General features: G+C 59.5%; 52 protein-coding genes and 2 tRNA genes. 16 read left to right on the top strand and 38 right to left on the bottom strand.

From position 1 onward, the window contains the following. Window positions 1–5 precede the first annotated feature (5 nt). Window positions 6–662, bottom strand: a complete 657-nt coding sequence (locus Q1W40_RS13305) for an FMN-binding negative transcriptional regulator (RefSeq protein WP_300712958.1) — start codon at window positions 660–662, stop codon at window positions 6–8. A 111-nt stretch (window positions 663–773) separates the two neighbouring features. Between Q1W40_RS13305 and Q1W40_RS13300 the strand changes: the two genes are divergently transcribed. After that, a complete protein-coding gene (locus Q1W40_RS13300) occupies window positions 774–1,052 on the top strand; it encodes a type II toxin-antitoxin system RelE/ParE family toxin (protein WP_300712860.1) in 279 nt (92 codons plus the stop codon). A gap of 11 nt (window positions 1,053–1,063) precedes the next feature. Next, the gene (locus Q1W40_RS13295) at window positions 1,064–1,405 is read left to right on the top strand and encodes a HigA family addiction module antitoxin (protein WP_300712859.1); all 342 of its coding nucleotides are present in this window, start codon (window positions 1,064–1,066) and stop codon (window positions 1,403–1,405) included. A 30-nt stretch (window positions 1,406–1,435) separates the two neighbouring features. On the opposite strand, the gene guaA is transcribed toward Q1W40_RS13295, so the two are convergent. From guaA to Q1W40_RS13270, 5 genes are all read right to left on the bottom strand, one after another. Further along, window positions 1,436–3,049 (bottom strand): glutamine-hydrolyzing GMP synthase, encoded by a 1,614-nt coding sequence (guaA, locus tag Q1W40_RS13290; RefSeq protein WP_300712858.1) that lies wholly within the window; start codon window positions 3,047–3,049, stop codon window positions 1,436–1,438. A gap of 71 nt (window positions 3,050–3,120) precedes the next feature. After that, window positions 3,121–4,590 (bottom strand): IMP dehydrogenase, encoded by a 1,470-nt coding sequence (gene guaB / locus Q1W40_RS13285; RefSeq protein ID WP_300712856.1) that lies wholly within the window; start codon window positions 4,588–4,590, stop codon window positions 3,121–3,123. A 99-nt stretch (window positions 4,591–4,689) separates the two neighbouring features. Next, on the bottom strand, window positions 4,690–5,598 hold the full coding sequence (locus Q1W40_RS13280) for a class I SAM-dependent methyltransferase (protein WP_108322630.1): 909 nt from the start codon (window positions 5,596–5,598) through the stop codon (window positions 4,690–4,692). A 20-nt stretch (window positions 5,599–5,618) separates the two neighbouring features. Further along, a complete protein-coding gene (locus Q1W40_RS13275) occupies window positions 5,619–5,978 on the bottom strand; it encodes an RnfH family protein (RefSeq protein WP_300712852.1) in 360 nt (119 codons plus the stop codon). Then, the gene (locus Q1W40_RS13270) at window positions 5,971–6,411 is read right to left on the bottom strand and encodes a type II toxin-antitoxin system RatA family toxin (protein WP_300712850.1); all 441 of its coding nucleotides are present in this window, start codon (window positions 6,409–6,411) and stop codon (window positions 5,971–5,973) included. Before Q1W40_RS13270 ends, Q1W40_RS13275 begins: the two co-directional genes overlap by 8 nt. A 94-nt stretch (window positions 6,412–6,505) precedes the next feature. Between Q1W40_RS13270 and smpB the strand changes: the two genes are divergently transcribed. Next, window positions 6,506–6,994: an SsrA-binding protein SmpB gene (gene smpB / locus Q1W40_RS13265; protein ID WP_108322627.1), complete on the top strand. Its 489-nt coding sequence runs from the start codon at window positions 6,506–6,508 to the stop codon at window positions 6,992–6,994. A gap of 81 nt (window positions 6,995–7,075) precedes the next feature. Here the strand turns inward: smpB and Q1W40_RS13260 are convergent, their stop codons facing one another. The 8 genes from Q1W40_RS13260 to rimP form a co-directional block, all read right to left on the bottom strand. After that, window positions 7,076–8,158 carry an enoyl-CoA hydratase/isomerase family protein gene (locus Q1W40_RS13260; RefSeq protein WP_300712849.1) on the bottom strand — a complete coding sequence of 361 codons (1,083 nt, stop codon included), beginning with the start codon at window positions 8,156–8,158 and terminating at the stop codon, window positions 7,076–7,078. Further along, window positions 8,151–9,035, bottom strand: coding sequence for a DMT family transporter (locus tag Q1W40_RS13255; RefSeq protein WP_300712847.1), 885 nt, complete (start codon window positions 9,033–9,035; stop codon window positions 8,151–8,153). Before Q1W40_RS13255 ends, Q1W40_RS13260 begins: the two co-directional genes overlap by 8 nt. 13 nt (window positions 9,036–9,048) lie before the next feature. After that, entirely contained in the window at window positions 9,049–10,866 is a 1,818-nt protein-coding gene (typA, locus tag Q1W40_RS13250; RefSeq protein WP_300712845.1) for a translational GTPase TypA, read from the bottom strand. Window positions 10,867–10,879: 13 nt separating this feature from the next. Next, window positions 10,880–11,860: a tRNA pseudouridine(55) synthase TruB gene (truB, locus tag Q1W40_RS13245; RefSeq protein WP_300712843.1), complete on the bottom strand. Its 981-nt coding sequence runs from the start codon at window positions 11,858–11,860 to the stop codon at window positions 10,880–10,882. Window positions 11,861–11,863: 3 nt separating this feature from the next. After that, on the bottom strand, window positions 11,864–12,238 hold the full coding sequence (gene rbfA, locus Q1W40_RS13240; RefSeq protein WP_108322622.1) for a 30S ribosome-binding factor RbfA: 375 nt from the start codon (window positions 12,236–12,238) through the stop codon (window positions 11,864–11,866). After that, window positions 12,239–15,190 (bottom strand): translation initiation factor IF-2, encoded by a 2,952-nt coding sequence (gene infB, locus Q1W40_RS13235; RefSeq protein WP_300712840.1) that lies wholly within the window; start codon window positions 15,188–15,190, stop codon window positions 12,239–12,241. It lies immediately after the preceding gene. 25 nt (window positions 15,191–15,215) lie between these two features. Beyond that, window positions 15,216–16,700, bottom strand: a complete 1,485-nt coding sequence (gene nusA, locus Q1W40_RS13230) for a transcription termination factor NusA (protein WP_300712838.1) — start codon at window positions 16,698–16,700, stop codon at window positions 15,216–15,218. Between the two features lie 70 nt (window positions 16,701–16,770). Beyond that, entirely contained in the window at window positions 16,771–17,334 is a 564-nt protein-coding gene (gene rimP / locus Q1W40_RS13225; RefSeq protein ID WP_300712836.1) for a ribosome maturation factor RimP, read from the bottom strand. Between the two features lie 220 nt (window positions 17,335–17,554). On the opposite strand from rimP, the gene Q1W40_RS13220 reads away from it, so the two are divergent. Continuing rightward, window positions 17,555–19,174: a hypothetical protein gene (locus Q1W40_RS13220; protein WP_300712834.1), complete on the top strand. Its 1,620-nt coding sequence runs from the start codon at window positions 17,555–17,557 to the stop codon at window positions 19,172–19,174. Window positions 19,175–19,233: 59 nt separating this feature from the next. Continuing rightward, the gene (gene fabI, locus Q1W40_RS13215; RefSeq protein ID WP_108322618.1) at window positions 19,234–20,049 is read left to right on the top strand and encodes an enoyl-ACP reductase FabI; all 816 of its coding nucleotides are present in this window, start codon (window positions 19,234–19,236) and stop codon (window positions 20,047–20,049) included. A gap of 80 nt (window positions 20,050–20,129) precedes the next feature. Here the strand turns inward: fabI and Q1W40_RS13210 are convergent, their stop codons facing one another. Beyond that, entirely contained in the window at window positions 20,130–22,406 is a 2,277-nt protein-coding gene (locus Q1W40_RS13210; RefSeq protein ID WP_300712831.1) for an arginine/lysine/ornithine decarboxylase, read from the bottom strand. A gap of 175 nt (window positions 22,407–22,581) precedes the next feature. Between Q1W40_RS13210 and Q1W40_RS13205 the strand changes: the two genes are divergently transcribed. Then, window positions 22,582–22,672 (top strand) — tRNA-Ser (locus Q1W40_RS13205). 72 nt (window positions 22,673–22,744) lie between these two features. Here the strand turns inward: Q1W40_RS13205 and Q1W40_RS13200 are convergent. The 4 genes from Q1W40_RS13200 to Q1W40_RS13185 all read right to left on the bottom strand — a co-directional run bounded on the left by Q1W40_RS13200 (window position 22,745) and on the right by Q1W40_RS13185 (window position 26,198). Continuing rightward, window positions 22,745–23,911 carry a branched-chain amino acid ABC transporter substrate-binding protein gene (locus Q1W40_RS13200; protein ID WP_300712829.1) on the bottom strand — a complete coding sequence of 389 codons (1,167 nt, stop codon included), beginning with the start codon at window positions 23,909–23,911 and terminating at the stop codon, window positions 22,745–22,747. A gap of 87 nt (window positions 23,912–23,998) precedes the next feature. Beyond that, window positions 23,999–24,274, bottom strand: a complete 276-nt coding sequence (locus Q1W40_RS13195) for a hypothetical protein (protein WP_300712827.1) — start codon at window positions 24,272–24,274, stop codon at window positions 23,999–24,001. A 2-nt stretch (window positions 24,275–24,276) separates the two neighbouring features. Beyond that, on the bottom strand, window positions 24,277–24,711 hold the full coding sequence (locus Q1W40_RS13190) for a DNA polymerase III subunit chi (RefSeq protein ID WP_300712825.1): 435 nt from the start codon (window positions 24,709–24,711) through the stop codon (window positions 24,277–24,279). Window positions 24,712–24,719: 8 nt separating this feature from the next. Next, window positions 24,720–26,198 carry a leucyl aminopeptidase gene (locus Q1W40_RS13185; protein WP_300712823.1) on the bottom strand — a complete coding sequence of 493 codons (1,479 nt, stop codon included), beginning with the start codon at window positions 26,196–26,198 and terminating at the stop codon, window positions 24,720–24,722. Window positions 26,199–26,221: 23 nt separating this feature from the next. On the opposite strand from Q1W40_RS13185, the gene lptF reads away from it, so the two are divergent. Genes lptF through Q1W40_RS13160 form a run of 5 tightly spaced genes read left to right on the top strand, consistent with a single transcriptional unit; the run spans window position 26,222 to window position 31,004 of the window. Further along, window positions 26,222–27,331, top strand: coding sequence for an LPS export ABC transporter permease LptF (gene lptF / locus Q1W40_RS13180; protein ID WP_300712821.1), 1,110 nt, complete (start codon window positions 26,222–26,224; stop codon window positions 27,329–27,331). Beyond that, window positions 27,328–28,434 carry an LPS export ABC transporter permease LptG gene (gene lptG / locus Q1W40_RS13175; protein ID WP_300712819.1) on the top strand — a complete coding sequence of 369 codons (1,107 nt, stop codon included), beginning with the start codon at window positions 27,328–27,330 and terminating at the stop codon, window positions 28,432–28,434. The genes lptF and lptG overlap by 4 nt, the downstream gene beginning before the upstream one ends. Beyond that, on the top strand, window positions 28,431–28,814 hold the full coding sequence (locus tag Q1W40_RS13170) for a CbiX/SirB N-terminal domain-containing protein (protein ID WP_300712817.1): 384 nt from the start codon (window positions 28,431–28,433) through the stop codon (window positions 28,812–28,814). Before lptG ends, Q1W40_RS13170 begins: the two co-directional genes overlap by 4 nt. Before the next feature lie 43 nt (window positions 28,815–28,857). Then, window positions 28,858–29,799, top strand: a complete 942-nt coding sequence (locus Q1W40_RS13165; protein WP_300712815.1) for a CysB family HTH-type transcriptional regulator — start codon at window positions 28,858–28,860, stop codon at window positions 29,797–29,799. Window positions 29,800–29,834: 35 nt separating this feature from the next. Beyond that, entirely contained in the window at window positions 29,835–31,004 is a 1,170-nt protein-coding gene (locus tag Q1W40_RS13160; protein WP_300712813.1) for a pyridoxal phosphate-dependent aminotransferase, read from the top strand. A 4-nt stretch (window positions 31,005–31,008) separates the two neighbouring features. On the opposite strand, the gene def is transcribed toward Q1W40_RS13160, so the two are convergent. Genes def through smc form a run of 4 tightly spaced genes read right to left on the bottom strand, consistent with a single transcriptional unit; the run spans window position 31,009 to window position 38,254 of the window. After that, on the bottom strand, window positions 31,009–31,548 hold the full coding sequence (def, locus tag Q1W40_RS13155; protein WP_300712811.1) for a peptide deformylase: 540 nt from the start codon (window positions 31,546–31,548) through the stop codon (window positions 31,009–31,011). After that, complete coding sequence (ligA, locus tag Q1W40_RS13150) at window positions 31,545–33,653, bottom strand: NAD-dependent DNA ligase LigA (RefSeq protein WP_300712809.1); 2,109 nt, start codon at window positions 33,651–33,653, stop codon at window positions 31,545–31,547. The genes def and ligA overlap by 4 nt, the downstream gene beginning before the upstream one ends. Before the next feature lie 11 nt (window positions 33,654–33,664). Continuing rightward, window positions 33,665–34,699 (bottom strand): cell division protein FtsZ, encoded by a 1,035-nt coding sequence (locus Q1W40_RS13145; RefSeq protein ID WP_300712956.1) that lies wholly within the window; start codon window positions 34,697–34,699, stop codon window positions 33,665–33,667. A gap of 27 nt (window positions 34,700–34,726) precedes the next feature. Beyond that, entirely contained in the window at window positions 34,727–38,254 is a 3,528-nt protein-coding gene (smc, locus tag Q1W40_RS13140) for a chromosome segregation protein SMC (protein WP_300712807.1), read from the bottom strand. A gap of 146 nt (window positions 38,255–38,400) precedes the next feature. Between smc and dapC the strand changes: the two genes are divergently transcribed. The 4 genes from dapC (at window position 38,401) to Q1W40_RS13120 (ending at window position 43,967) form a co-directional block, all read left to right on the top strand. Then, window positions 38,401–39,636 carry a succinyldiaminopimelate transaminase gene (dapC, locus tag Q1W40_RS13135; RefSeq protein WP_300712805.1) on the top strand — a complete coding sequence of 412 codons (1,236 nt, stop codon included), beginning with the start codon at window positions 38,401–38,403 and terminating at the stop codon, window positions 39,634–39,636. A 96-nt stretch (window positions 39,637–39,732) separates the two neighbouring features. After that, entirely contained in the window at window positions 39,733–40,911 is a 1,179-nt protein-coding gene (gene dapE, locus Q1W40_RS13130) for a succinyl-diaminopimelate desuccinylase (RefSeq protein ID WP_300712803.1), read from the top strand. Continuing rightward, entirely contained in the window at window positions 40,908–41,798 is an 891-nt protein-coding gene (gene prmB, locus Q1W40_RS13125; protein WP_300712801.1) for a 50S ribosomal protein L3 N(5)-glutamine methyltransferase, read from the top strand. The genes dapE and prmB overlap by 4 nt, the downstream gene beginning before the upstream one ends. Window positions 41,799–41,951: 153 nt before the next feature. Further along, entirely contained in the window at window positions 41,952–43,967 is a 2,016-nt protein-coding gene (locus Q1W40_RS13120) for an ATP-binding cassette domain-containing protein (protein ID WP_300712799.1), read from the top strand. A 73-nt stretch (window positions 43,968–44,040) separates the two neighbouring features. On the opposite strand, the gene Q1W40_RS13115 is transcribed toward Q1W40_RS13120, so the two are convergent. The 7 genes from Q1W40_RS13115 to tolB all read right to left on the bottom strand — a co-directional run bounded on the left by Q1W40_RS13115 (window position 44,041) and on the right by tolB (window position 48,999). Next, window positions 44,041–44,292 (bottom strand): hypothetical protein, encoded by a 252-nt coding sequence (locus Q1W40_RS13115; protein WP_300712797.1) that lies wholly within the window; start codon window positions 44,290–44,292, stop codon window positions 44,041–44,043. A 100-nt stretch (window positions 44,293–44,392) separates the two neighbouring features. Further along, window positions 44,393–44,468 (bottom strand) — tRNA-Lys (locus tag Q1W40_RS13110). Window positions 44,469–44,512: 44 nt separating this feature from the next. Next, window positions 44,513–45,292 carry a tRNA threonylcarbamoyladenosine dehydratase gene (locus tag Q1W40_RS13105; RefSeq protein WP_300712795.1) on the bottom strand — a complete coding sequence of 260 codons (780 nt, stop codon included), beginning with the start codon at window positions 45,290–45,292 and terminating at the stop codon, window positions 44,513–44,515. Beyond that, a complete protein-coding gene (locus tag Q1W40_RS13100) occupies window positions 45,289–46,401 on the bottom strand; it encodes a YeeE/YedE family protein (protein ID WP_300712793.1) in 1,113 nt (370 codons plus the stop codon). The genes Q1W40_RS13105 and Q1W40_RS13100 overlap by 4 nt, the downstream gene beginning before the upstream one ends. Window positions 46,402–46,418: 17 nt before the next feature. Then, window positions 46,419–47,177, bottom strand: a complete 759-nt coding sequence (ybgF, locus tag Q1W40_RS13095) for a tol-pal system protein YbgF (RefSeq protein ID WP_300712791.1) — start codon at window positions 47,175–47,177, stop codon at window positions 46,419–46,421. A gap of 11 nt (window positions 47,178–47,188) precedes the next feature. Then, entirely contained in the window at window positions 47,189–47,713 is a 525-nt protein-coding gene (gene pal, locus Q1W40_RS13090; protein WP_199222235.1) for a peptidoglycan-associated lipoprotein Pal, read from the bottom strand. A 35-nt stretch (window positions 47,714–47,748) separates the two neighbouring features. Beyond that, window positions 47,749–48,999, bottom strand: a complete 1,251-nt coding sequence (tolB, locus tag Q1W40_RS13085) for a Tol-Pal system beta propeller repeat protein TolB (protein ID WP_300712954.1) — start codon at window positions 48,997–48,999, stop codon at window positions 47,749–47,751. A gap of 175 nt (window positions 49,000–49,174) precedes the next feature. Here tolB and msbA point away from each other — a divergent pair, with 175 nt between their 5' ends. Next, window positions 49,175–50,944: a lipid A export permease/ATP-binding protein MsbA gene (gene msbA, locus Q1W40_RS13080; protein ID WP_300712790.1), complete on the top strand. Its 1,770-nt coding sequence runs from the start codon at window positions 49,175–49,177 to the stop codon at window positions 50,942–50,944. A 34-nt stretch (window positions 50,945–50,978) separates the two neighbouring features. Here the strand turns inward: msbA and rng are convergent, their stop codons facing one another. The 8 genes from rng to purD form a co-directional block, all read right to left on the bottom strand. After that, window positions 50,979–52,448 carry a ribonuclease G gene (rng, locus tag Q1W40_RS13075; RefSeq protein WP_108322597.1) on the bottom strand — a complete coding sequence of 490 codons (1,470 nt, stop codon included), beginning with the start codon at window positions 52,446–52,448 and terminating at the stop codon, window positions 50,979–50,981. Window positions 52,449–52,493: 45 nt separating this feature from the next. Further along, complete coding sequence (locus Q1W40_RS13070) at window positions 52,494–53,096, bottom strand: Maf family protein (RefSeq protein WP_300712786.1); 603 nt, start codon at window positions 53,094–53,096, stop codon at window positions 52,494–52,496. Next, entirely contained in the window at window positions 53,093–53,560 is a 468-nt protein-coding gene (gene rlmH / locus Q1W40_RS13065) for a 23S rRNA (pseudouridine(1915)-N(3))-methyltransferase RlmH (protein WP_300712784.1), read from the bottom strand. Before rlmH ends, Q1W40_RS13070 begins: the two co-directional genes overlap by 4 nt. 6 nt (window positions 53,561–53,566) lie before the next feature. After that, complete coding sequence (rsfS, locus tag Q1W40_RS13060) at window positions 53,567–54,295, bottom strand: ribosome silencing factor (RefSeq protein WP_300712782.1); 729 nt, start codon at window positions 54,293–54,295, stop codon at window positions 53,567–53,569. Beyond that, window positions 54,295–54,930, bottom strand: coding sequence for a nicotinate (nicotinamide) nucleotide adenylyltransferase (gene nadD, locus Q1W40_RS13055; RefSeq protein WP_300712780.1), 636 nt, complete (start codon window positions 54,928–54,930; stop codon window positions 54,295–54,297). The genes rsfS and nadD overlap by 1 nt, the downstream gene beginning before the upstream one ends. Beyond that, a complete protein-coding gene (gene hemF, locus Q1W40_RS13050) occupies window positions 54,927–55,847 on the bottom strand; it encodes an oxygen-dependent coproporphyrinogen oxidase (protein WP_300712778.1) in 921 nt (306 codons plus the stop codon). The genes nadD and hemF overlap by 4 nt, the downstream gene beginning before the upstream one ends. After that, complete coding sequence (locus Q1W40_RS13045) at window positions 55,844–56,491, bottom strand: 1-acyl-sn-glycerol-3-phosphate acyltransferase (RefSeq protein WP_300712777.1); 648 nt, start codon at window positions 56,489–56,491, stop codon at window positions 55,844–55,846. The genes hemF and Q1W40_RS13045 overlap by 4 nt, the downstream gene beginning before the upstream one ends. Before the next feature lie 24 nt (window positions 56,492–56,515). Continuing rightward, window positions 56,516–57,329 (bottom strand): phosphoribosylamine--glycine ligase (purD, locus tag Q1W40_RS13040; RefSeq protein WP_300712775.1); only part of this gene is annotated, 814 nt, incomplete at its 5' end.

Genomic DNA, 57,329 nt, shown 5'->3' with positions numbered 1-57,329 from the left:
CTGCGTCATCCTTGGGGCTGTGCAGGCGGCACCAGCCCGATGTGTTCCATCCAGCGGGCCAGTGCTTGGGCATTCGCCGGACCGGCCGCATATGCCGCGTGCATGGCGGCATGCGCTTCGGGGCGGTGTTGGTTGAGCTTGACCGCGCAGTGCATTTCAACAATGCGCATTTCAAATGCGACGATGCCGTTGAGCATACCGGTGGTGTAGCTTTCGGGCAGTTCGCGCCACTGCTGGGCATAAGACGGCTCGTGGTCCGCGATCAGGCATTTGAGCAGGCGGTCCCGGTCGGTGTGCGGGTCGATGATCCGCGTTTGAACCTTGGCTTGCACCGCCAGATAAGTCCAGGTCGGCACACGCTGCTTGTCGGCATAAACGCCGGGCGACATGTAAGCCTGCGGCCCCATGAAGCTCACCAAAGCGTGAGGCTGCGAAGCCAGCAACTGCGCATGCGGGTTCGCCCGCGCGCAGTGCCCCAGCAAAACGCCGTGCTCGGGTGCGTCTTCGCCCCACAAAGACACGGCTTGCCAGTGCATTGGAATGTGACTGAGTACCGGAAACCCGTCATCCCCCACCGATACGATGCAGGCCAAAGGGTGCTCGCGCATGATGCGCTGAGCGATGACGGGGTCGGTGTTGTGGAACTGTTTGGGCAGGTACATGGTGGGGTGAATGTACCAAACCACTGAACGCATTGGCACTCCACAAAACACGTTCATAGAAAGACTCAATACCCGTTGACGTTTAACGTCTGACGTTATACGATAGCCAGCATGATTCAGTCGTTTCGCTGCAAAGACACATGGGCCTTGTATTCGGGCCAGTCCGTTGCACGATTCGTCAACATCCGCACGGTTGCTGAACGCAAACTGGCCATGCTGCAACGCTCTGCCCGGCTCGATGACTTGCGAATCCCACCCAACAACCGGCTCGAAGCACTCAAAGGCAACCGCAAAGATCAATACAGCATCCGCATCAATGACCAGTGGCGTATTTGCTTCCGTTTTGAAAGCGGCCATGTGTTCGATGTCGAAATCGTGGACTACCACTGAAAGGAATAGCGATGAAAGTTGAAGAAGCCACCCCGCCTTATCTCGTCCCCTCCAACGGCATGCGGCCGATTCATCCCGGCGAGGTGCTGCGCGAAGAGTTTTTGATTCCCTACCAACTCACGGCACACGCGCTGTCCATGGCGCTGCAAGTGCCCGCCCCGCGCATCAATGACATCGTGCGTGAAAAACGTGCCATTACCGTGGACACCGCACTGCGCCTAGCCAAGTTTTTTGGCAACAGCGCCGAATTCTGGATGGGTCTGCAAACTGACTTTGACATGGCCGTGGCACGAATGTCGATGCAAGATGCGCTGGACAGGATTCGGGAATATCAACCTGTGCAGGCCCGTTAACAACAAAGGCACCCTCGGGTTCCTTTGTTTTTATTCCCACTCAATCGTCGCCGGTGGTTTGGAACTCACGTCGTAAGTGACGCGGTTAATCCCCCGCACCTCATTGATGATGCGCCCCGACACTTTCTTGAGCAGCGCATAAGGCAGCTCGGCCCAGTCGGCGGTCATGAAGTCGCTGGTTTGCACGGCGCGCAGGGCGACCACATAGTCGTAAGTGCGGCCGTCGCCCATCACGCCCACGCTTTTCACCGGCAGGAAGACGGTGAAGGCCTGGCTGGTCAGGTCGTACCAGGTCTTGCCGTTATCGCCCGTGAAGTTGCGCAGCTCTTCGATGAAGATCGCGTCCGCACGGCGCAGCAGGTCGGCGTATTCTTTTTTGACTTCGCCCAAAATCCGCACGCCCAGGCCCGGGCCTGGGAAGGGGTGGCGGTAGACCATTTCGCGGGGCAAGCCCAGCGCCACGCCCAACTCGCGCACTTCGTCTTTGAACAGTTCGCGCAGGGGCTCCAGCAGTTTCAGGCCCAGTTGCTCGGGCAAGCCGCCCACGTTGTGGTGGCTCTTGATGGTGACGGCCTTTTTGCTCTTGGCACCGCCCGACTCGATCACGTCGGGGTAGATGGTGCCTTGGGCCAGGAAGGTCGCGCCCTTGTGGCCGCCGTCGCCTGCCTTGAGTTTGGCCGCTTGTTCTTTGAACACGTCCACAAACAGGCCGCCAATGATCTTGCGTTTGGCTTCGGGCTCGCTCACGCCAGCCAGTTTGCCCAGGAACAATTCACTGGCATCCACGCGAATCACATGCGCGTGCAGCTTGCCCACAAACATGTCCATCACCATGTCGCCTTCGTTCAGTCGCAGCAGGCCGTGGTCCACAAACACGCAGGTCAGCTTGTCGCCGATGGCGCGGTGGATCAGGGCCGCAGCCACGGACGAATCCACACCGCCCGACAGGCCGAGGATGACTTCTTCGTCACCCACTTGCTCGCGGATTTTGGCCACAGCCTCTTCGATGTAGTCGCCCATGATCCAGTCAGGGCGGGCTTTGCAAATGTCGAGCACGAAGCGGTTGAGCAGTGCCTGACCTTGCACGGTGTGCGTGACTTCGGGATGGAACTGCACCGCATAGAACTTGCGGGCCTCATCGGCCATGCCGGCAATGGGGCAAGCCGGGGTCGAGGCCATGACCTTGAAGCCTTCGGGCAGCTGGGTGACTTTGTCGCCGTGGCTCATCCAGACCTTGAGCATGCCGTGGCCTTCGGCCGTGGCGAAGTCTTCAATGCCTTTGAGCAGTTGGGTGTGGCCGTGGGCGCGGACTTCGGCGTAGCCAAACTCGCGCGTGGTGCCCGCCTCCACCTTGCCACCCAGCTGCTGGGCCATGGTCTGCATGCCGTAGCAAATGCCCAAGACCGGCACGCCCAGCTCAAACACCGCATCGGGCGCTTTGTCGTCCACCTCGTACACGCTGGCGTGTGAGCCGGACAAGATCACGCCCTTGAGGTTGCCGTCCTTGGCGTACTCACGCACCCAGTCGCTGCTCACATCGCAGGGATGGACTTCGCAAAAGACATGCGCTTCGCGCACACGGCGTGCGATGAGCTGGGTGACTTGCGAGCCGAAGTCGAGGATCAGGATCTTGGAATGCTGCATGGCAAACGTCGTTCTATAAGAAATGAAAAGGCGTCTGGGTGTCCAGACGCCTTGGTGATCAACTGGAGATTTTACTCAGCTCGGTAGTTCGGCGCTTCTTTGGTGATCTGCACATCATGCACATGGCTTTCGCGGATGCCCGCAGCCGTGATTTCGACGAACTCGGCACGTGCGTGCATGTCGTCGATCGTGGCGCAACCGCAGTAGCCCATGCTGGCACGCAAGCCGCCGGCCATTTGGTAAATGATGGAGACGACCGAGCCTTTGTAGGGCACGCGGCCTTCGATGCCTTCGGGCACCAGCTTGTCGGCATTGGGATTGCCAGTGCTGGATTCCTGGAAATAGCGGTCGGCGCTGCCTTGCTGCATGGCACCGATCGAGCCCATGCCGCGGTAGCTCTTGTAGCTGCGGCCCTGGAACAAAACGATTTCGCCGGGCGCTTCTTCGGTGCCTGCAAACATGCCGCCCATCATCACCGTGCCTGCGCCTGCGGCGATGGCCTTGGCGATGTCGCCGCTATAGCGGATGCCGCCGTCAGCGATCAATGGCACGCCCGTGCCTTGGAGGGCCGTAGCCACAGAGTCCACCGCCATGATTTGCGGTACGCCCACACCCGCCACGATGCGGGTGGTGCAAATGGAGCCGGGGCCAATGCCGACCTTGACGCCGTCAGCGCCCGCCTCAACCAGGGCCAATGCCGCTGCGCCGGTGGCGATGTTGCCGCCGATGACTTCGATGTGCGGGTAGTTTTGTTTGACCCAGCGCACACGGTCGATGACGCCTTTGCTGTGGCCGTGCGCGGTGTCCACCACGATGGCGTCCACACCGGCACGGGCCAGCGCTTCGACGCGCTCTTCGGTGCCCTCGCCCACGCCCACGGCAGCGCCCACGCGCAGCTTGCCTGCGGCGTCGCGTGCCGCGTTGGGGAAGTTCAGCTGTTTGGTGATGTCTTTGACGGTGATCAGGCCCTTGAGTTCAAAGGCATCGTTGACCACCAGCAGGCGCTCAAGCTTGTGTTTGTTGAGCAGGTGCTTGGCTTGCTCGGGCGTGGTGCCTTCGGGCACGGTGACCAGGCGCTCGCGCGGCGTCATGATTTCGCTGACCTTTTGGTCGTAGCGGGTCTCAAAGCGCAGATCGCGGCCCGTGACGATGCCGACCACTTGGCGGCCATCGCAGACCGGGAAACCGGACACACCCAGCTCATCGCTCAAGGCCATGACTTGGCGCACGGTGGTGTCGGGGGTGATGACGACCGGGTCGCGCAGCACGCCGGATTCGTAGCGCTTGACCTTGGCCACTTGAGCGGCCTGCTCTTGCGCGGTGAGGTTTTTGTGCACGATGCCGATGCCGCCTTCTTGCGCGATGGCAATGGCCAAACGTGCTTCGGTGACCGTGTCCATGGCGGCGGACACCAGTGGCAGGTTCAGGCGGATGTTGCGTGTGAATTGCGTCGCCAGCGACGTGTCCTTGGGCAGGACTTGGGAGTAGGCAGGGACGAGGAGAACGTCGTCAAAAGTAAGGGCTTTACCGAGTAGGCGCATAAGCTAAGGCTCCAAAAAATGGATTGTACCCGTGCCGGGCAAGGGATTTCCCTGCCTGCGTGCCAAAAAATGGCCTGAGCTGAAGCTTTTCAGGACGGGTCAGGCATTCTGGTAATGCAGCACTTTGAGGGATTTTTCGGGTGAAACATCGACAAATGCGGCCGGATTGGCCAAGCGCTCCACAAAGCGCAGGCTGGGTGCAGCCTCGGTCACCTGGCTGTGCAAAAACTGCGTGTCCAACTCCGGCGCGTTCAGGCACAGCAGCACATGGCCTTGCGGCTCCAGCAGATCGGGCAGGCGGCGGATCAGCTTGATGTAGTCCTTGGTCGCGATGAAGCTGCCTTTTTGGTAGCTGGGCGGGTCGATCACGACCACACCGTAAGGGCCCATCTTGTTGATCTTGCCCCAAGTCTTGAAGATGTCGTGCCCCAAAAACCGGGCTTTGGGCGGCAAATCGTTGAGGCGGTGGTTTTGCTGCCCCACCGCCAGTGCACCCTGGCTCATGTCCACATTGACGACTTGCGCCGCCCCGCCCTGCAGGGCCACCACCGAAAAGGCACAGGTGTAGGCAAACAGGTTCAAGATGTTTTCGTGCTTGGCGTGGTTTTTGAGCCATTCACGCCCATTGGCCATGTCCAGAAACAGACCGTGGTTTTGCCCCCGCAAGACATGCACCAGGTATTGCGCGCCCTGCTCTGTCACCACGTGTTTTTCGGGCACGCTGCCGGCCATCAAGCGGGTTTCGGTCTGACCGGTGGCACGGCACTGGAACACCCAGTTGAGCGGCTCACCAGGCGCCAGCGTTTGCCACCGTTGTTCGAGCGCGCTGTGGCACTGCGCCAGTTCTTCGTCGGTGACGGGCTTGAAGCTCGTCAAGACCCAGACCGGCGCAAACCAATCGAGCGTCCACTGTTCGCTGTCGGGATAAACACCCCCACGACCGTGGAAAACACGGCGCGCATCGGTGGTCTTGTCCATCTGGGCGATGGCGTTCAAAAGGGATTGCATGGCCTTGATCAATAAACGGTTCAGTAACCCGCGGCAGAACCGCTTTTGCGGTTGGCAAACAAGCCGGTGCGGCCTTTGCCCTGACGCTTGAAGCGTTGGCGGCGTGCCACTTTGGGGTCCACCTTGAGTTCGCGGTACAGCTCAATGCGGTCGCCGTCGTGCACCTTGGCCGTCCAAGCCACCTTGTGGCCCCAGATGCCTGGGTGCATGAAAGGCAGTTGGACCAGGTCAGCCGCCGACACCTGAGGCAAGTCTGCAGCCAAAACATGCGCCATCAGCGACTGTACCGTGCTGCCCGCGGGCACTTGCATGGTGTGTTCATGCACCTGGCGAGGCTGCAGGCTCCAACACAGCGTGATCTGAATCATCGGCTCAGCCATAAACGGCTTCTGCACGCTTGACGAAGGCATCGACCAGGCTGGCCGCGATCTTGTCAAACACCGGGCCGATCAGCGCTGCCAAAGTGGCGCTGGAAAAACCGTATTGCAAGTCCAGCTCGACTTTGCAAGCCCGCTGCGTGCCATCGCCCACCGGCAAAAAGCGCCAGGTGCCGCTGAGCTGAGAAAAGGGTCCCTTGACCAACGCCATGCCCACAGAGCGGCCCTCTTCGTGGGTGTTGCGGGTGGTGAATGTTTGGTGGATGCCGCCCAGGCTGATGCCCACTTCGGCCAGCATGCCCTGGGCATCTGACTCCAGCACACGCGACTGGTCGCACCAAGGCAAAAACTCGGGGTAGTGGGCCACATCGGTGACTAGGCGAAACATTTCCTCGGGGGCATACCAGATGAGGACGGACTTGTGGATATTCTTCATACAATGGTGCGATTGTAGTTTTCCGAATCGGCGCTTTTCTTTACAGCCGTTTGGACTTCCTTGAGAACGGCCAGGCCGTCCCTATCTGTTGACCATGGCCACCACCAAAAAAACAAGCGCAGCCCCCACCTTTGCCAAGATTGCCGAGAATAAAAAGGCGGCCTTCGACTATTTCTTCGAAGAGCGCTACGAGGCAGGCATGGTGCTGGAAGGCTGGGAAGTCAAAGCCATTCGAGAAGGCAAGGTGCAGCTCACGGACGGTTATGTGGTCATTCGCAATGGCGAACTTTTCATCATTGGCTGCCTGATCAATCCGCTCAAAACGGCATCGACCCACATCAACCCCGAAGCCGCACGCACGCGCAAGCTGCTGCTGAACAAGGAAGAGATCAAGCGGCTGATCGGCAAGATCGAACAAAAGGGCTACACCCTGGTGCCGATCAATTTGCACTGGAAATCGGGCAAGGTCAAATGCGACATCGCGCTGGCCAAGGGCAAGGCCGAGCACGACAAACGCGACACCATCAAGGACCGCGAAGGCAAGCGCGAAGTCGAACGCGCCATGAAGAGCCGTCACCGCTGAAAGCGGCTTGTGGGAGTGCCGCCTTTCGGGCGATCAAGCGCAAGCCGCCAATGAATGCCCCACCGCAGCGGGGCACCACACTCAGAATAAATCGCGCAGCGGGTGGTGGTCTGAAGGCCAAGGGCTGACAAAGAACCGTGCCACTTCGGATGCATCCACTTCTTCCACTCGCGCAGGCTTCCATTTCGGCAAGTGGTCTTTGTCCACCGCCATGGCGCGAATGCCTTCGACGGTGTCGCTGTCGGCCACCGATCGCAGGTGGAAACAGTGGTGAACCATGTCACGCTCCATGCGCAAGTCATCGGCCAGGCTCATCTGACGCGCACGGCGGATTTGCTCGAGGACCACATGCAGCATCAAAGGCGAGCGGTGACGCAAGGCGTCCGCCGTTTTCTGGCTCCATTCGTCGGTCGCCGATTCCAGCTTGTTCAGCATGTCGGCAATGGTGGGCATGCCAAAAACTTCATCGATCTGAGGCTGTGGCGTCAGTTTTTCCGGCGTCATGGCACCTGCTTGGGCCAGCACCCAGCGCTCCACTGATTCAGCATTTTCAAAAGGGCTGCTGATCAAGGTCTGCCAGATCGGCTCCAGCATGCCGCTGGGCAAGGCGATGTCGGCCAGCTTGGCGGCCACCGCTTGTGCCCCTCCCAGCATGTGCCCGGTCAGGCCCAGGTATTCCCCCAGGCGACCTGGACAACGGCTCAGAAAATAGCCGCCGCCCACATCGGGAAAGAGCCCAATATTGGTTTCGGGCATGGCCATCTTGGTGCGTTCGGTGACCACACGCACACTGGCGCCTTGGCTGATGCCCATGCCACCGCCCATGACGATGCCGTCCATGAAGGCGATGTAGGGCTTGCTGTAGGTGTGGATCAGGTGGTTGAGGCGGTACTCTTCGGTGAAAAAATCACCCAAGGCGGTGTCGCCTGCGTGTGCGGCTTGATGGAAGAAACGAATGTCCCCGCCTGCACAAAAAGCGCCAAAGGGTCCCTCTTTGCCCGTTCCGCGAACGGCCACCGCCAACACCTGAGGGTTGTCCTGCCATGCGAGCAGCGCTTGGGTCAATGAACGCACCATGTCAAGCGACAAGGCATTCAGCGCCTTGGGGCGGTTCAAGGTGATGCAGCCGATGCGGCCTTCAATTTGCGCGATGACATCAGACATTGTTTTGTCTCCAGCCTAACCATTCATTGAGAAGCAAGGCACCCAGGACAAGGGTGCCTCCCAAAAGTACGCTCAGCAGCGGCGCTTCATTCGCGCCCCACCAAGCCAAAGCGATGCCAAAAACGATTTCAAGCAAAGCGAGCAACGCCACTTCAGGTGCTTTGAGCACCTGAGCACACACCACCGACAAAGCGCAGGGGATGGCCAATTGAAACAAGCCCAGCATGGCCAGCAAACCCACATCATGAACTGAGGCCTGAAACGGCATGGACAAAGGCAAGGTCAGCAACGTTGAGAGGATGGCCCCCAGCATGACCGAGGGCACGAGATCCAGATTTTGGCCTTCGCTCTGGCTTTTTTGCACCAGCGTCCATTGCACGGAACCCGCAATGGGCACGCACAAGGCGACCAGAGAACCGATCAGGAAATGGGGATCGCCCAGACTGAGTTGCGAGCCATACATCCAGCCAATGCCAACGCCAGCCAACACAATGGCCACCCAAGTGCGCCCTGGCAGGCGGTGGCCCAAAAACACCCGGGTGATCAGCGCCGTCAGCAAAGGCCCCACCGCCATGGTGATCAGCACATTGGCCACAGCGGTCAGGGTGAGCGCCACCATGAAGGCGGTGAACATGACACTCCAGCAAATGCCGGAGTACCAAAAGTAACGGCTGCGCAAAGGCAGCCGTGACCAAACACTTCGGCCCTGCCACAAAGGCAAGATGACCAGCAAGGACACCACAGTGAAGAAGCTGCGCCAGAAGGTGACTTCAAAGCTGCGCGCTTGCTCCAAATGCCGCGTCACCACCCCGGCCATGGACCACAGGGCAGTGACGCCCACCATGGTCCAGACGGCCATGCCGTGCGATAAACGCATGGTCGTCAGCCGATCACTTGTTGCGCTTGCGGTCGCTTTCCTTGAGGAAGCGCTTGCGCAGACGCACACTCTTGGGCGTGATCTCGACCAGTTCGTCGTCCTCGATGAACTCGACGCCGTATTCCAGAGTCAGGTCGATCGGAGGTGTGATCTTGATCGCGTCTTCCTTGCCGGACACGCGGAAGTTGGTCAGCTGCTTGGTGCGCGTGGCGTTGACCACCAGGTCGTTGTCACGGCTGTGGATACCCACAATCATGCCTTCGTACACGGGATCGTTCGCCTTGACGAACATGCGGCCACGGTCGTCCAGCTTGCCCAGGGCGTAGGTGAAGATTTCACCATCGTCCATGGAGATCAGCACGCCGTTCTTGCGGCCACCGATTTCACCCTTGTGCGGCTCGTAGCCGTCAAAGATGTTGGAGATCAGACCGGAACCACGGGTCAGGTTCAGGAATTCGTTGGTGAAACCGATCAGGCCACGGGCCGGAATGCGGTATTCCAAACGGACACGACCGCGGCCATCGGGTTCCATGTTGACCAGTTCGCCCTTGCGCTCGCCCAAGGCTTGCATCACGCCACCCTGGTGGTTTTCTTCGATGTCGGCAGTGACCAGCTCGATAGGCTCGTGGCGCTCACCGTCGATGTCGCGGAACAGCACGCGGGGCTTGGACACCGCCAGCTCGTAGCCTTCGCGGCGCATGTTTTCCAGCAAGATGGTCAGGTGCAATTCACCGCGACCGGCCACTTCAAAGATACCGTCTTCGTCGGTTTCTTTCACGCGCAGGGCCACGTTGTGCTGGAGTTCTTTTTGCAGACGGTCCCAGATCTGACGGCTGGTCACGTACTTGCCTTCACGACCGGCCAATGGCGAGGTGTTCACGCAGAAGTTCATGGTCAGCGTGGGCTCGTCCACCTTGAGCATGGGCAAGGGTGCAGGGTTGGTGGGATCAGTCACAGTCACGCCAATGTTCAGGTCGGCAATGCCGTTGATCAAGACGATGTCGCCAGGACCGGCTTCGGTCACTTGCACGCGGTCCAGACCTTGGAAAGTCAAGACCTGGTTGACACGGCCTTTGATGGCGGAGCCGTCCGGGCCTTCCATGACAACCACATCCATGTTGGGCTTGACGGTACCCTGGCTGATGCGGCCCACACCGATGCGGCCCACGAAGGTCGAGAAGTCGAGTGCAGAAATCTGCAATTGCAGCGGTGCTGCTGGGTCGCCCGCGTTGGGCTTGACGTGCTTGAGCACGGTGTTGAACAGGGCCGACATGTCGGGGCCCCACTGCTCACCAGGAGCGCCCTCTTCCATCGAGGTCCAGCCGTTGATGCCAGAGGCGTACACCACTGGGAAGTCCAGCTGCTCGTCGTTCGCACCGAGTTTGTCGAACAAATCGAAAGCGGCGTTCACGACTTTGTCGGGGTTCGCGCCGGGCTTGTCCACTTTGTTGACGACCACGATGGGCTTGAGGCCCAGGGCCAAGGCCTTTTTGGTGACGAAGCGGGTCTGAGGCATGGGGCCTTCTTGCGCATCGATCAACAGCACCACGCCGTCGACCATGGACAAGGCGCGTTCCACTTCGCCGCCGAAGTCCGCGTGTCCGGGGGTGTCCACGATGTTGATGTGGGTGCCTTCCCAGCTCACGGCGCAGTTTTTGGCCAAGATGGTGATGCCACGCTCGCGTTCGATGGCGTTGTTGTCCATCACGGTGTCGACCACTTTTTCGTGGTCAGCGAAGGTGCCCGACTGGCGCAGCAGCTGGTCGACCATGGTGGTTTTACCGTGGTCAACGTGCGCGATGATGGCGATGTTGCGAATTTGCTTGCTCATGCTTTCTCTTCCTTTAAACCTGCTCGGCCAGCAAAGGCTCGTTGACAGGTGATTTTTCCAAAATCTGTTGAATTTCGATCGGGCTCAACAATCGACCCGGAATCAATTCGCCGCCACGCACATGTGCTGTTCCCAGCAATGCCCGAGGATGTTCTCCATAGACGGCCACATGATCACAATCAACCCAAGGGCCGCGTCGGCGCACCCCACTCAAAAATCTTCCGGCGTTCTCGCTATCCAGGCTCACTTCGGTGTAGCTTGGCAACAAGACCTCCACTGGCTGCAGCGCGCTCAAGCGCTCGTCTTCAGCCATCGCTTCCAGCTCCGTAAGGCTCACGCATTGCGCCTCATCGAACGGTCCAGTGACCACCCGGCGCAAAGCGCTCAAGTGACCGCCACAGTCCAAAGCCTCGGCGATGTCTTCGCCCAAGGTACGGATGTAAGTGCCCTTGCTGCAGGCCACGCGCAAACGCAAAAACGGCACGTCGCCCTGCAGCTGCATGTCCAGCAACTCCAGGTCATGGATCACGACGTGACGCGCTTCGCGCTCCACGGTTTCACCTTGCCGGGCATACTCGTACAAAGCCTTGCCATCCTTTTTCAAGGCACTGTGCATCGGTGGCACCTGGCTGATCGGTCCCATGAACCGGTCCAGCACTTCCACCACCATGCCTGGCGTGCAACGCACTTCACGCGTTTGAATCACTTCACCTTCGGCATCGGCCGTGCTGGTTTTCAAACCCAGGCGCACGGTCGTTTCGTAAACCTTGTCGGCATCCAGATGCTGCTGACTGAACTTGGTCGCTGCACCAAAACACAAAGGCAAGACGCCTGTGGCCAAAGGGTCCAGAGTCCCGGTGTGACCGGCCTTTTCAGCGCGCAGCAACCACTTGGCTTTTTGCAAAGCCTGGTTGCTGGACAGTCCCAGCGGTTTATCGAGCAACAACACCCCGTGCACAGGGCGCCGCTGCACCCTGGTGCGTGGCGCGTTCATGGCTCAGTCGTCCTGTGCGCGTGAAGAAACGGCTTTGGCAATCAAGGCATTCATGTCCGAAGCACGCTCTGTTGTGCGGTCAAACATGAAGTGCAATGTCGGCACGGTGTGGATGTGCAAACGCTTGAACAAACCATTGCGCAAGAAACCGGCGGCTGCGTTCAGGCCTTCCGTCGCCTCTTCGGGGTTACCCGTCAAGACGCTGAAAAACACTTTCGCATGGGCATAGTCAGGTGTCACCTCGACCGCGTTGATCGTGACCATGCCCACGCGTGGGTCTTTCAACTCACGCGCGATCAACTCGGCCAGATCGCGCTGGATCTGGTCGGCCACGCGGAAACCGCGGTTCGGTACGGATGAAACCTTCTTGCGGGCCATTTACAGCGTTCTCGCAATTTCCTTGACGTCGAAGAATTCGAGGTAATCGCCTTCTTTGATGTCGTTGTAGTTCTTGAGCTTGATACCGCACTCGAAGCCTTCTTTGACTTCGCGCACATCGTCCTTGAGGCGCTTGAGCGAGTCGAGCTCGCCCGTGTAGATGACCACGTTGTCGCGCAGGAGGCGGAATTTGGCGTTGCGGGTGACTTGACCCGAAGTGACCATACAACCTGCAACGGTACCGATCTTGGAAGCCACGAACACGGTCCGGATTTCGGCCATACCCATGATTTCTTCGCGTTGCTCAGGAGCCAACATGCCCGACATGGCGGCTTTGAGCTCATCCACAGCGTCATAAATGATGTTGTAGTAGTGAACGTCAACGCCATTGCCTTCGGCCAGCTTGCGGGCACCGGCATCGGCGCGCACGTTGAAACCGATCACGATGGCCTTGGAGGCGATCGCCAGGTTGATGTCGGACTCGCTGATGCCGCCCACACCGGAGTAAACCAGTTGAACTTTGACTTCTTCGGTCGACAGCTTGAGCAAGGAGGCACCCAGGGCTTCTTGCGAGCCCTGCACATCGGCCTTGATGATGATCGGCAGCATCTTGACTTCGCCCGCAGACATGTCGGTGAACATGTTCTCCAGCTTGGCCGCTTGTTGCTTGGCCAGTTTGGTGTTGCGGAATTTACCGGCGCGGTAAGTGGCGATTTCGCGGGCACGGCGCTCGTCGCCCATGACCATGAATTCATCACCGGCTTGCGGCACTTCGGTCAGACCCTGAATTTCGACCGGGATCGAAGGGCCTGCCGATTTGATGGCAGCACCGTTTTCATCCAGCATGGCGCGCACGCGGCCAAAAGTCTGGCCTGCCAGCACCACGTCGCCGGTGTTCAAAGTTCCCGACTGCACCAGGATGGTGGCCACAGGACCACGGCCCTTGTCCAGACGCGCTTCGATGACCAGACCCTTGGCAGCGGCTTGCACCGGGGCCTTGAGTTCCAGCACTTCGGCTTGCAAGAGCACTTGCTCCAGCAAGTCGTCGATGCCCATGCCAGTTTTGGCCGATACGGACACGAAAGGCGAATCGCCGCCGAACTCTTCGGGCACAACTTCTTCAGAAATCAGCTCGGCACGGACGCGTTCGATGTTCGAATCGGGTTTGTCCATCTTGTTGATGGCGACCACGATAGGAACACCTGCGGCTTTGGCGTGCTTGATGGCTTCCTTGGTCTGGGGCATGACGCCGTCGTCACCCGCCACCACCAGGATGACGATGTCGGTGGCTTGTGCACCACGGGCACGCATGGCCGTGAAGGCCTCGTGACCGGGGGTGTCCAGGAAAGAGATCATGCCGCGGGGTGTTTCCACGTGGTAAGCACCAATGTGCTGCGTGATGCCACCGGCTTCGCCAGAAGCCACTTTGGCACGGCGGATGTAATCCAGCAGCGAGGTCTTGCCGTGGTCCACGTGACCCATGACCGTGACCACAGGCGCACGGGGCAAGGCCTCGGCGTGCTGATCGGACACTTCTTCGTCGGTGAAGGCTTCAGGATCGTCCAGCGCTGCGATCACGGCTTTGTGGCCCATTTCTTCCACCACGATCATGGCGGTGTCTTGGTCCAGCGGCTGGTTCATGGTGGCCATCTGGCCGAGCTTCATCAGGTGCTTGATGACCTCGGATGCCTTGATCGCCATCTTGTGTGCCAATTCGGCCACGGTGATGGTTTCTGGCACGTGGACTTCGAGCACACGCACTTCCTGTGGTGCCGATTGGCCGTGTGAGTCGTTGCGATCACGGTCGTTGCCGCGACGGCCTTTAGGGCCAGCGCGCCAACTGTTGCGCCCGACACCGCCGCTGGAATCACCACGCGTCGGAATGGCCTTTTTCTTGGCCGGATCCCCTGCCCAGCTGGAGGACAGCTTGGCTGATTTGACTTCCTTGTTGCCACCAGGCGCGGCTGCTTCGCCGGCCTTGGCTGCAGCTGCACGAGCGCCTGGCGCAGGTGTGCCTGCTGGCTTGTGCAGCGTGCCCTTGACAGCCGCTTTGGGCTCGACTTTGGGTTCTTCTTTTTTAGCGACAAGCACCTTCTTGGGCGCATTCATCATGGCGCGAATGGCTTCAGCCTCGGCCAAAGCCTTGCGACGGCGTTCATCCAGATCGCGGGCACGGGCAGTTTCTTCGTCTGCACGTGCTTTGGAATCCGCAGCGGCTTGGGCCGCAGCGGCTTCACGGGCCTCCTGATCGGCCGTGGCTTTGTCTGCAGCTTTGGCAGCTGCAGTCACTTCCGGGGCCTCAGCAGGCGTGGCTGGTGCGGCCGGTTTGGCTTGTGATGCATTGATGCTGGCGGCTTCTGCACGAGCGAGTTGCTCACGCTCATCGCGGCTCAAAACTGGTTTGGCAGCCAGAGCCGCCTGCGCTGCCTGAGCAGAGGCCTCGGCTTGCGCTTGCAGCGCTTCTGCTTGCGCGGCGGCTCGTTGTTTGGCTTCTTGCTCTTCGCGGAGTCGACGCTTTTCAGCCAGCTCTTCTTCCTGACGGCGAATCAACTCAGCCTGACGGCGAGCTTCTTCTTCGCGTCGCGCCAATTCCGCGTGATCAATCAAGGGCTCTTGAGGCTCTTCGACGGGTGACTCAGTCACCACTTCGTCATCGCGTTTGATCAAAGTGCGTTTCTTGCGCACTTCCACCTGGATCGTGCGGGCCTTGCCCGTGGCGTCGGCCTGCTTGATTTCACTGGTCGATTTCTTGACCAGGGTGATTTTCTTGCGATCACCGGCTTGGGTGCCGTGACTGGTTTGCAAATAGCTCAGCAGCTTTTGCTTGTCGGCGTCGGAAAGCGCATCGCTGTCCGATTGTTTGGCCACGCCTGCTGCGCTCAATTGTTGCAACAAGACATCGGCGGATTTTTTGAGTTCATTGGCGAACTCGGCAACTGTGGTGCTGGACATAATGGTGTTCAAGCCTCCGTTAAGTTCAGGCCTGGCCTGCGAACCAATGTTCGCGGGCTTTCATGATCAGGGCGGTGGCCTCTTCGGCAGTTTGACCCGTGATGTCGGTCAATTCGTCGGTGGCCAGGTCAGCCAGGTCGTCACGGGTGTGGACACCCGCTTCCACCAGCTTGGAAATCAGCTCAGGCGTCAAGCCTGGCAGGTCACGCAGATCTTGAGAAACGTCTTCAACGCTTTCTTCAATCGCGATCTCCATGGTCAACAAAGCGTCTTTGGCGCGTGAACGCAGCTCGTTGATCGTGTCTTCGTCGAAGCTTTCAATCTCCAGCATTTCCTGGATCGGCACATAGGCCACTTCTTCCAGGCTGGTGAAACCTTCTTCGATCAGGATGTCGGCGATTTCCTGGTCCACGTCCAGCTTTTCCATGAACAGCTGACGGATGCCGGAGCTTTCTTCGGCCTGCTTTTGTGCAGACTCGGCGGCATCCATGATGTTGATCTTCCAGCCGGTCAGGTCAGATGCCAAGCGGACGTTTTGACCACCACGGCCAATCGCGATCGCCAGGTTTTCTTCGTCCACCACCACATCCATGGCGTGCTTTTCTTCGTCCACCACGATGGACTGCACGTTGGCAGGAGCCAGCGCACCGATCACGAACTGGGCTGGGTCTTCGCTCCACAGCACGATGTCCACGCGCTCACCGGCCAACTCGTTGGTCACGGCGTTCACACGGGTGCCACGCACACCGACGCAAGTGCCGATGGGGTCCACGCGCTTGTCGTGCGACAGCACGGCAATCTTGGCGCGCGAGCCGGGATCACGGGCGCAGGTTTTGATCTCCAGCAGACCTTGTTCGATCTCGGGCACTTCCTGACGGAACAGCTCGATCATGAATTCAGGGGCAGAACGCGACAAGATGATGGGGGCGCCGCGCAAGGTCAGGTCCACGTCCATGATCATGGCGCGCACACGGTCACCGCTGCGCAGGTTTTCCTTGGGGATCATCTCGCTGCGACGCAGACGGCCTTCAACGCGGCCTGCTTCGCAGATGATGTCACCCTTGTCCATGCGCTTGACGGTGCCCACAAAGATCTTTTCGCCACGCGACATGAAGTCGTTGAGCAGCATTTCACGTTCGGCGTCGCGGATTTTTTGCAAGATCACCTGCTTGGCCGCCATCGCGCCAATGCGGCCAATGGGCAATGACTCGATCGGCTCTTCGATGTACTCGTCAACTTCGATGTCCGGGATTTGTTCTTTGGCTTCGAACAAGAGGATTTCTTGCTCGGGCAATTGCAGGCCAGCTTCATCGGGCACCACGTGCCAGCGGCGGAAAGTTTCATAGCTGCCGCTGTCGCGGTCGACCGACACGCGGATATCCACTTCGCCGGGATACAGCTTTTTGGTGGCTTGGGCCAAGGCGGCTTCCACGGCACCAAACACCACGTCGCGCTCCACGTTCTTTTCACGTGAGATGGCATCGACCAACATCAACATTTCGCGATTCATGACTCGACTCTCCTAATCCAGTAGGACTGCTGTGCAGCCCCGATTCACATATTCAACAGCCGACACAAGGTCAGGCTTGCGCCTTGGGCTTGCGCCCTTTGAAATCCACAACAGGTGCCAAACGGGCTTCACGCAGTTCATCCAGCGTGAAACCCAGTGCATGCAAGGGGGCTGGCACGCGTTTTTTACTGATCCTTTGGCCTGGTTTGACGGCTGGCTCGTCGCTCCAGACGATTTGCCAGCCTGTGCCTGCGGCGTCACGCTCGAGCGTGCCGCGGAATTTTTTGCGGTTGGCACTGACCATGCCTTGGGCGCTTTCACCCATGGGGGCTTTGAGCGTCAGGTCGATCAACTCGCCTGCAAAACGTTCAAAGTCTTTTTCGTGGCGCAGTGGCCGGTCAATACCTGGGGATGAGATTTCAAGGCGGTTGTAGGTCACGCCGTCGACTTCGAGGGCGAACTGCAACTGCCGATTGACTTTTTCGCAGTCTTCTACCGTGATGAAGGCATCAGAGCCAGGCTGCCATGGCCAATCGATCGTGATGCGCAGCAAGCCGCCCGCAGAGCGTTCAATTTCGACCAGGTCATAGCCCAGGCCGATCACGGTTTCTTCAACGATTTGTTGCAGTGCCACAGAACTTCGAAATGTCAAACTTAAAAATGAAAGACCAAAAAAAACGGGCGGTGAAAACCCGCCCGTTTGGTCGTGAAGCCGGTATTCTATCCGATAAATGCGCTAAGTGTGTGATTTTTAAGAGAAATATGAGCATGAAAGCGCATCGGGCCAGGCTAGGGCATCCCGGGGCCGACGGCAAGGCACAATGGGCCGTCAAAAGCATTCACAGGGGCATGTTTTGAATACGGTATCACGTTGGATGGACGAGAACGTCTGGTCTTTGGGTCGCGACATGCGCTGGTCCTATTTGCCGCCACTCATGGTTTATATGGCCGCTGGCGTGCAGGGCCTCACCGGCATCGTGGGCACATTTTTCGTCAAAGAGCACCTGGGTTTGCCGGCAGAATTTCTGGCAGCACTGGCCTTTTGGACCGGCTTGCCATGGGCGCTCAAAATGCCGATTGGGCATTTGGTGGATATTTTCTGGCGCTACAAAGCGGGTTTCATCGTTTTAGGGGCCAGCCTGATCACAGCCAGCTTGCTCATTATGGCCGGGCTGGTGGGGCAGCGCGAGGCCATGGCCTCGGTGTGGAGTGTCAATTCCTGGTTCGTTCTGGCCGCACTGCTCAGTCCGGTGGGCTATGTGCTGCAAGACGCGACCGCAGACGCCATGACCGTTGAGGCGGTACCCAAGTGCCACGCAGACGGCACGCCGGTCGATGCCGCCTCGCTCAAACGGATGCACACCACCATGCAAACCCTGGGACGCGTGGCGATCGTGGGCGGCACCATCCTCGTGGCGCTGATCAATCTGAGCATGTTCGCCGATGTGCAAACCCTGAGTGCGGCCGAAAAAACGCTCACCTACCGCAACCTTTACCTGATGGCCCTGGTCATTCCTTTGCTGTCGGTGATTGGTTTGCTGGTGGCACGCGTGCAGCGCAACGCCCAAGTCAAGCAACACATGGCGCGGGGACTGAGTCGGGCCCAGGCCATGGCCTTGTTCCAGCCGGAAGATGGCGACACGACGCCCAATGCGGTGCTGCTCGGCGGCAGCCTGGTGTTTGTGACCTTGACCATTGGTCTGGGTTTGTCAGGCTGGCGTTTCAGCCAGGAACTGATTTTTGTGAGTTCCATGCTCATCATCGGCGTACTCATGGCACGCCTGATGCGTGAGCTGGAACCTGCTGCACGTCACACCCTGCTGGGCACAGCTTTGGTGATCTTCATGTTTCGCGCCGTACCCGGCACCGGGGCCGGCATGTCATGGTGGATGATCGATCAACTGGGCTTTGATCAGCCCTTTTTCTCGGTCTTGTCGCTGATTGGCAGCACCCTGGCACTCGCTGGCATGTTCGTGTTTCGCCGCTTCATGACGGACCGCTCGATTTTTTATGTGGTCGGTTCGCTCACGGTGCTGGGCACCTTGCTCAGCTTGCCCACCCTGGGCATGAGCTTGGGTCTGCACGAATGGACGGCCGCACACACGGGCGGCGTGGTCGATGCACGGTTTATCGCCATCGTCGATACCGCTTTGGAGTCGCCACTGGGCCAAATCAGCATGATTCCGATGCTGGTCTGGATTGCCAACTCCGCCCCACCCCACCTGAAGGCCACCTACTTCGCGGTCATGGCCAGCTTCACCAACCTGGCGCTGTCGGCCGCACAGTTGGGCACCAAGTACCTCAATCAGATTTTTACGCTGACACGCCAAGTGCGTGACGCCGCTGGAAGCGTGACCGTTCCGGCCAATTACGCCGATCTGAGCGGCTTGCTGCTCAGCACCTTGCTGATCGGTCTGCTGATGCCGATGGCAGCCATCGCCTTTGCACGCTGGCGCGGCTGGGGCAGCGCCTGAAACCACAGGGTGGCGCGTGCGACAATCCCACCCAGATTTTTTTCCGAAAGAAGACTTCCATGACCACCCAAACAGGTTTCCTCGCAGGCAAAAAACTGCTGATCACCGGCGTTTTGTCCAACCGCTCGATCGCCTATGGCATCGCCAAGGCCTGCCATGCCCAAGGGGCCGAGCTGGCGTTCAGCTATGTCGGCGAGCGTTTCAAGGACCGCATCACCGAATTCGCAGCCGACTTTGGCTCCAAGTTGGTGTTCGATTGCGATGTCGGCAGCGACGAGCAAATTGAAAAGCTGTTCACCGATCTGTCGGCCCACTGGCCCAAGTTCGACGGCTTCGTGCACGCCATCGGCTACGCTCCCCGCGAAGCCATCGCCGGCGACTTTCTCGACGGTCTGTCGCGTGAAGGTTTCAAGATCGCCCACGACATCAGCGCCTACAGCTTCCCTGCGATGGCCAAGGCTTGCTTGCCCTACCTGAACGACAAGTCGTCTGTACTGACCCTCACCTACTTGGGTGCCATCCGCAACGTGCCCAACTACAACACCATGGGCCTGGCCAAAGCCAGCCTGGAAGCCTCAGTGCGTTACCTGGCCGAATCTCTGGGCAGCCAAGGCCGCGGCATGCGTGCCAACGGCATCTCGGCCGGCCCCATCAAAACCCTGGCGGCCAGCGGCATCAAGGGCTTCGGCAAAATCCTGTCGGTGGTGGCCGAAACGTCACCCATCCGCCGCAACGTGACCATCGATGACGTGGGCAATGTGGCCGCTTTCTTGCTGAGCGATCTGGCCGCAGGCGTGACCGCGGAGATCACCTATGTGGACGGTGGCTTCAGCCAAGTCGTGGGCGGCATTGCCGAACCTGCCGAAGCGGCCTGATTGCGCTGCGCCCAACAAAAAAGCGGCCTTGGCCGCTTTTTTGTTGTCCGAACCTTGGCGTCTGCCCAGGGCCAAACCGATCAGGACTCCCGCACGCAATCAGCGTAGTAACGCTTCTTGCCGTCTTCGTCCTTGATCTCAACCAAGCCGTGGATGTCGGTCTCAAAGCCAGGGCACTTCTCGTTGAACTCGCGGGCGAACTTGAGGTAGTCCACGATTTTCTTGTTGAAAACCTCGCCAGGAATCAGCAAAGGAATGCCTGGTGGGTAAGGCGTCACCAAGCCCACGGTGATACGGCCTTCCAGGTGATCAATTTCCACGCGCTCGGTCTTGCGCTGGGCAATGTGCGCGTAGGCATCCGAAGGCTTCATGGCTGGCGCGAGGTCTGACAGATACATGTCGGTGGTCAGGCGCGCGATGTCGTACTTGGCGTACATCTCGTGCACATGCTGACACAGGTCTCGCAAACCCATGCGCTCGTAGCGGGGGTGCTTCTGGCAGAACTCGGGCAGGATTTTCCACATCGGCTGGTTCTTGGCGTAATCGTCCTTGAACTGTTGCAAAGCCGTCAACAGCGTGTTCCAGCGGCCCTTGGTGATGCCGATGGTGAACATGATGAAGAAGCTGTAGAGGCCTGTCTTTTCGACCACCACGCCGTGCTCGGTCAGGAACTTGCTGACGATCGAAGCCGGGATGCCGGTCTTGTCGAACTTGCCATCTAGGTCCAGGCCGGGCGTCACGATGGTCGATTTGATCGGGTCGAGCATGTTGAAGCCATCGGCCAGCTGCTGGCCAAAGCCGTGCCATTTGCTGGCCTTCTTGCGCGGGTCGTTGCGCAAAATCCAATCATCGGCGCGGCCAATGCCCTCCTCGCCAAACTTCTCCGGTCCCCAGACCTTGAACCACCAATCCTTGCCGTATTCGGCATCCACCTTGCGCATGGCACGGCGAAAATCCAAAGCCTCGGCAATGCTCTCTTCCACCAGCGCGGTGCCGCCAGGTGGCTCCATCATGGCGGCTGCCACATCGCAGCTGGCGATGATGCTGTACTGCGGGCTGGTCGAGGTGTGCATCAGGTACGCCTCGTTGAACAACGGGCGGTCCAGCTTGGTGTTTTGCGCATCCTGCACCAGCACATGGCTGGCCTGGCTGATGCCCGCCAACAGCTTGTGAATGGATTGGGTGGCATAAACCATCGACTCTTTGGGACGGGCGCGCTTTTTGCCCATGGCATGGTACGGACCATAAAACGGGTGGAATGCTGCGTGTGGCAACCAGGCCTCGTCAAAGTGCAGGTTCTCCACATAACCGTCGAGCATGCCCTTGATGGTCTCGGTGTTGTAGAGCACGCCGTCGTACGTTGACTGCGTCAGGGTCAGGATGCGTGGCTTGACCTTTTTGGCGTCCACACCCTTGAGCAACGGGTTCTTCTTGATCTTGGCCTGGATGGCTGCGGGTTCGAATTCGCTCTTGGGGATCGGGCCGATGATGCCGAAATGGTTGCGTGTGGGCTTCAAGAACACGGGAATCGCCCCGGTCATGATGATCGAGTGCAGGATGGATTTGTGGCAATTGCGGTCCACCACCACCACATCACCAGGGGCCACGGCATGGTGCCAGACCATCTTGTTGGAGGTGCTGGTGCCATTGGTCACAAAGAAGCAATGGTCGGCATTGAAAATGCGCGCCGCATTGCGCTCGCTTTCGCCAATGGCGCCGTTGTGGTCCAACAGCTGGCCGAGTTCTTCCACCGCATTGCACACGTCGGCGCGCAGCATGTTCTCGCCATAAAACTGGTGGTACATCTGGCCCACCGGGCTTTTCAGGAAAGCCACGCCACCCGAATGACCGGGGCAGTGCCAAGAGTACGAGCCGTCTTCGGCGTAATCGAGCAAGGCCTTGAAGAACGGTGGCTGCAGACCTTCCAGGTAGCTCTTGGCTTCGCGGATGATGTGACGCGCCATGAATTCGGGCGTGTCTTCGTACATGTGGATGAAGCCATGCAACTCACGCAGGATGTCGTTGGGCAAGTGCTGGCTGGTCTTGGTCTCGCCGTAGATGTAGATCGGCACATCGGCATTCTTGCGGCGCACTTCATCGATGAAGGCACGCAAACTGATGACAGCGGGGTCGAGATCCGGACCGGGCGAAAACTCTTCGTCATCGATCGACAGGATGAACGCACTGGCACGGCTTTGCTGCTGCGCAAACTGCGACAAGTCACCATAACTGGTTACACCCAAAACCTCGAAGCCTTCGCTGACGATGGCGTCCGCCAAAGCGCGGATACCCAAGCCTGAAGTGTTTTCAGAACGGTAGTCTTCGTCAATGATGACGATGGGAAAGCGAAATTTCATGGCGGAGGTGGGCTCAAGCCCCAAAGAGGGAGAAACAGGCGCGAAGTTTAAGGATAAAAAGTGACTTCCACGCGACAAAGATCAGATTTCCTGAAAAAACCTGCACCCGATCCACCCTGCGATTTGCCCAAGGCTCTCAAAAACGGGTATTTCCACTGCTACAATCAGAGGCTCTGGAACGGTGGATGAGTGGTTTAAGTCGCACGCCTGGAAAGCGTGTGTGGGTTAATAGCCCACCGCGGGTTCGAATCCCGCCTGTTCCGCCAGAAACGAAAAAGCCTGCACGCAAGTGCAGGCTTTTTTTATGCCCAAACACCCCCGTTAGGGGGCGGGTTGCTTCAGCGAACCACGGCCAACTGGGCGCGTTCGCCACCTTTGTAGGTGTACAGGGTCAAAGCGCCGTTCTTGATGTCGCCTTTTTCGTCAAACACGATGTCACCGGTCACGCCTTTGTATTTGATGGCTTTCAGAGCGGGCAAATACTTGGCTGGATCGGCAGAACCGGCGTTCACCATGGCGGTCGCCATGACTTTCACGGCGTCGTACACATAAGGTGCATAGACCTGCACATCAGCGTTGAACTTGGCTTTGAAGTCTGCACGGAACTTGTCCATGCCAGCTTTTTGCTCGCCTTCCACACCGCCGGCTTCAGCGCAGAAAACGGTCTCGTCTTTCATGGCATCACCAGCCAGCTTGGCCAACTCGGTGGTGCAGATGCCATCGCCGCCCATGAATTTGGCGTTGATGCCCAGGGATTTCATCTGGCGCAGCATCGGGCCAGCCACAGCGTCCATACCGCCGAAGAAGACGACATCCGGTTTTTTGGCCTTCAAGGTGGTCAAAATGGCGTTGAAGTCAGAAGCCTTGTCGGTCGTGAACTCATGGCCCACGATGGTGCCGCCAGCAGCGGTCGCGCCCTTTTTGAATTCTTCGGCCACACCCTGGCCGTAAGCGGTACGGTCGTCGATCACGGCAATGTTTTTGCCTTTGAGGGTTTCCACCGCGTATTTGCCCAGCGTGCCGCCCAAGTGCACGTCGTCAGCCACCACGCGGAAAGCGCCGGTGTAGCCCTGACGGGTGTATTTGGGGTTGGTCGCCGATGGCGAAATCTGGGGAATACCTGCCGTGTTGTAAATCTGTGAGGCAGGAATGGTCGTGCCAGAGTTCAGGTGGCCAATCACGCCGTTGACTTTGGCGTCCACCAGCTTTTGCGCGGCCGCCGTACCCTGCTTGGGGTCAGCGGCATCATCTTCAGCCAGCAATTCAAACTTGACAACTTTCTCACCCATTTTCAGGCCGGCAGCATTGAGTTCTTCAATCGCCATCCGGGCGCCGTTTTCGTTGTCTTTACCCAAGTGAGCGATGGCACCACTGACCGGGCCCACGTGGCCAATTTTGATCACAAGCGCATCCGATGCGGCTTCTTTCTTGCCGCAGCCCGCCAAAAGCACGGCAGCGACGGCCACAGCGACCACAGACAAAGAACGATGACCTGAAAATTTCATAAGAACTCCGAATTAGAAATTGCTTCAATCAAGCAACGCTGAACCATACTGCAATTGATGCAATTTGTGACTCAGGGAAAACCTAAATCACCTGTCCTCGTCAGGTGATCGGCTGATGTTTTTGTAGATTTCAGCGCGTTTGGCCCACATGCCTTCAACGCTTCGCTGCACCAGCTCCGAGGCCATGCGGTCGAGCTCGGGTCGCAGGTTTTGCATCAGTTCCGCAGACAGCGCCAACACAGAGGCTTTCTCGGCCATACGGGCATCCAATGCGACCAGAACAGCGGCCGGGATATCGGACGTGGGCACGACATGGGTCAGCACTGGAATGGCTGCGGATGCTGCGCCAGAGGGTGAATCCATGTTCATGACGCGCTCCGTTTGGATAAATCGTGTTGCAACAAATCATAGCCCTGGGCGGTGTAATGCTTCCATCGCTGGCGCGCCGTCATGCGGCCATGGTCGTCCACCGCCACGATTTCAATCAAGCGCTCAAAGCGCTCAAAACCTGCTGGCACCTCATCGCCCAAATTGACCAGCACTTGCCGCCCGGCGCACAGGTCGGCATCTTCACTCAACAAAATCGGCGAGGCGTTTTGCACTTCTGGGCTGTCAGCTGCCGTGCTGTGTGGCAAAAAATCCGCTGCGGAAAAGGTCCACAGAGCCGAATCGAGTTGGCGCAAAGCCGCCGCCGAGCCCAGCACCCCAATGCGCAAGTTTTGTGCATTGGCTTTGCGCAGCAGGCGACAGGCGTATTGCAAGCGCTCTGGCGCGTTGAAATGGAATTCAATTCGGGTCATGGCCACAGTCATCGACGACGAGGGGCTCGGGCTGGCGTGCTCGCCTTGGACAAGAGGTAATGCATCAGCAAGGCCACCGGGCGGCCTGTGGCGCCTTTGGCGGCCCCACTGCGCCAAGCTGTGCCAGCAATGTCAAGATGCGCCCAGGGGTATTTCTTGGCAAAACGCTGCAAGAACTTGGCAGCGGTCACCGATCCGGCTTGTCGGCCGGCCACATTGGCCACATCGGCAAAACGGGTTTTCAGGCCCTCGGCGTATTCATCGTCCATCGGCATGCGCCAGCACAAGTCGCCAGCGTTGTCACCCGCTTGCTGCAGCTGTTGCGCTAATTCGTCGTCGCTGGTGAACAAGCCTGATCGAACCCCTCCCAAGGCGATGACACAAGCGCCTGTCAAGGTGGCGATGTCGATCACGGCCTGGGGCTTGAAGCGCTCGGCATAGGTCAATGCATCGCACAAGACCAAGCGCCCTTCTGCATCGGTGTTCAGGATTTCGATGGTTTGACCGCTCATGCTGGTGACCACATCACCGGGCTTGACTGCCAGGCCATCGGGCATGTTCTCAGTCGCGGGGATCAGGCCCACCACGTTGATCTCTGGCTTGAGTTCCCCCAAAGCCTTGAACACACCCAGCACACTGGCCGCGCCGCTCATGTCGTATTTCATTTCATCCATTTCAGCCGCAGGCTTCATCGAGATGCCTCCGGTGTCGAAGGTGATGCCCTTGCCCACCAGCACGACCGGTGCCTGTGTGCTGGACGCGCCGTTGTAGCGCATCACGATGAAACGCAAAGGCTCAGCAGCACCCCGAGCCACCGCCATGAAAGAGCCCATGCCCAGTTTGGCGACCTCTTTGGGTCCCAAGACTTCACATTTGAATGCCGCACCTTTGGCTATGGCTTGAGCCGCCTGGGCCAGCATGGTGGGCGTGGCGTGGTTGGCCGGGCGATTGGCCCATTCTTTGGCCAATTCAACACCCGCCGACAGGGCTTGTGCCTGCGCCAGAGCCGTTTTGTGCGCCGCATTGACTTCTGATGCACTGAACGTGATCTGCTTCAAAGACCTGTATGAAGGTTTGCTCAAAGTCGTGGTGTAGATGTAACTGGCGTCAGCCAGCGCCGCTGCCGCCGACTGCAGGCTGTTGGCCGACCATTGGCCATGTGCGTAAACACCGAGGTGCTTGACCTTGGCGGACTTCAGCGCAGCCCAAGCGGCCGTCGCGGCGATTCGAATCTGTGTCGCTTTGTTTTCACCTGTGCATGCCACGATCACATGGCGTGCCTTGGTGCCCGCCTGTCCGTAGGTGCTCAAAACAGAACCTGTTTTGAGCTCGAAGTCACCCTTTTGGACCGCTTGCTGTACCAGGGTGCTGATGGGATCTTTTTCTGTGGAAGTCGCATCTGGTTGCGAGGGCCAGAAAACAATCAAAGCATCAAGATCGTCACGAATGACACGGGACAAGGCACGTTTTTGGATTTCGAAGTTCATAATTCAGTTTTTCCTTCCTGCCAATGTTATTCCATTCCTCTTTACGCAAGGACCTTGCGCGCAATTTCGGTGCCACGCTGGTGATATTGATCACCATCGTGATGACCGTCATTTTGATCAGGACTCTGGGGCAAGCCAGCCGAGGCAGCGTCAACCCCTCCGAAGTCTTGCTGGTCATGGGCTTCAGTGTTTTGAGCCAAATGACCACCATCATCACGCTGAGCTTGTTCATTGCAGTGGTTTCCACACTTTCTCGCATGTACAGCGACAGCGAGATGGTGATCTGGTTCTCCAGTGGTCAGGGGCTGGCCAATTTCGTCAAGCCACTGTTGCGTTTTGCTTGGCCTGTGTTGCTGATCATCGTCTTGTTGGCGCTGTTCGCATGGCCATGGAGCAACCTTCAAATCCAGGAACTGCAACACCGCTACGAACAACGCAATGACCTTGAGCGGATAGCCCCTGGGCAATTTCAGGAGTCTTCAGGAGGCAAGCGCGTTTTTTTCATCGACAAAGACAGCCCGGACAACCGTTTTGGCAAAAACGTCTTTGTGTCCAGCATCGAAGCCGGTCTGGAAATCGTCACCACGGCACAACAAGGACGCATCGACTTGGTGGGTAACGAACGATTTTTGAAGCTGGAAAAAGGCCGACAATGGTCCACCAACCTCGCCACGGGTGAAACACGCCTGACACAGTTTGAGCATTACGAAGTGCTGGTGGATGACGATGTTTTGCCGTCCAACGAATCGCTCAGCAGCCGACACACCGCCAGTTGGGACTTGTTGAAGAATCCGACACGTGAAAACCTGGGTGAGCTCGGTTGGCGATTGGGCTTGGGCCTGGCGGCCATCAACTTGGTGTTGCTCGCATTGGCCGTCTCGGCCATCAACCCACGTGTCGGCAAAAGCTACCACCTAGGACTGGCCCTGTTCATTTTCATCGCCTACTACAACATGCTGAACGTGGGTCAAAGCTGGGTGGCAACCGGTCGCGTGCAGCTCTTGTCTTTCCTGATTGCCCTGCATGGCTGCGTCTTTTTGCTTGCGGCAAGCTGGTTGTGGGCTCGCCACATGAATGGGTCCTGGCGTTCTTTCTGGGTGCGTAAAACCGACGCCAAGGGAGGGCTGAAATGAAAACCGTCCGGCGTCTTTTGCATGGAGAGATCATCACAGCCGTGGCTTTTGTGGCTGTCGGATTTTTGGCCTTGTTCATGTTTTTCGACCTCGTCGATGAGCTGCAAGCTGTCGCGAAACACGCGGCTCAAGGCTATCAATTGCAACAAGCCTTGTTCTACATTGCGTTGAAGGTTCCCGAGCATCTGTACCAATTGCTGCCTTTGTCGGTGCTGATTGGTTGTATTTTCGTGATGGCGCGCTTGGCTCAAAGTTCCGAATTCACCATTTTGCGAACGGGTGGGCTTGACCCATTGCGCGCATTGGTCACCTTGCTGCGCCTTGGGGTGATTTTTGTGGGTCTGACCTTTGTGATCGGTGATTACATCGCCCCGTGGGCCGATCGGCAGGCCATACAAGTCAAAGCGCTGTACCAGGGTCATTTGACCATTGGCCAAACCGGCGCGTGGCTCAAAGAAAAACAAAATGAGCGTCATTTCGCGGTCAATGTGCGCAGTTTCGATGGCATCGCGCACATGCGCAATGTGCGCATCCACGAGTTCAACGAGGCAGGCCAATTGCTGGGCATCACCACCGCCGAGCAAGCTGACATACACAACGGGCAATGGGCTTTGCAGCAAGTTGCCCAAAAAACGGTCGGTATAGAAAAGCCATCAAGCACGCTGAAATACGTCTCCCAAAAGCATCAAGAGCTGCTTTGGCCTACCGAGATCAGCGCTGACATGGTGGCGGCAGCGTTGCTCACCCCCGATCGCATGCGGACTTGGGAGCTGTTCAAATACATGCGGCATTTGTCCAGCAACAATCAAAACTCCCAGCGCTACGAAATTGAATTCTGGCGCAAAGTGTTCTACCCCTTGAGCTGCTTGGTGATGCTGGTTCTGGCTTTGCCGTTTGCCTATTTGCACTTTCGCACAGGACAAATTGCAGGCCATGTGTTTTTGGGTGTGCTGGCAGGCATCAGTTTTTCATTGCTCAACAACGTCTTCCGCTTTGTTGGTGACTTGCAAAACTGGGAGCCTTGGCTCACGTCAGCAGCGCCCTCCTTGATTTACAGCGCCATATCCTTGGCCGCATTTTGGTGGATGGTCTTACGGCGATGACACAACAACTTCCTGTCGGCACTGGTGTTATTTTGTTTGCCCACGGATCACGCGATCCCTTGTGGCGCCTGCCCATCGATGCCGTCGCCCAAAGCATGCGCCAGCGCTGGCCGGATCTTCCTGTCGCATGTGCATTTCTGGAATTGACCACGCCCGATCTGGCCACGGTGGTCGAGCAACTCATGGCTCAGAACTTGACCCGACTGCGCATCGTGCCCATGTTTCTGGGCGTAGGCCGACATGCCAGAGAAGATCTGCCCAAACTGGTCGATGAGCTGCGCTTGGCTTATCCACAGATGGCGTTTGAACTCACCCCATCGGTGGGCGAGCATCCAGCCATGACGGCGCTGTTGGCTGACATCGCCGCAGCATCCGCATAGACTCATAAAGCATAATGATGGTGATCAATATGACATCAAGCATATGAACCTTCACCAATTTCGCTTCGTTCAAGAAGCTGCCCGACGTAACCTGAACCTCACCGAAACAGCCAAGGCCTTACACACCTCGCAACCGGGCGTGTCCAAAGCCATCATTGAACTCGAAGAGGAGCTGGGCATCGAGATTTTTGCCCGGCATGGCAAACGCCTCAAACGCATCACCGAGCCTGGCCAGCATGTCCTGCAGAGCATCGAAGTGATCCTGCGTGAAGTGGGCAATTTGCGCAAAATAGGTGACCAATACAGTGCCCAGGACAGTGGCACCCTGTCCATTGCCACCACCCACACCCAAGCGCGTTACGTCTTGCCTTTGCCGGTGGCCAAGCTGCGCGATAAATACCCGCTGGTCAACATCAGTCTGCACCAAGGCGCCCCCGACCAGGTGGCCAAAATGCTGCTCGATGACACCGCTGAAATTGGCATCGCTACAGAATCTTTGTCCGCTTATGAAGAGCTGGTGACCCTGCCCTGCTATGAATGGCAACATGTGTTGGTCCTGCCCCTGGATCATCCTTTGGCGGCAAAAGAACACATATCGCTGGAAGACATTGCCGCTCAACCCTTGATCACTTACCACCCGTCGTTTACGGGTCGAAGCCGAATCGACCACGCTTTTGCAGCCCGAAAACTTGAGCCACGCATCGCGCTAGAGGCCATCGATTCTGACGTCATCAAAACTTACGTGCGGCTGGGTCTGGGCATTGGCATCGTGGCCGAGATGGCCGTCAAGGACGATCTGGTTCAGGACCTGGCCGTCAGACCCTTGGGCAATCTGCTGGGCATGAACGTGGCCCGCGTGGCTTTCAAGCGCGGCGCCTACCTGCGCCACTTTGTCTACCATTTCGCACAATTGCTCAGTGATCGACTGACTGCACCGCTGATCGCCAAAGCCATGACCGGTCATGTCAACGATTACGAACTCTGACCCCTCGTATTCCACACCTTTCTTTGTTAAACGCCATGAACGCACGCACACCGAACCTGGTCTCCAAAGCCCCCAACATGGGCACCACCATCTTCACCGTCATGTCTGCCTTGGCAGCCGAAAAAGGCGCTGTCAACCTGGGGCAGGGTTTTCCGGACTTCCACTGCGATCCGCGCTTGCTGGATCTGGTCGACGACGCCATGCGTGAGGGCCTGAACCAATACCCGCCCATGACGGGTGTCGCGCCCTTGCGCGAAGCGGTCTCTCAAAAGATCGAAACTTTGTATGGTCGCCACTATGACCCGGTCAGCGAAATCACCGTCACGGCAGGGGCCACACAAGCCATCCTGACGACCATCCTGGCCATCGTGCATCCCGGTGATGAAGTCATTGTGCTGGAGCCGTGCTACGACAGCTATGTGCCCAACATCGAACTGGCTGGTGGCGTGGTCGTGCGCGTTCCCCTGACCCCTGGCACGTTCCGTCCGGACTTTGACAAGATCCGTGCGGCCATCAGCCCCAAAACACGCGCCATCCTGATCAACTCACCCCACAACCCCAGCGGCATGATCTGGTCTCGCCAGGACATGCTCACCCTGCAGGAAATTCTGGACCCGACCGACATCATCCTGATCAGTGACGAGGTTTATGAGCACATGGTCTATGCCCCCAACCAGCACTGGAGTGCCGCCCATTTTGCAGGTCTGGCGGCACGGGCTTTCATCGTCTCAAGCTTTGGCAAAACCTACCATGTGACCGGCTGGAAAATTGGCACCGTGGCCGCACCGGCAGCACTGACGGCGGAATTTCGAAAAGTGCACCAGTTCAACGTGTTCACCGTGAACACCCCCATGCAGCACGCATTGGCGCGTTACATGGCAGACCCCAAACCCTATCTTGAATTGCCAGCGTTCTACCAGCGCAAGCGGGACCTGTTCCGAGAGGGTTTGGCCCACACCAAGTTCAAACTGCTGCCAGGCGAAGGCACCTACTTCCAGTGCGTGGACATTTCGGCGCTGTCCGTGCCGGAAAAGAACCTGAGTGAAGCTGATTTTTGCAAATGGCTGACCACCGAGATCGGTGTGGCCGCGATTCCGCTGTCGGCTTTTTATGGCGGCGGTTTTGACCAGAAAGTCATCCGGTTTTGTTTCGCCAAGCAAGACACCACTTTGCTGTCGGCCCTGAAAAAACTCAAAGGACTTTGAGTTTTCAATCGTCGGTGTTGTCGTCCAAGCCCGGAAACAACACCGAGGTGAAGCCAAATCGGCTGAAGTCACGCACCCGCATGGGGTACAGCTTGCCGATCAGGTGGTCGCATTCATGCTGCACCACCCGGGCGTGAAAACCATCGGCGGTACGGTCAATCACCTGACCCTGGACGTCGAAACCCGTGTAACGGATGCGTTGCCAGCGCGGCACGATGGCCCGCATGCCGGGCACGGACAAGCAGCCCTCCCAGCCCTCTTGCTCTTCAGCGCCCAATGGGGTGATCACGGGGTTGATGAGCACGGTTTGCGCAAACGCTGGCTCATGCGGATAGCGTGGATTGATGGCACCCGTGCCAAAGATCACCACCTGCAGGTTCACACCAATCTGGGGCGCAGCCAGGCCTGCGCCATTCGCAGCCGCCATGGTCTCCAGCATGTCGGCCACCAAGGCATGCAACTCAGGCGTATCAAATTGCGTCACCGCAGGGGCCACACGCAACAGGCGCTCATCGCCCATTTTGAGAATGTCACGCACCGTCATGGTTTTTCTCCGTTCAACAACATGGCCAAGCCTGCATCGTCCAGCACCTGGATGCCCAGCGCTTGCGCCTTGTCGAGCTTGCTGCCCGCTTCGGCGCCGGCCACCACATAGCTGGTTTTTTTGCTGACCGAGCCCGCCACTTTGGCGCCCAAAGCTTCGAGTTTGTCCTTGGCCTCATCCCGGCCCATGCTTTGCAGAGAGCCTGTGAGGACCACGGTCAGACCGGCCAAGGGCATTTCGGTCGGCGCCAAGGCATCGCCCTCGGCCCAATGGATGCCGGCATCGCGCAGGGCCTGCACCACTTCGCGGTTGTGCGCTTGCGCAAAGAATGTGTGGATGCTGTGCGCCACGATGGGGCCCACATCGGGGACCTGCAACAAAGCATCTTCGCTGGCGTCCATGATGGCGGCCAGCTGGCCAAAATGACGGGCCAGTTCCTTGGCCGTGGCTTCGCCCACATGGCGAATGCCCAGACCAAACACAAAGCGCGGCAAGGTCGCTTGTTTGGATTTTTCCAGCGCGTCCAGCAGGTTCTGGGCCGACTTCTCGGCCATGCGGTCCATGCCCGCCAAGTCCTGCAGTTGCAAGCTGTACAGATCAGCCAGGGTGTTGACGCGACCCGAGTCGACCAATTGGTCCACCAGTTTGTCGCCCAAGCCCTCAATGTCCATGGCGCGGCGGTGCGCAAAATGCCAGACCGCCTGCTTGCGCTGGGCGCTGCAAAATAGTCCACCCGTGCAGCGGTGGTCGGCCTCGCCTTCTTCGCGTTCGGCCAAGCTGCCGCACACGGGGCAGTGGCTCATCATGGTGAATTGCGGCCCATCGGGTGGGCGGCGGTCGAGCACCACCGACACCACCTCGGGGATCACATCGCCCGCACGGCGCACGATCACGGTGTCGCCCACCCGCACGTCTTTGCGTCGGGCTTCGAGTTCGTTGTGCAACGTTGCGTTGGTCACGGTGACGCCGCCCACAAAGACCGGCGCCAATTTGGCAACCGGGGTAAGCTTGCCGGTGCGGCCCACCTGCACGTCAATGGCCAGCACGGTGGTCATTTCTTCCTGAGCCGGATATTTGTGGGCCACGGCCCAGCGCGGCTCGCGCGTCACAAAGCCCAGTTGCTGCTGCCAGTCGAGGCGGTTGACTTTGTAGACCACACCATCGATGTCATAAGGCAAAGCATCGCGCTCAGCGGCCATGCGCTGGTGAAAACCCACCAGGCCTGCAGCGCCCTGCACACACGAGGTTTGCTCGGCCACCGGAAAGCCCCAGCTTTTGAGTTGCTGCAAGGCTTCAAAATGGGTGCCCCAGACCGGGCCACCCTCGGCAGAAGGCGTGATGTCGCCCCAGCCGTAGGCGAAAAAGCTCAAGGGCCTCTCAGCGGCAATGCCCGAATCCAGTTGGCGCACCGCTCCCGCCGCCGCATTGCGCGGATTGACGAAGGTTTTTTCACCCTTCATGCCCGCGGCAATGCGTGCGCGCTGGCGTTCATTGAGTTTTTCAAAGTCATCGCGGCGCATGTACACCTCGCCGCGCACTTCCAGCACAGGCGGGGCATCGGCGGGCAAGCGCAGCGGGATCTGACCGATGGTGCGGATGTTGGCAGTGACCTCTTCACCGGTCTCGCCATCGCCACGCGTGGCGGCCTGCACCAGCACGCCGTTTTCATAACGCAGGCTCATGGCCAGGCCGTCAAATTTCAGCTCGGCCACATACTCAACGGCAGGCTCGGCCTCGCTCAGGTTCAGCTCTTTGCGGACACGGGCATCAAAAGCCTCGGCCCCGCTGGCTTCGGTGTCGGTTTCAGTGCGGATGCTGAGCATGGGGACGCGGTGCTGCACCGAGGCAAAGGCGTCCAGCACCTTGCCGCCCACACGCTGCGTGGGCGAGTCGGGCGTTAACAGCTCAGGGTGAGCGGTTTCCAGCGTTTGCAACTCGCGAAACAATCGGTCGTACTCGGCATCAGGCACTTCGGGTGCGTCCAGCGTGTAATAGCGATGCGCATGGTGGTGCAAAAGTGCCCGCAACTCGGCAGCGCGGGCCACATCGCGGGCTTTGTCCTCGTCGCTTGGCGGCGCGTCCCCAAACAGGTCCCGTGTGGACATGGATGACCCGCTCAAGAAAACAGACGGCGTGCTTGCTGCGAACCTGCTGACAACTCGCGCTGGTCGAGCGCGTCATACAGTTGCGTCAAGTCGATGGCGATTTGATCGAGCACATCATCACCCAGAACCTGCCCACCGCCATCGGTGATCAAGCCATCCATATCTTTGGTCAGCAAAGTGGCCGCTTCGCGCAAACGCCCGAAAGCATGGTCTTCGCGGGCAATTTGGGGCAAATCCAGGCTCAAGGAAAACTCGCGAATGGCCGACAGCGCCGGGTCATCGGCCATGGCAGCTTGGGTGTCAAAGGTCAAAGACAAGATCGGAGGCAAGCCCTGCACCGACGACGGCAAGACCATGCGCCCAGGGATCACGCCCGCCACAAAACCAAGGCGGGCTGCATGTTGCTGAACATAACCCGGGCTCCAAGCAGCAGCGCGGGCGCACAGCGTGAAGCTCAGCTGTGCATCGTGGTCGCTGGCGAACTGGTCCAGTTCACGGGCACGGGCCACTTCTTCCAGCATGTCGCTGAAAGTGGCCGTGCCGTTGACCGCATCTGCAAAGGCCTGGGTCTTGACCACGAACTCGGAGAACTCGATTTCATTGAGTGCACCCATGCGGTTGGCCAGTTGCACACCCGCCTGAAAAGCCGAATAACGGCGACCGGGCAGCAAAGGCTCCCACTCGCCGTTGAGCTGGCTGCAGCCTTCCACATTGAAAGGCTTGGTGCCCACGCGCCGGGTGGACGGCAAAGCGGCCAAGGCGGCATCGCCCGACACCGGCTGGTCCACTTCCACCATGGCGATCACGTCGATCAAGGCATCCAGCTGGGCTTTGCGCTCGGGTTGCGGCAGGCTGGCGAAGTCATCGGTCAAAACCGGCTCTTGTGGCTCGGATACACCCTGAGCTGAGGCCTGGTCGGCCAAGGGCTCGGTTAGCGGTTCGGCCTGGCGCGGCGCATTTTTGCGCGATGTCCAGTAGTTATAGATCACCACCGCCACCAAGGTCAGGCCACCGATACCGGCCAGGCTGACTTGCAAAGAACTCAAGGAATCCAGCATAAAAAATCTTCAATTTCAGGCCACATCGGCCATAGACACTGCGGACTCCATGTCCACAGCCACAATGCGCGAAACGCCCTGCTCCTGCATGGTCACGCCAATCAACTGCTCGGCCATTTCCATGGCGATCTTGTTGTGGCTGATGAACAGGAACTGCGTTTCCTTGCCCATGCCTGCGACCAGTTTGGCGTAGCGTTCGGTGTTGGCGTCGTCCAGCGGCGCGTCCACCTCGTCGAGCAAGCAAAACGGTGCAGGGTTGAGCTGAAAAATCGCAAACACCAGCGCAATCGCCGTCAGGGCTTTTTCACCACCGGACAACAGATGGATGGTCTGGTTTTTCTTGCCAGGCGGCTGCGCGAGGACCTGCACACCCGCATCCAAAATTTCGTCGCCGGTCATGACCAAGCGCGCATTGCCGCCACCAAACAGCTCGGGGAACATGCGGCTGAAATGCTCGTTGACGATCTTGAAAGTGCCGCCCAGCAATTCACGGGTTTCACCGTCAATCTTGCGGATCGCGTCTTCGAGGGTGTTCATGGCCTCGGTCAAGTCGGCATTTTGCGAGTCCAGGAAAGTCTTGCGTTCGCGCGAAGTGGAGAGCTCTTCCAGCGCGGCCAGGTTGACCGGGCCCAGGGCCGTGATTTCGCGGTGGATGCGGTCGATCTCACCTTGCAAACCGGTCACGCGCACCTGACCGGTCTCGATCGACAGGGCCACGGCTTCCAGATCGGCTTGCGCATCGGCCAGCAACTGGGTGTATTGCTCCAGGCCCAAGCGGGCAGCTTGCTCCTTGAGCTGTAAATCGGTGATGCGCTGGCGCAGGGGCTCGAGCTCGCGTTCAAAGGCCACGCGGCGTTCGTCGCTGGCGCGCAGTTTGGCGGTCAGATCGTCGTAGGCACTGCGGCGGGCAGCCAGGGCCTGCTCGCGCTCCATCTTGACGGCCAGCACGTTTTGCAAACCGGCTTGCGCAGCGGCATCGGTCAAGCGGCTCAATTCGTCGCGGGCGCGCTGCATTTCGGCGTCGATGCTGGCCACTTGCTGTTGCGCGGTCTCGATCGTGCGGCTCAATTCTGCGCGGCGCGCATCCAGGCTGCGCTGCGAGAACTGCGCCTCCTGGGCTCGGCGCTCCAGGCTGCGTTGCTGTTCACGGCATTCGCCCAGCTTGCGCTCGGCCTCGATCACGCGCTCGTCCAGCTGCGCATGGAGTTCCTGGCTGTCGGCCAGTTGCATGTCCAGCTCTTCAAAACGGGCTTCGGCCGTGACGCGCCGCTCTTGCAGCTCCTCCAGCAAAGCGTCCACTTCGGCCAGGTCGTTGTTGATCTGTTCGCTGCGGGCGCGGGTTTGTTCCACCAGTTGCGACAGGCGCAAAGTCTCCACCTGCAGCTCATGGGTGCGCGACTGGCTTTCGGCCGCTTCGCGCCGCACGGTGATCAGACGCTGCGAAGCATCGGCATAAGCCGCTTCAGCGCGCACCAACGCACTGCGGCTTTCTTCGGCGATCAGGGTTTGCGCACGCTGCTGCTTTTCGAGGTTTTCAATGTCTTGTGCGCGGCCCAGCAAACCGGCTTGCTCGGAGTCTTGCGCGTAAAAGACCACGCTGTTCAAGTCGACCGCATGGCCCGCTTGCACCAACAGCGTTTCGCCCGGCTGGAGCTGGCTGCGCCAGGCCAAAGCTTCTTCGATGCTGGGTGCGGTGTAGCAGCCTTGCAGCCAATCGGTCACCAAGGCGGACAAACCGGCATCCGAAATCCGCAGCTTTTGCGCCAAAGGCAGGCAGCCGCTCGGCATGCCGCTGCGTGGCTTGGCGCTAGAGGCCAAAGGCGAAGTGAAGAATGACAGCTTGGCTGGAGGCGCATCGCCAGCAAAGGCGCGCACCATGTCCAGACGAGACACTTCCAGGGCGGACAGGCGTTCGCGCAGGGCCGATTCGAGCGCGTTTTCCCAGCCCGACTCGATGTGGATGCGGCTCCACAGGCCTTCAAGTCCATCCATTCCATGCTTGGACAGCCAGGGCTTGAGCTTGCCGTCGGTGCGGACTTTTTCTTGCAAGGCCTTGAGCGCCTCGATGCGGGCGCTCAGATCCGCCAAGCGGGCCGACTCTTCGTTGACCGCTTTTTGGCGCTCACGGCGGTCTTCGTCCAGCGCAGGCACCATTTCTTGCAAGTCGTGCAAACGGGCTTCCGATTCGGCCGCTTGGGCCTCGGCCGCAGCCAGCTGCTCTTGAAGATTGTGCAGACGGGCCTCATCGGGCGCGGCCAAGGCATTGCGATCGGTCAGCAAGCGTTCACGGCGATTCTCGAGCTGGCGCGATTGTTCTTCGACGTTGCGCTGGTCTGCGGCCAGCACGCCAATTTGCTGCTGCACCTGGACCACGCTGGCGCGCTGCCCAGTGGCGTCGTTTTGCGCTTTGCGCAAGGCTTCTTCCAGATCGGGCAAGGCCATGGCCTGGTCTTCGACCTGGGCGGCCAGCGTCATGCTCTGGTCTTCGGCCATGGCCGCTTGCTCGGCCAGGGTTTCCAGCTCCGTTTTGGCGTCTTCGCTGCGTGTGCCCCACTGGGCGGTCTGTTCCATCAACTGCTGTAGGCGCTGCTCGGCGCGCTGGCGGCCTTCCACCACAAAACGGATTTCGGCTTCGAGGCGCCCCACTTCGGCACTGGCTTCGTACAAAGCGCCTTGCGCTTGGTTGACCTGGTCGCCCGCGTCATAGTGCGCCTGGCGGATGGTTTCCAGGTCGGACTCCACATGGCGCAAATCGGCAATGCGCGATTCGAGCGCATTGACCGCTTGGTCCACATCGCTCTTGACTTTGCCCTGGTCGCTTTCAGCATCGCGGCGCTTCAAGAACCACAGCTGGTGTTGCTTGAGCGTGCTGTCGGCCTGCAGGTTGTTGTAGCGTTGGGCCACTTCGGCCTGCTTTTCGAGCTTTTCGAGGTTGGCATTCAACTCGCGCAGGATGTCCTCAACCCGGGTCAAGTTTTCTCGGGTGTCCGACAGGCGGTTTTCGGTCTCGCGGCGGCGCTCCTTGTATTTGGAGACGCCCGCAGCCTCTTCGAGGAACAAACGCAGCTCTTCGGGGCGCGACTCGATGATCCGGCTGATGGTGCCCTGGCCAATGATGGCGTAAGCGCGTGGGCCCAGGCCCGTGCCCAAAAACACGTCCTGCACGTCACGGCGGCGCACCGGCTGGTTGTTGATGTAGTAGCTGCTGTTGCCGTCGCGGGTCAGCACGCGCTTGACGGCGATCTCAGCAAACTGGCCCCACTGGCCGCCTGCCCGGTGGTCGGCGTTGTCAAACACCAGCTCCACACTGGCGCGGCTGGCGGGCTTGCGGGTGGTGGTGCCGTTGAAGATCACATCCTGCATGGACTCGCCACGCAGCTCGGACGCCTTGGACTCGCCCAACACCCAACGCACCGCGTCCATGATGTTGGATTTGCCGCAACCGTTGGGGCCGACCACGCCCACCAGCTGCCCGGGCAGCAGGAAGTTGGTCGGCTCAGCGAACGATTTGAAGCCAGAAAGCTTGATGGAATTGAGACGCACGGCGGTCGGATCGATCAAAAAAAGAGTAAACGAAATGACGCAACACACGGTGCATCAGCCCGATTGAAAGCCTGTACCCGGACGCCCGGAACAGTCTTCAATATTACCTTAGCCAACCGGCCCAACCGATCCCGGATAATCGGGGGATGAATCCCCTTCTCGCCAAGCTGCAGCCCTACCCTTTTGAACGGCTGAAACAACTGTTCGCCGCCGTCACGCCCAACCCCGCCTTGAAGCCCATCAGCCTGGGCATTGGCGAGCCCAAACACGCCACGCCCGCTTTCATTCAGGAAGCGCTCAAGGCGGCGGTGGCCACCGGCTTGTCGGCCTACCCGGCCACAGCAGGCGAGCCCGCCTTGCGAAAAGCCTGTGCGGCTTGGCTCAAAACCCGCTACGACCTGACGCTGGACCCGGCCACCCAGGTGCTGCCCGTCAACGGCTCGCGCGAGGCCCTGTTTGCCCTGACGCAAACCGTGATCGACCCGACCCGCCCCGGCGCCACCGTGGTCAGCCCCAACCCCTTCTATCAAATTTACGAAGGCGCGGCCTTGCTGTCGGGCGCTGAGCCTTATTACGTGCCCAGCGACCCAGCGCGCAACTTTGCCAACGACTGGGACAGCGTGCCCGCCGAGGTCTGGGCCCGCACGCAGCTGCTGTTTGTCTGCTCGCCCGGCAACCCCACGGGCGCAGTGATGCCGCTGACTGAATGGCAAAAGCTGTTTGCCCTGTCGGACCAGCACGGTTTCGTGATCGCATCCGACGAGTGCTACAGCGAGATTTATTTCCGCGAAGAAGCGCCTTTGAGCGGTCTGGAAGCCGCCCATCAGCTGGGCCGCACCGATTTCAAGCGCCTGATCGCCTTCACCAGCCTCTCCAAACGCAGCAATGTGCCGGGCCTGCGCAGCGGTTTTGTGGCGGGCGACGCGGCCATCATCAAGCAGTTCTTGCTCTACCGCACCTACCACGGCAGCGCCATGAGCCCGGTGGTGCAATCGGCCAGCGTGGCCGCCTGGGGCGACGAGGCCCATGTGGTGGACAACCGCAACCAATACCGCACCAAGTTTGCACAGGTCACCCCCGTGCTGGCCGAAGTGCTGGACGTGAAACTGCCCGACGCCAGCTTTTACCTGTGGGCCGGTGTGCCTGCGGGCTGGCAAGGCGACGACACCGCTTTTGCCAAGGCGTTGTATGAGTCCGAAAGCGTCACCGTGCTGCCTGGCAGTTACTTGGCCCGCGAGTTCAACGGTTCTAACCCCGGCCGTGGCCGCATCCGCATGGCCCTGGTGGCCGAAACCGCCGAGTGCCTGGAAGCGGCTGAGCGCATCGCCCGCTTCGTGCGGGCCCAACCTCAAAAGATGGACCCCGGGTCAAGCCCGGGGTGACAGTTCCACTGTGCTTGTTTTGTGCAAAGCCCTGCTTATCACGTGTTGTCATGCCGGGCTTGACCCGGCATCCATCTTCTTGAGAGACCCCAAACGATGACCACCACCCGCCCCTCCGTTTGTCACGACACCCTGCGCCTGGCCGAGCAGCTGATCTCCAAACCCTCGGTCACGCCTGAGGATGCGGGCTGCCTGGACCTGATCGCCGACGCCCTGAAACCGCTGGGCTTTGTTTGCGAGTTCATGGACTCTGGCCCCGACACCTTCCGCGTTCGCAACTTGTGGGCCAAGCGCGCAGGCACTTCGGACCAGACCCTGGCTTTTGCCGGCCACACCGACGTGGTGCCCACCGGGCCATTGACCCAATGGGACACCGACCCTTTCACCCCCACCCACCGCGACGGCAAGTTGTTTGGCCGGGGCGCGAGCGACATGAAGACCTCGCTGGCCGCCATGGTGGTGGCCGTGCAAGAGTTTCTGGCTGCTAACCCCAACCCGAAGCTAGGCATCGCCTTTTTGCTGACCAGTGACGAAGAAGGCCCGGCCGTTGACGGCACGGTGGTGGTGTGTGAAAAGCTCAAAGCCCGTGGCGACGCGCCACAGTTTTGCATCGTGGGCGAGCCCACCTCGGTGCAGCAAACCGGCGACATGATCAAAAACGGCCGGCGCGGCACCATGAGCGGCAAGCTCACCGTCAAAGGCGTGCAGGGCCACATCGCCTACCCGCACCTGGCCGACAACCCGATCCACCGCCTGGCCCCCGCGCTGGCCGATTTGGTGGCGATTCGCTGGGACGAAGGCAATGCCTTCTTCCCACCCACCAGCTGGCAGGTGAGCAACATCCACGCGGGCACAGGCGCAAGCAACGTGATTCCCGGCGACTGCGTGGTGGATTTCAACTTCCGCTTTTGTACCGAATCCACGCCCGAAAGCCTGCAGCAACGCCTCACGGCCGTGTTGGACCAACATGGTTTGAAATACGAGCTGAACTGGACGATTGGCGGCCTGCCGTTTTTGACCATACCCGGCACTTTGGTGGCCGCTGTGCAAAAAGCGATTGCCGACGAAACGGGCCTCACCACCGAGCTGTCCACCACCGGCGGCACCAGCGACGGCCGCTTCATCGCCCAGATTTGCCCGCAGGTCATCGAATTCGGCCCACCCAACGCGACCATCCACAAGGTCAACGAGCATGTGGCGCTGAGTGACATTGCGCCACTCAAAGCCATCTACCGCCGAACGCTGGAACAACTCAACCTGGACTTGTCTGCATGAGCGTTTTGAACCTGTCCTCACTGATCGAGCAATCGGCCGAGCGCCTGACACAAGCCCAAGTGGCCTTTGGTCACGGCACCCAGAACGCTTTTGACGAAGCCGTCTGGCTGGTGCTCTGGCGCTTGGGCCTACCGCTGGACACCGATCTGGACGAGGTGGCCGATCAAGTTGTAACGCCCGAGCAGCAAGCGGCCTGCGCTGCGCTGATCGAAACACGCATCACCACCCGCAAGCCTGCCGCCTACCTCACGCAAGAAGCCTGGCTGCAAGGCGTGTCGTTTTACATCGACGAGCGCGCCATCGTGCCGCGCAGCCTGATCGCCGAGGTGCTGGCCGACGGCACCATCGACGCCTGGCTGAGCGAGCAAACCCAACACGTGCTGGACCTGTGCACCGGCAACGGCAGCCTGGCTGTGCTGGCGGCGCTGGCCTGGCCAGAGGTGCAAGTCACCGGGGCCGACATTTCTCATGATGCGCTGGCCGTGGCCGCCATCAATGTGGAGCGCCACGGTCTGCAAGACCGCGTGCAACTGGTGCACAGCGATGGCCTTGCGGCCCTGCCCGGCCCCTTTGATTTGATCCTGTGCAACCCGCCTTACGTGTGCCAAGCCGGCATGGACGCGCTGCCCGCGGAGTACCGCACCGAGCCCGAGTTGGCCTTGGCTGGCGGCACGGACGGCATGGACTTTGTGCGCCAGCTGTTCAAAGATGCGCCTGCACGCATGAGTGAGCACGCAGTCCTGGTGCTGGAGATCGGCAACGAGGTGGCGCATTTCATGGCGGCTTTTCCCGAATTGGAAGTGGCCTGGCTCGACACCAGTGCAGGCGACGATCAAGTTTTGTTGACCACCCGCGAAGCCCTGCTCGCTTTGTCCATGGCCTCCTGAATACCCTCCCCGAGAAGTCGGGGACGGTCAAACTTTGAACCGGCCATCTGAGCGACCGCTACATCGGCGAAAATGGCTGCTTACGCCCTTTGAGCTCAGCCTTGAAGCTGACTCTGCCCCCATTGCCGGAATCTGTCCGGCCACTGCTTTTTCATGATCAACCTCAAAAACGTCACCCTTCGCCGCGGCACCAAAGTGTTGCTGGACCAGACTTCGGTCACCCTCAACCCCGGAGAAAAGGTCGGCTTGGTCGGGCGCAATGGCGCGGGCAAATCCACTTTGTTTGCGCTGTTCAACGGCACGCTGCACGAAGACGGCGGCGACTTCGAGATGCCCAAAGCCTGGCGCATGGCGCAAGTGGCGCAAAACATGCCCGAGACCGACCAGCCCGCCAGTGAGTTTGTGCTGGAAGGCGACACGCGCCTGGCCGAGCTGCGCCAGCGTTTGGTGGCCGCTGAAGCCAGTGGCGACGGCATGGAGATGGCCCACGTCTACACCGATCTGGCCGATGCCGGTGACCACGACGCCCTGCCCCGAGCCGAGGCGCTGATTTTGGGTCTGGGCTTTCGGGTGGACGAACTGAACAACCCCGTCAACAGCTTTTCGGGCGGCTGGCGCATGCGCTTGCAACTGGCCCGGGCGCTGATGTGCCCGTCGGACATTTTGTTGCTCGACGAACCCACCAACCACTTGGACTTGGACGCTCTGGTCTGGCTGGAAGCCTGGCTGCAGCGCTATGCGGGCACCATGATCGTGATCAGCCACGACCGCGAGTTTCTGGACGCGGTGACCAACGTCACCTTGCACATCGACCACGCCAAACTCACACGCTACGGCAGCAACTACAGCGGCTTTGAAATCTTGCGCGCGCAGCAAATGGAGCTGCAACAGGCCTCGTTTGCCAAGCAGCAAGACAAGATCGCCCACCTGCAAAAGTTCATCAACCGCTTCAAGGCCCAGGCCAGCAAGGCCAAGCAGGCGCAAAGCCGGGTCAAGGCGTTGGAGCGCATGGAAAAAGTGGCTCCCTTGCTGGCCGAGGCCGAATTCACCTTCGGCTTCAAGGAGCCCAACAACCTGCCCAACCCGATGCTGGCCATCAGCGATGCCAGCTTTGGCTACATCGTCGACGAAGAGCCCAAGGCCATCTTGCAAGGCGTGAGCAAATCGGTACTGGCCGGGCAACGCATCGGCATTTTGGGAGCCAACGGCCAGGGCAAATCGACCTTGGTCAAGACCATTGCCCGGACCATGCCGCTGCTGGCGGGCACGCTGACCGAAGGCAAAGGCCTGAACATCGGCTACTTTGCCCAGCAGGAACTGGACGTGCTGCACCCGCAGGACAACCCGCTGGAGCACATGATCCGCCTGGCCAAAGAGCTGGGGCCGAACAGCGGCGAGCCCAGCCGCGAGCAGGATTTGCGCAACTACCTGGGCACCTTCAACTTCAGTGGCGACATGGTCAAGCAGGCCGTGGGCACCATGAGCGGCGGCGAAAAAGCCCGCCTGGTGCTGGCCATGATCGTGTGGCAGCGCCCCAACCTCTTGCTGCTGGACGAGCCGACCAACCACCTGGACTTGGCCACTCGCGAAGCGCTGTCGATGGCGCTCAACGAGTTTGAAGGCACCGTCATGCTGGTCAGCCACGACCGCGCCTTGCTGCGTGCGGTGTGCGATGAGTTCTGGATGGTGGGCCGCGGCAAGGTCGAGCCCTTTGACGGCGACCTGGACGACTACCAGCGCTACCTGCTGGACGAGTCCAAACGCCTGCGCGAAGAAGCCAAAAATTCAGCCCGAGACGCGGCCAGCAGCGCCTCGGCGGTGCCCGCTGCAGTCGCCGTGGCAGCTCCTGTTGCAGCACCCGTGGTCGCAGCACCGGCCCCGGCTGCGCAAGCTGCTGTCAGCACTGCCGAGCAACGCAAGCTCGATGCGCAACGCCGCCAGCAATTGGCTGCACAAACCCGTCCGCTCAAAAAAGAGCTGGAACAAAACGAGCAGCGCATGGGGGTGATTGAGCAAGAAAAAACCGCGCTCGAAGCGCAACTGAGCACACCCCTGCCGCCCACTGAAATCGCCGAAGCCGGTCGCCGCCTGAAGGCTTTGACCGATGAAGTGGCCTCGCTGGAAGAGCGCTGGCTGGAGTTGACGGCCTTGCTTGAAGCGGCTGCTTAAAAACGCACAGCACCATGAAAAAAACCGGGCGCCCTTGCAGGTCGCCCGGTTTTTTTATAGACAGTGCAAAAAATCAGCCACCGACCACAGACCAGCCTGCATGCTGGTCGGCCTTGTTGTTTTCATATTCCCAGCTGGTGCCGCAGCGGTCACAGCGGTAGCGGGTGATGGTGACCGTGCCGCTGTCGCGCAGCTCTTTGCGGTTGGTGCCTTGCACCAGTTCGGCATGACCGGGCGCACGGCGCCAATTGCGCTGGATGCCCGAGCAAGGCTCGCAAAGCACCATTTTTTTCAATTCATTCTGGATGTTCTGTTGAGCGCTCATGGACAGCTGTCGGTTGGGCATGAAGGGTTGGCACATCAGGATGATGGCAAAAACCCAAGAAAAAAGCACTTTGTATTTTCATACAAAGTGCTTTTCGGATTGGTGGGACCAGCGGGGGTCGAACCCACGACAAACGGATTAAAAGTCCGCTGCTCTACCAACTGAGCTATGGTCCCTTTGCTGCATTGCGGTGCACTGCAGCAAGACTTAGATTATAGCCTTATTTTTTGGTCTTCTGAGAGCCAGCGGCCAAAAAATTCAAAATTTCTGAAGCCGCACACATGCCAAAGGTCGCCGTCACGCTGACCACCGATCCGTAGCCGTGGCAATTGAGCGAGCCATCGCCTTCGATGGCACATGAGGCATCTGGCGGCGCGACCGACTCGCGGCTGAACACACCTTGCACGCCCATGCGCTTGTCACCTTTGGGGGCGCCATGGTGCTTGCGCAAACGGTAACGCACTTGGGCCAGCAAGGGATCGTGCGTGATGCGGGACAAGTCGTCCACATCCACTTTGTGGGCCAGTCGTTTGCCGCCCGCAGCGCCCACCGTGATGAAACCCACTTTGTGGCGCAAGGCCCAATCGGCCATGGCCACTTTGGCCTTGACCTGATCGCAAGCATCGATCACGGCATCGGGCGTGGCCGGCAACAAAGCAGGCCAGTTGTCGGGCGACACAAAGTCATCGACCGCATCGACCTGACACTGCGGATGGATCAAGGCGATGCGCTCACGCATGGCCTCAACCTTGGCTTGGCCTGCCGTGGACGTCAGGGCATGGATTTGCCGGTTGATGTTCGATTCGGCAATGTGGTCCATGTCCACCAGCGTCAAGCGAGCAACCCCACTGCGGGCCAGCGCCTCTGCGGCCCATGAGCCAACACCGCCTATGCCCACCACCACCACATGCGCCTGGCGGATGCGCTGGGCTCCATCCATGCCATACAGGCGCTGCAAGCCGCCAAAGCGGCGTTGCTCTTCATCGTTCCATTCGTTCATGCCTGTGACTCCGCTCGGCGAAGCTGCCACTGCAAAGTCAACACGGCACCCAAGACAATGCTCAACACCGCGCACAAGCTGCCGACACTCAGGGTAGACAGTCCCGACAAGCCCTGACCAATGCTGCAGCCCATGGCCATCACAGCGCCCATGCCCATCAAGGCCCCACCCAGCACATGCCTGGCCAAATCGTCCATGCGGGTGAAGCCTTCCCATCGGAACGCGCCTTGCTGAACGGTGCTGACCCAAGCGCCCAGTAGGAGGCCCAATGCTAGGGCCATGCCCAGATTCACACGTTTGCTGCCATCGCTGAAATACATGAAGGCATCCAGGGTATAGGCCACCGGAGCCGTGAAGCTCATGGACTCCATGCGGCCACTTGCGGTGGTCAAGAACACCGCCTCCAAGGTCTCGGGATGCTCAGGCACGAAGCCATGGACACCGCTGATCCACCAAACAGCCCAAACCACTGCCCCACTCAACAAACCCGGCCCGTACGCGCTGGCGGCACGAAAAGCCCGATCCTTGAAAACCCAGACCATCAACACAGCCGATGACAGCACGGACATGACGCCCATGCCTTTGGGCAAAGACCATCCGGTCAAAGCACTGAGCCACTGTCCCACAAAAGGCGCTGACAGCGGCAAAGTAAAGGCGTCCAGCACTTGCACACGCCAGACAGCCGGCAGACCACGCATGGTGGCCAAGGCAAAGATGCCCATGCTCATGAGAACGACCAGCGATTTCAAATTACCGCCCGCCAGGCGAGTGATGTTTTTGGTGGTACAGCCCGACGCCAACACCATGCCGACACCAAACATCAGACCGCCCAAAGAAAGGGTCAGCCAATTGAGTGCACGTGTGCCATAAATGGTATTGAAGGGACTGATCATGCCCAACCATGCCATGCAGCCAAAGCCGAGAACAGCGATGGCCACAGCGAGCACCCATTGGCGAAGGCGCGTGCTGTCACCCATCATCACCACATCGCTGATGGCGCCCATGGTGCAAAAGTGGCTGCGCTGCAAAAGCACACCCCACAAAAATGCGACTCCAAAACAAAGGCCCAAAACCTCCAGGTTTTGGGCCTGCAATGGCAACAATGACATCACAAACGCCTCATGCCTTAACGCAATCGCGTCAGTCGATCACGCGCCGTGTTGGCGGCTTCAGATGCAGGAAAGGCCTTGACCAAGTCATCCAGCGTCTTGCGCGCTGCTTTGAGATCTTTGAGTTCGAGTTGCACATTGGAAATCGCCAGCATCGCCTCGGGTGCGCGGGCATGACCTGGCGCCACATTCAGCAATTGCTGGAAATTGGCCATCGCGTCCTTGTAGGACTTGTTGGCGTACTGCGCATTGCCCAACCAGAACAAGGCCGAAGGGGCATAACCGCTTTTGCCATTGCGCTGCAAGAACTGCACCAAAGCCGTTTGAGCCGCCACGAAATCGCCCTTGCGGAAAATATCCATGGCGCCTTCATAGTCTCGTTTTTCAGCGGGTTCCACCAGAAACTCTCGCCCATCCACAGACACTTTGACAGGCTCAAATTTGCGCAGACGCTCATCGACACCGGCCGCCACATCTTTTTGACGCTGCTGAATATCTGACACATCACGCGCCAGGTTTTCATGGGCGCCACGGCTTTGGGACAGATCGCCACGAAGGCTTTCGATTTGCGACTGCAAGTCGAGCAAGGAGCGCCGCAACTGCGCGTTTTCCTCGGCGAAGTTCTTGTTCGATTGCTCCAAACGCTGGCGCAAATCCAAAATGGCACGGCGCGCCTCATCGTCGTCAAACAAGGCCGCTTGAGCCAACCCGGTCAAGGCACTCAATGCCAAGGCCAGTGCAAGCTGGTTCAATGAAAAGCGAAAATTCAGGCGCATGGTCTTGACGATCAGTAGCGGATTTCAACGCGGCGGTTCTTGGCCAAGTCCGTTTCGGACGAACCCATGGCCGCAGGCTTTTCCTTGCCATAGCTGACAGCCTCAACTTGGCTGTCAGACACGCCCAACAATGTCATGGCTTGTCGCACGGCTTCGGCACGCTTTTGACCCAGGGCCAAGTTGTACTCTCGGCCACCGCGTTCATCGGTGTGACCTTCCAGCGAAGCTTTGCGCTGCTGGTTGGCTTTCAAGAAACGGGCATGGGTTTCGATCAATGGACGGGCTTCCGCACGCACGACGTAGCTGTCGTAATCGAAATACACCACGGTCCCCACACCGGCAGGTCCAACACCCGCTCCGGACTTATCGGTCAACACGCCGGCAACGCCGTTTTGCCCAGAACCAATGCCTTGGCTGTTGGCACCCGAAGAGGTCGCGCTCTTGTCTTCCACAGGCACATCGTCAAGTTTCACGCCCGAAGCGCAACCAGACAACAAAGCCACCATCAACAAACCAACCCAGACACTTTTTTTCATCATCAACCTCGTCTATCAAAAAAAACAAACAAATATTATTTGCGCAAAGGACCCCAGTGGGGTTCACGGATATCGCCGCCCTGCCCTGACAAACGGGCTTTGATGCGGCCATCCAACGTCGTCGTCATCAAGGCTTCCTGACCTTGCTGCAAAGTTGCGTACACAAGGAGTCGGCTGTTGGGCGCAAAGCTGGGGCGCTCGTCAGCAGATGTGTCGGTCAATGCCGTGACTTGGCCAGAGTTCAAGTCCATGATGTGCAAACGGAAAACAGCACCACTGCGGGAAACATAAGCCAGCCATCGCCCATCGGGACTGAGGGCGGGAGAAATGTTGTAGCTGCCGGAAAACGTCACACGTTCTGCAGGGCCGCCCTGAGCGGGCATGCGGTAGACCTGAGGACTTCCCCCGCGGTCGCTGACGAAATACAAAGCAGAGCCATCGGGCGTGAAGACAGGCTCGGTGTTGATCGAGCCCGCTTGCGTCAGTTTGCGGGGTTCGCCACCATTCAAATCGATCCTGAAAAGTTGAGAGCCCCCATCACGGCTGAGCGTGGCGACCAAAGAACGCCCATCGGGTGCCCAAGTCGGTGCACTGTTGGAGCCTTTGAAGTTGGCCACGGGACGTCTCTGACCAGAGGCGAGTTCGTGCACATAGACCACAGGCTTGCGCAGCTCGAAGGACACGTAAGCCAACTGCGTGCCGCTGGAAGACCAGGATGGTGAAATGATGGGTTCCGGGCTGCCCAGAGCAGCTTTGGCACCCTCGCCATCAGAGTCGGCGATCCAGAGGGTATAACGGCCTGAAGATTTGGTGACGTAAGCAATACGGGTTGCAAATGCGCCCTGCACCCCCGTCAACTGCTGGTAAATCCAGTCGGACATGCGGTGGGAAGACAAGCGCAAATCAGCCGCAAGGACCGTCTCACGGAACTCGGCCTTTTCTTGGCCTTTGACCGCGTCCCACAAACGGGCTCGAACATCAAAACGACCGTCCGCCAATCGGGTAACAGAGCCGGCCAGCAAGGCTTCTGCCGACAATTGACGCCAAACTGACCAATCAGGACGGCTCGCTTCATCGAGCTGAACGTTGCCCGCAGGCAAACCTTTGAATTGACCGCTCCGCTCCAGATCGGCCAAAACAATCGAGGAAATTTTTTGGGGTGCCTGCGCCTCGCCCTTGAAGGGCGCAATCACGACAGGCAACTGCGTCATGCCCACACCGGAGACTTCGACACGAAACTGCGACCAAGCTGGCAGGTGCAAAGCGAACAAGGCCAACCAAGGCATCAGCCAGCGAAGGGCAAAGTTTTGCAAAGGAAATCGCTTGATGTGTAGCACGTTGAACATCGCCATGAAAGACAGGTGCTTATCGTACACCGTCCAAGCCCCGTTTCAGGACGGCCAGTCGGCTGAAAAACGGAGCCAACACGCCTGGGTTTGCCTGCTTACAATCGAATTGAACATGCACAACGACCAAAACACCCCCCCAGCCCCCAGCATTCGCAGCAGAATGTTGAAACTGGCGCCTTATTTTGCCCGCCAACGTGGCATATGGGCCATGGCGCTTGCCGCCACTTTGGTTGCAGCACTGACCGAACCCTTGATACCGGCTCTCTTCAAACCACTTTTGGACGAGGGTTTTGCGGGCAACAGTTTGCCCATCTGGTTGATCCCCGTGACCGTGATCGGTTTATTTTCGATCCGAGGCATCACTTTTTTCCTGGCGCAATACGCACTGGCACGCGTGACCAACGATGGCATGGAGATGCTGCGCAATGACTTGTTTGCCAAGATGGTCAAGGCGGATTTGAGTCTGTTCAACCGCCAATCGGCCAGCGCCCTGTCCAACACAGTGGTGTACGAAGTGCTCAATGGCGCATCACAGTTGATTTCAGCCCTGATTGGGCTGAGTCGGGACGGGTTTACCTTGTTGGCGCTGGTGGGCTATTTGATGTGGCTTAACTGGAAGCTGACCCTGGTGGTGTTCATCGTCGCCCCGGCCCTGAGTTACATCATGAAGGCATTGTCCAAGCGCCTTTACCGCCTCACCCGCGAAAGCCAGGAATCCACAGACGCATTGGCCTATGTGGTCGAGGAAAACGTGCTAGCACACCGCATGATTCGACTGCATGGCGCTCAAAACCAGCAGATCGACCGGTTCGCTGCTCTGGGCAAGAACCTGCGCAAGCTCGCCCTCAAATCCACAGCTGCATCGGCGGCCATGTCGCCATTGACGCAGATCATGTCCGCCATAGCCCTGTCCATGGTGCTGGTGATCGCCTTGATCCAGAGCCGCGACAGCGCATCGGGTGCCACCGTCGGCGGATTTGTGGCCTTCATCACCGCCATGCTGATGCTGGTGTCCCCCATCAAACGGTTGGCTGAAGTGGCCAATCCGATCACACGCGGGCTGGCCGCACTGGAGCGCGGCCTGGCCTTGCTGCAAGACGCGCCGGAAGAAACCCAAGGCACGCACGAAGCAGTTCGCGCGACCGGCGCCATCGAATGGCAAGCCGTGAGCCTGCAATTCAAACCCGACAGCCCAGCCGCCTTGAGCGGTGTCTGCCTGGCTGTGCAGCCCGGAGAAACCGTGGCTTTGGTCGGCAGCTCCGGCGCCGGCAAATCCACCTTGATCCAGTTGTTGCCCCGCTTCCTCAATCCGACGCAGGGCCAGGTGCTGATCGACCAAGTGCCCGTGCAAGACTGGACTTTGCGCAGCCTGCGCCAACAAATTGCCATGGTCAGCCAGGATGTGGTCATGCTCAACGACACCTTGGCGGCCAACGTCAGCCTGGGTCAGACGCCTGACAGAGAACGCGTTCAGCGCAGCCTGGAAGCTGCCAATTTGTGGGCACACGTGACCCAGCTGCCGCAGGGCATGGACACCCTGCTCGGCCACAACGCCAACCAACTGTCTGGCGGTCAGCGCCAACGCCTGGCGATTGCCCGCGCTGTGTACAAAGACGCGCCAATCCTGATCCTGGACGAGGCCACCTCGGCTTTGGACAACGAATCAGAACGCCTGGTGCAAGACGCCTTGCAAAAACTGATGCAAGGCCGCACCACCTTGATCGTGGCGCACCGCTTGTCCACGATCGAGCATGCGGACCGCGTGGTGGTCATGGACCAAGGTCAGATCGTGGAGCAAGGTGCGCCTGAGCAGTTGCTGGCCGCAGGCGGTGCCTATGCGCGCTTGCACCACCGCGGCGAGTGGGCAGCCCCTGAGGCCTGAGTCCTGGCCCTAATTCCAGGCCCGAATCTGCGCCTCAGAGCAGCACGATGTCGTACTGCTCAGGCCCCATCGAAGACTCCACCTGCAGCGAAATCGGTTTGGCGATGAAATCCGACAAGCCGGCCAGGTGCTGGCTTTCTTCGTCGAGCAGCAAATCGATCACCGCCGCGCCCGCCACCACGCGGAACTCGCGCGGATTGAACTGTCGCGCTTCGCGCAGGATTTCGCGCAGGATGTCATAGGCCACTGAGCGTGCTGTTTTGACGATGCCCTTGCCTTGGCAGCTGGGGCATGGCTCGCACAGCATGTGCGCCAGAGATTCCCGGGTGCGCTTGCGCGTCATCTCCAGCAAGCCCAGCGACGAGAAACCGCCCGCCATGGTCTTGACCCGGTCGCGCGACAGCTGCTTGCGGAACTCGGCCAACACCTGTTCTTGATGGTCGCTGCGCGACATGTCGATGAAGTCGGCGATGATGATGCCGCCCAGATTGCGCAAGCGCAGCTGGCGCGCAATGGCCTGCGCGGCTTCCAGATTGGTTTTGAAGATGGTGTCTTCAAAATTGCGGGCCCCCACATAACCGCCGGTGTTCACATCCACCGTGGTCAAGGCTTCGGTCTGGTCGATGATCAGGTAACCCCCCGATTTCAAATCGACACGGCGCCCCAAAGCTCGGGCAATTTCTTCATCTATGGCATACAGGTCAAAGATCGGCCGCTCACCTTTGTACAGCAGCAAACGCTCGGCCGCCTTGGGCATGAACTCGCGGCCAAACTCGACGAGCTGGGCATATTGCTCTTGAGAGTCGATGCGGATGCTTTGCGTGACCTCGCCCACCAGATCGCGCAACACTCGCTGCAAAAGCGTCAAGTCCTGGTGCAGCAAAGAAGCTGGCGGCAAGCGCATCGACGCTTCTTTGATTCGGGCCCAAGTCTTGCGCAGGTAGGCGATGTCGTCTTGCAACTCTTCGTCGCTGGAGTCTTCGGCATTGGTGCGCAAAATGAAGCCACCACCGGCGGGCCCCACCAAGGCTTGCACGCGTTTGCGCAAAGCATCGCGCTGCTCAGACGGGATTTTTTGCGACACGCCGATGTGATCGTCTTGCGGCAAAAACACCAAGTGCCGCCCGGCAATGCTGATTTGCGTGGACAAGCGGGCGCCTTTGGTGCCCATCGGGTCCTTGATGACCTGCACCATGATGGCCCGGCCCTCAAACACCTGCTTTTCAATCGGCACCAGCGGTTGGCCCGTGCGTGCAGAGGCATCACCGTCGGTGTGTTTTTGCCAGACATCGGCCACATGCAAGAACGCTGCTTTGTCCAGACCGATGTCGATGAAAGCCGACTGCATGCCCGGCAACACACGGGCCACTTTGCCCAGGTAAACATTGCCCACCAAGCCACGCTCGAGCGTGCGCTCCACATGCAACTCTTGCACGGCGCCAAACTCGACGACCGCCACACGCGTCTCTTGCGGGGACCAATTGACCAAAATATCTTGTTGCATGGAACGCTTCGTGAGAAATGAGGGGTGTCGGTCAGCCGACATGGATCAGCAAGAGATGCCCACTGATCGCAAAAGCGTCGCCGTCTCGAACAGGGGCAGGCCCATGATGCCCGAATAACTGCCACGGATCTGTTCGATGTGCGACGCGGCCCTGCCCTGCACGCCGTAAGCGCCCGCCTTGCCCATGGGCTCGCCGCTGGCCACATAAGCCTTGATTTGCGCAGCGCTCATGGGCGCAAAACGCACCCACGACTCGGACACCGCCTGCACGCGTTTGTGGCCAGACTGAACAGCCACAGCGGTCAGCACGCGGTGCGTCTGACCCGACAGTTGCTGCAAGATGCGCCGGGCATCGGCTTCATCGACTGGCTTGCCCAAAATCTCGCGGCCCAAGGCCACGGTGGTATCGGCGCACAGCACCGGCGCTGCGGGCAAGCTCAAACGCTGGAGGCGGGCCACAGCGGCATCGAGCTTGAGTGCCGTCACTCGGGCCACATAACGGCGCGGGGCTTCGCGGCCACGGATGTCTTCCAGGGCTTCCGCATCTTCAGCGGCGTCGGGCAAGAGGAGTTCGTGGGCCACGCCGATCTGCGTCAGCAACTGGCTGCGGCGTGGGCTTTGCGACGCCAGGTAAATGAATGGACTCATTCGCGGTGGTAAGGGTGGTTGGCGTTGATCGACCAGGCGCGGTACAGCTGCTCAATCAACAGCACCCGAGCCATGGCGTGGGGCAAAGTCATGTCGGACAAACGGATGCGCTCGTGGGCAGCCTGGCGAAACTCGGGCTCCAGACCATCGGGCCCGCCAATCACCAAGGCCACATCGTCACCGCCCAACTGCCACGAGGTCAGCCGTGCGGCCAGGGCGTGCGTGGTGAGGTTGGTGCCGCGCTCGTCCAGCACCACGATGCGGGTGCCGCGAGGGATGGCCGCTTCGATGCGTTGGCGCTCGGCCGCATACAGCGTGGGCAAGGTTTTGGAGCCGCGTGGCTCGGTCTTCACCGCCTTGAGCTCCACTTTGAGCTCGGGCGGGAAACGCTTGGCATAGTCGTCCCAGGCGGTCTGCGCCCAGTCAGGCACACGCTGGCCGACCGCAACGATCAGCAGCTTCATGAACGGTCAGTCGGCTTTACGGCGGGTCGGTGCTTTGACCGCTTTGCGGGCGGGGGCCTTGGTGGCAGCAGCTTTGGCCGCCGCTTTGGGTGACGGCTTGCCCACGGTCTTCACGGTGGGTTTGGATGTGTTCTTGGCGGGTGCTGACTTGGCGGCGGGTTTGGAAGCAGTTTTCGCGGCTGATTTGGCCGGTGCCTTGGCTGCAGTTTTGCTGGCGGGTTTGGCCGATTTGGCTGGTGCCTTCAAAGCTACTTTGGACTTGGCCGCTGGTTTGACCGCCGTAGTCTTGCTCACCGTGGTTTTGGCAGCCGTCTTCTTGGCAGCGCTCTTGCGGGCGGTTGCCTTGGGCTCTGGTGCCGCGGGCTTGGGCGCACCAAACTTCAGGCGCACTGGCTTGTCGCCCCAGATTTCTTCGAGGTTGTAGTAGGTACGGATCGTGGGCTGCATGATGTGCGCCACGGCAGAGCCGCAGTCCACAATGATCCATTCACCGTTGTCTTCACCCTCGATGCGGGGCTTGCCGAAACCGGCTTCGCGCACCTTGTCGCGCACGCTGGCGGCCAAGGCTTTGGTCTGGCGGTTCGATGTGCCCGAGGCGATGATCACGCGCTCAAACAAAGGAGAAAGGTGTTCGGTGTCGAAAACTTGAAGGTCTTGCGCTTTCACGTCTTCCAGGGCGTCCACAATGGCACGCTGGAGTTTCTGAATGTCTTTTTTGGCAGCGGTGTCGGTCATCAGTGGGGCCTGTAGAGGTGGTGTTCGTGAATATAGCGCTCAACAGCGGGTGGCACCAGACCTGCAATGCTTTGGTCTGTGGTCACCAGCGCACGGATGTCCGTGGCACTGTGAGGCATGAGCGGCATCTTCAAGGAGTGGATGCGCGCGTCAAATGAGGGGTCAAGGGCTGCGGGTGGGGTTCCTGTGCTGGAATCACTCCAGGCCTGAACGGCTGCATCGCGGCCTGCGACGCAGATTATAGCGAGACGGGCGATTTCATCGACCTGGTGCCAGGACGGCAGTGAGCGGCGCTGGTCGTCGCCGATCAACAAATACAGCTGGGCTTGTGGGAATTCCGCCCTCAGCTCACGCAAAGTGTCGACGGTGTAGCTCGGCCCATGCCTGAGCATTTCACGCTCATCCACCCGCACATGGGGCACCGGGCCAAAAGCGAGTTGTGTCATCGCCAGGCGGTGCGCGGCATCGCTCAGGCTGCGCGTTTTGTGCCATGCCTGCCCGGTCGGCAAGACGCGCAGCTGATCGAGCTGCAGCTGCACAATGGCTGCTTGCACCAAAGCCACGTGGGCCAGGTGAGGCGGATCAAACGCTCCGCCAAAAACACCCAGTCGCATCGGTGGCTGTGCAGTGCTCAAATCCAGTCCTTGGGCACCAGATAATGGCTGAGCAATTGGGCCTCGGGTGAGCCTGCCTCGTCCTGGCGCTGATAGGACCAGCGCACCTCGGGTGGCATGGACAGCAAGATCGATTCGGTCCGACCACCGGACTGCAAACCAAAATGCGTGCCCCGGTCCCAGACCAGGTTGAACTCGACATAGCGGCCACGGCGGTACAGCTGGAAATCGCGCTCACGCTCGCCCCAGGCCATGTCTTTGCGACGTTCGACGATGGGCAGATAGGCTTTCAGCAAAGCATCGCCCACGCTTTGCAGCATGGCAAAGCTTTGGCCCATGCCCAGCTCCGAAAAGTCATCAAAGAAGATGCCACCGATGCCGCGTTGCTCGTGGCGGTGCTTGTTGCAAAAGTAATCGTCGCACCAGGTCTTGAAACGGGGATACAAAGCCTCGCCAAATGGGTTCAAGGCATCCTTGCAGGTCTGGTGAAAATGCACGGCGTCTTCGTCAAAGCCGTAATAAGGCGTCAAGTCCATGCCGCCGCCAAACCAGGCCACCGGTGCCCTGCCCTCGGGCTTGGCCGCGATCATGCGCACGTTCATGTGCACCGTGGGCACATAAGGGTTGCGTGGATGGAACACCAGCGAGACGCCCATGGCTTCAAATGCCGAACCCGCCAGTTCTGGACGATGTTGCGTGGCCGAGGGCGGCAACTGGGGGCCACTCACGTGTGAAAAACCACAGCCTGCGCGCTCAAAAATCGGGCCACCTTCCAGGATCTGGGTGATGCCGTTGCCTTGCAGTTTTTCGCCAGGCTCTTTGGTCCAGTGGTCCACCAGAAAAGGCGTGCCGTCCATGTCGGTCAGGGCTTGGGTGATGCGCGACTGCAGGCCCACCAGGTATTGCCGAACGGCGTTCAGATCAAGGGAATCGTTCATGAATGGATTGTTTTGTTGGCGCCACTGGCCTCAGGGCTCGGCTTGGACGCAGGGCTCCAAGGCAGCACAGGCGAGGCTTGCTCGTCGTGGTAACCCTTGACACCCTGAAAGACCTGGGCCATGTGGGCGTAATCGGCATCGACATCGCCCGTCAAATTGTAGAAATCGACCAAGGACAAGGTGCGTGTGCCCCAATCGATCTTGACCAGCGCCAAAGGCACGTCAGCGCCTTTGGCCACTTGGTAAAAACCGCTGCGCCAGCCGGGCGTCAGACTGCGCGTGCCCTCGGGGGCCAAGGCCAGCCAAAGCAGGCGCGCCTCGCGCTTGTGCTGCTCGAAGACCTGCACCATTTCGCCCACCACGCCTTTGGGTGAGCTGCGGTCAATCGGCACACCGCCCACCCAGCGCATCCATGCACCGAGCACCGGAAATTTGAACAAGGAATCCTTGCCCCAAAAATTGGCGGGAATGCCCAAGGCCCACTTGGCCAAAATGCCGACCGGGAAATCCCAATTGCTGGTGTGCGGGTACACGATGGCCACGCCTTGCAGCGTGGGGAAACCCTCAAAAGCCAGCTTCCAGCCAAAGGCTTTCAAAATCCAGCGCGCCAAGCGCGAGCCTTTGAAGGTCACAGGGTGTGTCATGGGCTGGGGCCTTTCAATGGCGCTTCAGTTTTTGATGGCGCGGTAGCCGATGTCTTTGCGCATTTGCATGCCGTCAAACTGGATGCTGCTGGCGGTCTGGTAAGCCTTTTGCTGCGCCAGGCGCACCGAATCGGCCAAGGCCGTCACGCACAAGACGCGACCACCCGAGGTCAGGATCTGCCCATCTTTCTCGGTGGTGCCCGCATGGAACACCATGGCGTCTTCGGCATCCGCAGGCAAGCCGCTGATGGCATCGCCTTTGCGCGGGTTCAGCGGGTAGCCGGCAGCGGCCATCACCACACCCAAAGCCACGCGGCGGTCCCACTCCAGCTCAATCTTGTCCAGACCTTCGGAGGTCGCGGCAAGCATGACTTCCACCAGATCCGACTTCAAACGCATCAGGATCGGCTGCGTCTCGGGATCGCCCATGCGGCAGTTGAATTCCAGCGTCTTGGGCTTGCCCTGTTCATCGATCATCAAACCAGCATACAAAAAGCCGGTGTAGGGAATGCCGTCTTTTTCCATGCCCTTGATGGTGGGCATGATCACCTCGCGCATGGCGCGGGCGTGCACATCGGCCGTGACCACGGGCGCTGGCGAATAGGCGCCCATGCCACCGGTGTTGGGCCCTTGGTCGGCGTCCAGCAGGCGCTTGTGGTCCTGGCTGGTGGCCAAAGCGGTCACGTTCTTGCCGTCACACAAGACGATGAAGCTGGCCTCTTCGCCTTGCAAAAATTCTTCAATCACCACGCGGGCGCCACCTTCGTTGTGGGTCACGCCCAAGGTGTTGTCCACCAGCATGAAGTCGATCGCTTCGTGCGCCTCGGCCAGGCTCATG

Origin of the sequence: Limnohabitans sp., assembly GCF_030158565.1 — a bacterium.
In the GTDB taxonomy this organism is placed as follows: domain Bacteria; phylum Pseudomonadota; class Gammaproteobacteria; order Burkholderiales; family Burkholderiaceae_C; genus Limnohabitans_A.
The sequence above is the reverse complement of the archived record's forward strand: the minus strand, read 5'-3'. Positions and strand labels throughout refer to the sequence as shown.

Coding starts and splice junctions, on each gene's coding strand:
- tolB (WP_300712954.1), bottom strand. CDS start 48,999: ATGCCTTGGTTGGCCTTGTTCGCTTTGCACCTGCCAGCTTGGTCGCAG.
- ligA (WP_300712809.1), bottom strand. CDS start 33,653: ATGTCCACACGGGACCTGTTTGGGGACGCGCCGCCAAGCGACGAGGAC.
- Q1W40_RS13300 (WP_300712860.1), top strand. CDS start 774: ATGATTCAGTCGTTTCGCTGCAAAGACACATGGGCCTTGTATTCGGGC.
- Q1W40_RS13195 (WP_300712827.1), bottom strand. CDS start 24,274: ATGGATTCACCCTCTGGCGCAGCATCCGCAGCCATTCCAGTGCTGACC.
- typA (WP_300712845.1), bottom strand. CDS start 10,866: ATGAGCAAGCAAATTCGCAACATCGCCATCATCGCGCACGTTGACCAC.
- ybgF (WP_300712791.1), bottom strand. CDS start 47,177: ATGCGCCTGAATTTTCGCTTTTCATTGAACCAGCTTGCACTGGCCTTG.
- infB (WP_300712840.1), bottom strand. CDS start 15,190: ATGTCCAGCACCACAGTTGCCGAGTTCGCCAATGAACTCAAAAAATCC.
- rsfS (WP_300712782.1), bottom strand. CDS start 54,295: ATGACCGACACCGCTGCCAAAAAAGACATTCAGAAACTCCAGCGTGCC.
- Q1W40_RS13280 (WP_108322630.1), bottom strand. CDS start 5,598: ATGCAATCCCTTTTGAACGCCATCGCCCAGATGGACAAGACCACCGAT.
- Q1W40_RS13045 (WP_300712777.1), bottom strand. CDS start 56,491: ATGACACACCCTGTGACCTTCAAAGGCTCGCGCTTGGCGCGCTGGATT.
- Q1W40_RS13185 (WP_300712823.1), bottom strand. CDS start 26,198: ATGAACTTCGAAATCCAAAAACGTGCCTTGTCCCGTGTCATTCGTGAC.
- Q1W40_RS13295 (WP_300712859.1), top strand. CDS start 1,064: ATGAAAGTTGAAGAAGCCACCCCGCCTTATCTCGTCCCCTCCAACGGC.
- Q1W40_RS13255 (WP_300712847.1), bottom strand. CDS start 9,035: ATGCGTTTATCGCACGGCATGGCCGTCTGGACCATGGTGGGCGTCACT.
- smpB (WP_108322627.1), top strand. CDS start 6,506: ATGGCCACCACCAAAAAAACAAGCGCAGCCCCCACCTTTGCCAAGATT.
- lptG (WP_300712819.1), top strand. CDS start 27,328: ATGAAAACCGTCCGGCGTCTTTTGCATGGAGAGATCATCACAGCCGTG.
- Q1W40_RS13170 (WP_300712817.1), top strand. CDS start 28,431: ATGACACAACAACTTCCTGTCGGCACTGGTGTTATTTTGTTTGCCCAC.
- nusA (WP_300712838.1), bottom strand. CDS start 16,700: ATGAATCGCGAAATGTTGATGTTGGTCGATGCCATCTCACGTGAAAAG.
- hemF (WP_300712778.1), bottom strand. CDS start 55,847: ATGAACGATTCCCTTGATCTGAACGCCGTTCGGCAATACCTGGTGGGC.
- Q1W40_RS13160 (WP_300712813.1), top strand. CDS start 29,835: ATGAACGCACGCACACCGAACCTGGTCTCCAAAGCCCCCAACATGGGC.
- Q1W40_RS13210 (WP_300712831.1), bottom strand. CDS start 22,406: ATGAAATTTCGCTTTCCCATCGTCATCATTGACGAAGACTACCGTTCT.
- Q1W40_RS13275 (WP_300712852.1), bottom strand. CDS start 5,978: ATGGCTGAGCCGATGATTCAGATCACGCTGTGTTGGAGCCTGCAGCCT.
- msbA (WP_300712790.1), top strand. CDS start 49,175: ATGCACAACGACCAAAACACCCCCCCAGCCCCCAGCATTCGCAGCAGA.
- Q1W40_RS13270 (WP_300712850.1), bottom strand. CDS start 6,411: ATGAAGAATATCCACAAGTCCGTCCTCATCTGGTATGCCCCCGAGGAA.
- Q1W40_RS13165 (WP_300712815.1), top strand. CDS start 28,858: ATGAACCTTCACCAATTTCGCTTCGTTCAAGAAGCTGCCCGACGTAAC.
- pal (WP_199222235.1), bottom strand. CDS start 47,713: ATGAAAAAAAGTGTCTGGGTTGGTTTGTTGATGGTGGCTTTGTTGTCT.
- Q1W40_RS13115 (WP_300712797.1), bottom strand. CDS start 44,292: ATGAGCGCTCAACAGAACATCCAGAATGAATTGAAAAAAATGGTGCTT.
- truB (WP_300712843.1), bottom strand. CDS start 11,860: ATGAACGCGCCACGCACCAGGGTGCAGCGGCGCCCTGTGCACGGGGTG.
- guaA (WP_300712858.1), bottom strand. CDS start 3,049: ATGCAGCATTCCAAGATCCTGATCCTCGACTTCGGCTCGCAAGTCACC.
- rlmH (WP_300712784.1), bottom strand. CDS start 53,560: ATGAAGCTGCTGATCGTTGCGGTCGGCCAGCGTGTGCCTGACTGGGCG.
- Q1W40_RS13105 (WP_300712795.1), bottom strand. CDS start 45,292: ATGAACGAATGGAACGATGAAGAGCAACGCCGCTTTGGCGGCTTGCAG.
- dapC (WP_300712805.1), top strand. CDS start 38,401: ATGAATCCCCTTCTCGCCAAGCTGCAGCCCTACCCTTTTGAACGGCTG.
- Q1W40_RS13260 (WP_300712849.1), bottom strand. CDS start 8,158: ATGTCTGATGTCATCGCGCAAATTGAAGGCCGCATCGGCTGCATCACC.
- Q1W40_RS13100 (WP_300712793.1), bottom strand. CDS start 46,401: ATGTCATTGTTGCCATTGCAGGCCCAAAACCTGGAGGTTTTGGGCCTT.
- Q1W40_RS13120 (WP_300712799.1), top strand. CDS start 41,952: ATGATCAACCTCAAAAACGTCACCCTTCGCCGCGGCACCAAAGTGTTG.
- rbfA (WP_108322622.1), bottom strand. CDS start 12,238: ATGGCCCGCAAGAAGGTTTCATCCGTACCGAACCGCGGTTTCCGCGTG.
- Q1W40_RS13190 (WP_300712825.1), bottom strand. CDS start 24,711: ATGACCCGAATTGAATTCCATTTCAACGCGCCAGAGCGCTTGCAATAC.
- lptF (WP_300712821.1), top strand. CDS start 26,222: ATGTTATTCCATTCCTCTTTACGCAAGGACCTTGCGCGCAATTTCGGT.
- rng (WP_108322597.1), bottom strand. CDS start 52,448: ATGCAACAAGATATTTTGGTCAATTGGTCCCCGCAAGAGACGCGTGTG.
- def (WP_300712811.1), bottom strand. CDS start 31,548: ATGACGGTGCGTGACATTCTCAAAATGGGCGATGAGCGCCTGTTGCGT.
- dapE (WP_300712803.1), top strand. CDS start 39,733: ATGACCACCACCCGCCCCTCCGTTTGTCACGACACCCTGCGCCTGGCC.
- Q1W40_RS13070 (WP_300712786.1), bottom strand. CDS start 53,096: ATGAGTCCATTCATTTACCTGGCGTCGCAAAGCCCACGCCGCAGCCAG.
- fabI (WP_108322618.1), top strand. CDS start 19,234: ATGACCACCCAAACAGGTTTCCTCGCAGGCAAAAAACTGCTGATCACC.
- Q1W40_RS13200 (WP_300712829.1), bottom strand. CDS start 23,911: ATGAAATTTTCAGGTCATCGTTCTTTGTCTGTGGTCGCTGTGGCCGTC.
- guaB (WP_300712856.1), bottom strand. CDS start 4,590: ATGCGCCTACTCGGTAAAGCCCTTACTTTTGACGACGTTCTCCTCGTC.
- Q1W40_RS13305 (WP_300712958.1), bottom strand. CDS start 662: ATGTACCTGCCCAAACAGTTCCACAACACCGACCCCGTCATCGCTCAG.
- prmB (WP_300712801.1), top strand. CDS start 40,908: ATGAGCGTTTTGAACCTGTCCTCACTGATCGAGCAATCGGCCGAGCGC.